Origin of the sequence: Streptomyces sp. NBC_01506 (assembly GCF_045040295.1) — a bacterium.
Lineage (GTDB): Bacteria > Actinomycetota > Actinomycetes > Streptomycetales > Streptomycetaceae > Streptomyces.
Genome location: NZ_CP109422.1, coordinates 6,304,362 through 6,360,939, shown reverse-complemented (window position 1 = coordinate 6,360,939; position 56,578 = coordinate 6,304,362). Strand labels below are relative to the sequence as shown.

Below are 56,578 nucleotides of genomic sequence, written 5' to 3'. Positions count from 1 at the left end.
GCGCGTCGCGCCGTCCTCCTCCTCACCGAGGGCGGCGAACGCGCCGTGCGCCAAGCGGCGCAGGAGCGTTTCCGCGACCGCGCGCCGGGGTGTGCCGCGGCCGGTGGGGCTCAGGTGCGGGGTGGAGTTCAGCAGGCCGAAGACGGCGTGCACGGCGCCGCGCGCGACCGGCTCGGGAAGCTCCTGGTGGATCTCGCGGACGACGCCGACCCACAGCTCCACGTACTGCCGCTGGAGCTGCCGTACGAGCTTGCGGTCGCTGTCGCGCAGCCGGTCCAGCTCGCGGTCGTGCAGCGTGATCAGCGGGCGGTCGTCCAGGGCGAAATCGATATGGCCGTCGATCAGCGAGGCGAGCTGGGCCGCCGGGTCGCCGGCGACGGCCGCCACCCGCTTCCTGCCGCCGTCGAGGAGCCGGCCGCTGATGCCGACGAGCAGTTCGGCGAGCATCGCGTCCTTGCCCGCGAAATGGCGGTACAGGCCGGGTCCGCTGATGCCGACGGCCGCCCCTATCTCGTCGACGCCCACGCCGTGGAAGCCGCGCTCGGCGAAAAGCCTGGCGGCCTCGTTGAGGATCTGCTCGCGGCGGGTCGGTGCCGCGGTCCTGGTGCTCATGGAGAACCATTCTAGACAGGACGGTTAGCGGTCGTTAACCTGAGAGGGATACGTTAACGCTCATTAACCGTGCGAGGGAGCTCGACCGATGCAGCAGGCACCCGTGCTGGCGAGCGCCGCGGACCCGGCGTCCGAGTCCTGGCGCGCCAACGAGGCGGCGCATCTGGAGCTCTCCGACGCGCTGCGCGCCCGGCTCGCCGCCGCCCGGCTCGGCGGCGGCGAGAGGTCCCGCGCCCGGCACGTGGCGCGCGGGAAGCTGCTGCCCCGCGACCGGGTGGACACCCTGCTGGACCCGGGCTCGCCCTTCCTGGAGCTGGCCCCGCTGGCGGCGGAGGATATGTACGGCGGCCAGGCGCCGGCGGCCGGGGTGATCGCCGGGATCGGCCGCGTCGGCGGCCGTGAGGTGGTCGTGGTCGCCAATGACGCCACGGTCAAGGGCGGGACGTACTACCCGATGACGGTGAAGAAGCATCTGCGCGCCCAGGAGGTCGCGCTGGAGAACAGGCTGCCGTGCGTCTATCTCGTGGACTCGGGCGGCGCCTTCCTGCCGATGCAGGACGAGGTCTTCCCCGACCGTGACCACTTCGGCCGGATCTTCTACAACCAGGCGCGGATGTCCGGCGCCGGTATCCCCCAGATCGCGGCCGTCCTCGGCTCCTGCACGGCGGGCGGCGCGTATGTGCCCGCGATGAGCGACGAGGCCGTGATCGTCCGCGGCCAGGGCACGATCTTCCTGGGCGGCCCGCCTCTGGTGAAGGCGGCGACCGGCGAGGTCGTCACCGCCGAGGAGCTGGGCGGCGGCGAGGTCCATTCCCGTACGTCGGGGGTCACCGACCATCTCGCCGAGGACGACGCGAACGCGCTGCGGATCGTGCGCACGATCGTCTCGACACTCCCCGGGCGCGGCCCGCTTCCCTGGAAGGTCGAGCCGGCGCAGGAGCCGAAGGTCGACCCGGCGGGGCTGTACGGGGCGGTGCCGGTCGACTCGCGCACGCCGTACGACGTCCGCGAGGTCATCGCCCGGCTGGTGGACGGCTCGCGGTTCGCGGAGTTCAAGTCCGAGTTCGGTACGACGCTGGTGACGGGCTTCGCCCGGATCCACGGCCACCCGGTGGGAATCGTCGCCAACAACGGCATCCTGTTCTCCGAATCGGCCCAGAAGGGCGCGCACTTCATCGAGCTGTGCGACCAGCGCGGTATCCCGCTGCTCTTCCTCCAGAACATCTCGGGATTCATGGTCGGCAAGGCGTACGAGGCGGGTGGCATCGCCAAGCACGGCGCGAAGATGGTGACGGCCGTGGCGTGCACGCGCGTGCCGAAGCTCACGGTCGTGGTCGGCGGTTCGTACGGCGCGGGGAACTACTCGATGTGCGGCCGGGCCTACTCCCCCCGCTTCCTGTGGATGTGGCCCAACGCCAAGATCTCGGTCATGGGCGGCGAGCAGGCCGCCTCGGTGCTGGCGACGGTCAAGCGCGACCAGATCGAGGGGCGTGGCGAGCACTGGCCGGCGGCGGAGGAGGAGGCGTTCAAGGACCCGGTGCGCGCGCAGTACGAGACACAGGGCAACGCCTATTACGCGACGGCGCGGCTCTGGGACGACGGGGTGATCGACCCGCTTGAGACCCGTCAGGTGGTGGGTCTGGCGCTGACGGCCTGCGCCAACGCCCCGCTTCCCCAGAAGGACAGCACCGCCCCCGGCTTCGGCGTCTTCCGGATGTGAGTGACAGATGACCACCAGCACCACCACGACGAGCACGACCAGCACGACCAGCACGACCACCCGGCCCGTGACCACCCGGCCGGCGACCGGCATGTTCGACACGGTCCTCGTCGCGAACCGCGGCGAGATCGCGGTGCGCGTCATCCGTACGCTGCGGGCGCTCGGTATCCGTTCCGTCGCGGTCTTCAGCGACGCGGACGCCGATGCCCGGCATGTACGTGAGGCGGACACCGCCGTGCGGATCGGCCCGGCGCCCGCCTCCGAGAGCTATCTCGCGAGCGACCGGCTGCTGGAGGCCGCGGCCCGTACCGGCGCGCAGGCGGTCCACCCCGGCTACGGCTTCCTCGCGGAGAACGCGGCCTTCGCGCAGGCGTGCGCGGACGCCGGACTGGTCTTCATCGGCCCGACCGCCGACGCCATCGCGCTGATGGGCGACAAGATCCGCGCCAAACAGACCGTGTCGGCGGCCGGTGTCCCGGTGGTGCCGGGCTCCTCCGGCAGCGGTCTGACCGACGACCAACTGGCCGACGCGGCCAGGGAGATCGGGATGCCGGTGCTGCTCAAGCCGTCGGCGGGCGGCGGCGGCAAGGGCATGCGGCTCACCCGTGTGGAGTCGGCGCTGCGCGACGAGATCGCGGCGGCCCGCCGCGAGGCCCGCGCGTCCTTCGGCGACGACACGCTGCTGGTCGAGCGGTGGATCGACCGGCCGCGCCACATCGAGATCCAGGTGCTGGCCGACGCGCACGGCAACGTGGTGCATCTCGGCGAGCGCGAGTGCTCGTTGCAGCGCCGCCACCAGAAGATCATCGAGGAGGCGCCGTCCGTCCTGCTGGACGACGAGACGCGCGCGGCGATGGGCGAGGCGGCGGTGCGGGCGGCGCGCTCCTGCGGCTACCGGGGCGCGGGGACGGTGGAGTTCATCGTGCCGGGCGACGACCCGGCCGCGTACTTCTTCATGGAGATGAACACCCGCCTCCAGGTGGAGCATCCCGTCACCGAGCTGGTTACCGGTCTGGATCTGGTCGAGTGGCAGTTGCGCGTCGCCGCCGGTGAACGGCTCTCCTTCACCCAGGAGGACATCACCCTCACCGGGCACGCGATCGAGGCCCGGATCTGCGCGGAGGACCCCGCGCGCGGGTTCCTGCCGTCGGGCGGCCGGGTGCTGTCGCTGCGCGAGCCGCAGGGCGACGGTGTGCGCACCGACTCGGGTCTGAGCGAGGGCACGGAGGTCGGGAGCCTGTACGACCCGATGCTGTCGAAGGTGATCGTGCACGCCCCGGACCGCGCGACGGCGCTGCGCAGGCTCCGCGCGGCCCTGGCGCGGACGGTGACGCTGGGCGTCCCGACGAACGCCGGCTTCCTACGGAGGCTGCTGGCCCATCCCGCCGTGGTGGCGGGTGAGCTGGACACGGGCCTGGTGGAGCGGGACGTGGACTCGCTGGTGCCCACACAGGTGCCGCCGGAGGTGTACGAAGCGGCGGCGGCGGTACGGGAGTCGGCCCTGGCCCCCGCCCCGAGCCCCGCCACCGGCTGGATCGACCCCTTCTCCGTACCGAACGGCTGGCGGATGGGGGCCGCGCCCGTCCCCGTCACCCACCATCTGCGCGTGGCGGGACATGAACCCGTCACTCACCAACTGCTCGGCACCGGCCCGTCGCACGTGGAGCCCGGCCGGGTGACCGTCACGGTGGACGGGATGACGCACACCTTCCACCGCGCGGACGACTGGCTCGGCAGGGACGGCGACAGTTGGCACGTACAGGACCACGACCCGGTGGAGGCGGCGCTGCTCGGCGCTTCGGGCGCGGGCGGCGTCGACGCGCTCACGGCCCCGATGCCCGGCACGGTCACGGTCGTGAAGGTGGCGGTCGGGGACGAAGTGGTCGTGGGCCAGGGCCTGTTGGTGGTCGAGGCGATGAAGATGGAGCACGTGATCTCGGCCCCGCACGCCGGCACGGTCACGGAGCTGGATGTGCGGGCGGGTTCCACCGTCGCGATGGACCAGGTGCTGGCGGTCGTCACCCCGGTCGCCGTCGCCGAGGCTCCTACGGCTCCCGAGGAGGCGAAATGACGCTCCCCATGACCGTCATGGACGAGGGCCTGCCGTCCCGGATCCGTATCCACGAGGTGGGCGCGCGCGACGGCCTCCAGAACGAGTCGGCGATCGTCCCGACCGAGATCAAGGCGGAGTTCATCCACCGCCTCGCCGCCGCCGGGCTCACCACCATCGAGGCGACCAGCTTCGTCCACCCCGACTGGGTGCCCCAACTGGCCGACGCCGAGCGGCTGTTCCCGATGCTGGATGACCTTCAGGACGTACGGCTGCCCGTCCTCGTACCGAACGAGCGCGGACTCGACCGCGCGCTGGCCCTCGGTGTCCGCCAGGTGGCCGTCTTCGCCAGCGCGACCGAGTCCTTCGCCAAGGCCAATCTCAACCGGACGCTGGACGAGTCGCTGGCCATGTTCGAGCCGGTCGTCTCCCGCGCCCGCGAGGCACGGCTCCATGTCCGCGGCTATCTGTCGATGTGCTTCGGCGACCCGTGGGAGGGTCCCGTCCCCGTCGACCAGGTCGCCAGGGTCGTCAGGAATCTCGTCGACATGGGATGCGACGAGGTGAGCCTCGGCGACACGATCGGCGTGGCCACCCCCGGCCATGTGCAGAGCCTGCTCGCCACGCTCATCGAGGAGGGCGTGCATGTCTCGAAGGTCGGGGTGCACTTCCACGACACGTACGGCCAGGCACTGGCCAACACCTTCGCCGCGCTCCAGCACGGGGTGACCACCGTCGACGCGTCGGCGGGCGGCCTGGGCGGCTGCCCGTTCGCCAAGAGCGCCACCGGCAATCTCGCCACCGAAGACCTCCTGTGGATGCTGCAAGGTCTCGGGATCCATACCGGGGTCGATCTCGGCCTTCTCACCGCCACCAGCGTGTGGATGGCCGAACAGTTGGGGCGGCCCAGCCCCTCCCGCACCGTCAGCGCCCTCTCCCACAAGGAGTCCTAGCCATGTCCCTGGACCACCGGCTCTCACCGGAGCACGACGAACTGCGCCGTACCGTCGAGGCGTTCGCACAGGACGTCGTCGCGCCCAAGATCGGCGACTTCTACGAGCGGCACGAGTTCCCGTACGAGATCGTGCGCGAGATGGGCCGCATGGGTCTGTTCGGCCTGCCCTTCCCGGAGGAGTACGGCGGCATGGGCGGCGACTACATGGCGCTCGGCATCGCCCTGGAGGAGCTGGCCCGCGTCGACTCCTCCGTGGCCATCACCCTCGAGGCGGGCGTCTCCCTGGGTGCGATGCCGCTGTACCTCTTCGGTACCGAGGAGCAGAAGCGCCAGTGGCTGCCGCGGCTGTGCTCCGGTGAGGTCCTGGGCGCGTTCGGCCTGACCGAGCCGGAGGCCGGCTCGGACGCGGGCGGCACGCGCACCACGGCCGTACGGGACGGCGACGAGTGGGTCATCAACGGCTCGAAGTGCTTCATCACCAACTCGGGCACGGACATCACCGCCCTGGTCACGGTCACGGCGGTGACCGGCCGCAAGGAGGACGGCAGGCCGGAGATCTCCTCGATCATCGTCCCGTCCGGCACCCGGGGCTTCACGGTCGCGGCCCCGTACTCGAAGGTCGGCTGGAACGCGTCGGACACTCGCGAACTGTCCTTCTCCGACGTCCGGGTGCCCCTGGCGAACCTGGTCGGCACGGAGGGCCGGGGGTACGCCCAGTTCCTGCGCATCCTGGACGAGGGCCGCATCGCGATCTCCGCGCTGGCGACGGGTCTGGCGCAGGGCTGCGTGGACGAGTCGGTGAGGTACGCGAAGGAGCGCCACGCCTTCGGACGCCCGATCGGCGCGAACCAGGCCATCCAGTTCAAGATCGCCGACATGGAGATGCGGGCCCACATGGCCCGCCTCGGCTGGCGCGACGCGGCCTCCCGGCTGGTCCACGGCGAGCAGTTCAAGAAGCAGGCCGCGCTGGCGAAGCTCTACTCCTCGACGGTGGCGGTGGACAACGCCCGCGAGGCCACCCAGATCCACGGCGGCTACGGCTTCATGAACGAGTACCCGGTGGCCAGGATGTGGCGCGACTCCAAGATCCTTGAGATCGGCGAGGGCACGAGCGAGGTCCAGCGGATGCTGATCGCGAGGGAGCTGGGGCTGTAGGGCGTCGTACGCTGCGTCCCGTACGCACGCGACGGACAGGAGGCCGAGGTGGCGGAGACGACGACGCCCGCCGAAGCGATGGCCCAGGCGATGGCCGCAGTGATGGCGGAGCTGGCGGACCTCGAGGACCCGAGGGCTCGCGAGGTGAACGAGAGACACGGTGACGACCACGGTGTGAACCTCGGCAAGCTGCGCGCGCTCGCGAAGCGCCTGAAGACGCAGCAGGAACTCGCGTGCCGGCTCTGGCAGACGGACGACACCGCGGCGAGACTGCTGGCGATCCTGATCTGCCGCCCGAAGGCGTTCGGGCGCGAGGAACTGGACACCATGGTGCGCGAGGCACGCGCGCCCAAGGTGCACGACTGGCTCGTGAACTACGTGGTGAAGAAGAACCCGCACACCGAGGAGCTGCGCCTGGCCTGGTCCGCCGATCCGGATCCGGTGGTCGCCAGTGCCGGCTGGGCGCTGACCTCCGAACGCGTGAAGAAGAAGCCCGACGGCCTCGACCTCGCCGCACTGGTCGACGTCATCGAGGCGCAGATGAAGGATGCCCCGGATCGCTTGCAGTGGGCGATGAACACCTGCCTGGCCCAGATCGGCATCGAGCACGCCGAGTACCGCACCCGTGCGATCGACGTCGGTGAGCGCCTGGAGGTCCTGAAGGACTACCCGACTCCCCCGGGCTGCACGTCTCCGTTCGCGCCCGTGTGGATCACCGAGATGGTGCGCCGACAGCGGGACACGTAGGAAGGTCCGCGCTCGGGTCACCGCTCCCTCAGAGCGCGGCACCCGACACAGGCCGGCCATGAGGGGCCTCACGTCACCTACGGCCGGAGAGCACGCCGCACCACCCCGGTCACCTCCGGACTCGGGGTGGTCCGGTGGTGCTTGGGCGGGGCTACAGATGAGAGCCGGACCGGTCTGCCGCGTGGGTGGGGCGTGTGTGGTGGGGCTCGTCCTGATGGCCCTCGCCCACAGGTTCGTCGTCGTCCGGTGGTGTGAGACGTGCCCCTCTGCTTTCGGCCACGCGTAGTGCGTCGCGCAGGGCCTCGCACAGTCGCGTGCTGAGGAAGCGCAACTCACGGGAACGGGTGCTGACCTTGTTCTCCAGAAGCATCGCCGCTGCGTGGACGAGCAGGGTGTCGCCTGTCTGGAGCTGGACCTCTTCCATGTCGTCGGCCAGCGTGGACAGATAGCTTTGGCCGTCGCTGGTGATGAGGTAGGAACGTTGTCCGTCTTCGCCCGGCCACGGGAGAAGACGTGCTTGTGTGCTCATCTCGGCACCGCCATCCCGTGTACGGCGCACCGCAGTCCCGCTTGGCAGCGGCATTCGTGTCGTTCGAGCCGTCGCTCCTGCGCCAGGACATACGACCTGGGCGACCGGACATCGTCGTAGCGCATCATGGGCCAGATATACGGGTCGCGTACGCGAGGCAGTGCCATCGTCGGTTCGTCCACCGGACGGCCGGCAGGGGCTGTACCTGCTGCACGGTGGTGGCCGGGCGGTGGCAGTAACAGGCTGATCAGCCGCTCGTGAACCCTGCCGATGCGATTGCGCATATGGACCTGCTTTCACCGATCGAGCCATGCCCTGAGATGCCCTCACGCATCGCCGAGGCTTCTTGTCTCGACAGTCAACGAGATTGCTTGAACGGGTGGCAGCGTTCACAAGGGGGTTCGTTTGCACACCGGGGGTTCGCGTCGTTCCGGCCGGAGGGTTCACGATGAACCCCCTTTCAGCGAGAAGTCCTGTGACAGAATGAACACTTGGCGTGATATCGGAGGTGCCACCAGGGCGTGAGCAAAGACCCGAACCATCAGTTGGCCGCTGTCATGACAGAGGCCGGAGCCTCAAACAAGGGGCTGGCCAAGAGAGTTCGCGAAGTGGCTCAGCGGCACGGCGACCGCTTGGGTACCACGCATGTCGCTGTTCAGCGGTGGTTGGACGGTGGCGGTATTCAGCGGCAGACCGCCGGATATGCGGCCGAAGCGCTGGGCGACAAACTGCGGCGGACAATCACGCCGAAGGATCTGGGTTTCCCGGATACGACGCGAGTGTCCGTAGGCGCCATCCGTTACGCGGGTTCGCCGGCCGAGACGCTGAGCATCTTGGAAACCCTCACGCACCAGCGTCCGGAGGACGGACCGGGTGACGAACCCCCATTGCCCGACAGCGATGTGCACTCGGCCGCCCTGTCGTGGCTCGTCTCGCGCCCGGACGGCCTACCCGTGGATTCGTGCGCCTCGCGCCGAGTCGGTATGCGTGACGTCGCCGCGATCCGTACCGCGGCCGGATTCTTCATGCAGCTTGATTTCCAGTTCGGCGGTGGCCACGCGCACAAGGCATTCCGCCACTACTTCCGCGAAGACGTACTGCCTTTGTTGAGTGGCAGTTACAGCGCCAGAGTCGGGGAAGCCCTTTTCCAAGCGGCATCGGAGATGGCCCAACTCCTCGCGTGGAGCGCCTACGACAGCGGCAACCACGCCTTGTTCGACCGCTACCTGATGTCGACGCTGCGTCTCACTCAGATCATCGGCGACCGGGTGATGGGCTCGCGCATCCTGACGAACATGAGCCACCAGGCCAATTACTACGGCCAGCCACCTCGGGCCGTCACGCTCGCCCGTGCCTCTGTCGAAGGCGGACGAGCCACCGCAACACCACGCGCCTTGGCCTTGTTCTCCGCACATGAGGCGCGCGCACTCGCCACCTCGGGGGATCACAAAGGTGCCGGCCGCGCGATGAACGAGGCGGAGCGGTTCTTCGAGCGCGCCGACAGTGCCGAGGACCCCGAGTGGCTGTCGTACATGGACGAGGCCGAGTTGACCGGCGAGTTCTGCCACTGCTTCCGGGATCTCGGCCGGGGGCCCGACGCCGTCCGGTTCGCCGAACGCGCAGTCGAGCTGACCGCCCCCGAGTACGCCCGCACACTGGGCTTCTGCCGCATGGTTCTCGCCCAGAGCCAGCTACTCAACGGCGACCTTGAGGCCGCCGTGACAACCGCCCGCCTCGCTGTCGAAGCAGGCGACGCCCTTCAGTCCGCCCGCTTTCAGCGGTACGTGGACGACTTCCAGCGGGCAGTCTCGGTCCACGCACACAACCCTGTCGTCCAGCACTTCAACAACGACGTACAAGCCACGATGCGACGACTGGACGACGAATAGGCGGGATCAGCCCGGGTTCCAGTCGCGTGGTGCGTCCTCGTCGCGCAGCGAGGCGATACGACGGGCGTACTCCGCCGCTGTCTCGGGACTCTGCGAGACGTTCTGCATCAACCACGTCGTCATGTTGAACTCCTGCAACGACCGCAGGGTGGCAAACCCCGCCCACGAGCGCAGATCCCGCCCGTACGCACCGACGAACGCGCCGTACTCCTGCCGGGTCTGCCAACCCAGGCTGTGATGCTCCGTGGCCGTCACCATCAGATCCCACTCAGGATGGTCGTAACTGAACCTCTCCAGATCGATCAGGATCACCCGACCAGCACGGTCCACCATGAGGTTCTGTACGTGAGCGTCCCCGTGCACAGGCCCCTTCGGCGACCCGAAACACAACTCCTCCACCCGGCCGCGGAGTTCACGCGCCCGCTTACGCAGGAACGCGCGATCGTCCGCCGGAATCGCGGCCGCCGCGCCGATACGCCGATCCGTCCGATCCAGCACCGGATACGGGAGGAGACTCAAGGAAGCGGGCAGCCTGAGCGAGTGGAGATCGCGGAGGATCGCCCCCAACTCGCCGTACGACGCCTTCCGGCCCTCCTCCTCGATCAGATGCCAGAACGTCACCGGATGACCATCGACCACCACGGGCTGCTCCAGATCATCCACAACCCGCACCGCTGGGAAGCCCTCACGAGCCAGCCAGCGAGACACAGCCACCTCACCCCGCGCGGAATCCAGATACTCGGTCGACCGAGCGATCCGAACCACCACCGGACGCGCGCCCAGACGGAACAGAGCGTTCTCCCCGAGGCGGATCAGGCGGGCGCCATCACCATCGAGCCCCGCTCGCCGGCATGCCTCAGCCGCCACCCGCGTCGCCACAGCCGAAGTGAACACTTCTCGCGGCGGCATGTCCCTATCAGCTCCCCTCGGATACCGCCGACGTGCCGCACAGTCCTCCCCGGAGAGCGGCCGGCGACAGTCGTCATCGCGACGGTACCCACACGCGATGTACGCAGGCGAGACCAGTGGGTGGCGCGGATCGTCATACAGAGAGCCGTTCAGCGGTGCTCCAGCACGTTCACGACCCGCCCGTTGGGGTCACGGACGAAGAAGCGGCGGACGCCCCATTCCTCGTCGCGCAGCGGGTGGACGATCTCCGCGCCGCTGGCGAGCATCGCGGCGTACGCCGCGTCCACGTCGTCCACCTGGACGCTGGTGTCAGGGACCACCGGCCCCGTCGCGTCGTGGGTCAGGAAGCTGACCTGGGCGCCGGGGGTGGTCGGTGAAGCGAGGGTCATGATCCAGCCCTGATTCATGACCTCCTCGAAGCCCAGCAGGCCGTAGAACTCCCGGCTCCGCTCCAGCCCTTCGGGCTGTACGTGGATGTTGGGTACGACGCGGCGAACGGACATCGCTGACTCCTGCGCGGGACGAGGTGGTGGAGTGTCGTGCCACTCTGCCGCATCCGTCCGGACACCGCCTCACGGACCGAAGGCAAGGAAGGTTAGGCTAACCTTCCCAAACATGCCCATCGGCCGGTCTCCGGCTCGTACGAAAGCGGACATCCACATGCCCAGCGCCCTCAATTCGCCCCTCAGCCGTCGCGGTGTGCTCGCCGCCACCGGTGCCGTCGGTCTCGGAGTCGCGCTCGCCGCCTGCGGGAACGGCGACGACTCGGGTACGGACGCGGGCGGCGACGCGAAGGCGGGCCCCTGGTCCTTCGAGGACGACCGCGGCGAGACCGCCGAGGCCGACAGCGTCCCGAAGAACATCGTCGCCTTCACCGGCACCGCCGCCGCGCTCCACGACTACGGGATCCAGGTCAAGGGTGTCTTCGGGCCGACCACCACCAAGGGCGGCGAGCCGGACATCCAGGCGGGCGATCTCGATGTCACCAAGGTCGAGATACTGGGCAATGTCTGGGGCGAGTTCAACGTCGAGAAGTACGCGGCGCTCGCCCCGGACCTGCTCGTCACCACCCAGTGGGTCGAGGGCGAACTCTGGTACGTCCCCGAGCAGTCCGAGGACAAGATCCTCAAGCTGGCCCCGAGTGTGGCGCTCCTGGCGGCGGAGACCACCGTCCCCAAGGCGATCCAGCGCCACGCGGACCTTGCCGAGTCCCTGGGCGCGGACCTGAAGGCCAAGAAGGTGACCGACGCCAAGGCCAGGTTCGAGAAGGCGGCCGGCCGGCTGCGGGCCGCCGCGAAGTCCAAGCCGGAGATCAGGGTGCTGATCGGCTCGGCCAGCCAGGACCTGTTCTACGTCTCCCTCGCGAAGATGTCGGCCGACACCCTCTACCTCCAGGAACTCGGGGTGAAGTTCGTCGAGCCGAAGGTCAACGCACAGGGCTTCTTCGAGGAGTTGAGCTGGGAGAACATCGACACGTACCCGGCCGACATCATCATGATGGACAACCGCTCCTCCGCCCTCCAGCCCGAGGCCCTGGCGTCGAAGCCGACCTGGGCGCGGCTGCCCGCCGTCAAGGCGGGACAGGTCGTTCCCCGTGTCACCGAGCCCATCTACTCGTACGACAAGTGCGCGCCGATCCTGGAAGACCTCGCCGCGGCCGTCGAGAAGGCCCGCAAGGTCGCCTGACCCCTGCCCTCAGCGGGTCGCTCGCGCCGGCACGGCCGGGACGGCGGCCTGCCCGGCGAGACGGCCGGCGGCGGTGCGCCACGCGGCGGTGACCGCGCGGTGGGCCTGCGCGGTGGCGTCCTGCCGGTCACCCGTCAGCCGCACCGGGGCGCCGATGTGGACGTACAGATCCGGGCGGCGCAGGGGCGCGGTGGCCAGGCCCGCCAACTGCCGCGCGGCGCCGCCCGAGGTGACGCGCCGGGCCCCCGCCTGCCCGAGGGGCACGACCGGGGCGCCGGTGGCGGCGGCGAGGCGGGCGAGACCGCTGCGGAAGGGGCGTGGCGGCAGCTCGGCGGAGCCCGAACCCTCCGGTATGCCGCCTTCGCCGTAGATGAGGACCAGCCGGCCACGCGCCAGCGCCTCGGCGGCGGAGTCGAGGCAGGCGGCGGCTCCGGGGGCGCCGCGGCGTACGGGGATGTGCCCGCCCCGGGTGAGCGCGCGCCCGAGGAACGGAACGCGCCACAGTCCGGCCGCCGCCATCACGACCGGCTCGACGCCCAGTTGACGCAGCGCGGCGAGCACGATCGCCGGATCGCTGAGGGAGGTGTGATTCGCGGCGATGATGCTCCCGGGCGCGGGCTCCCCACCCCCGTCCAGCGTGAGGGTGAGACGGCCGAAGACCGGCACCAGTGCGGAAGCGGTGCGGCTGAGCATGTGGGGCCTCCGGTGCTCCGGGCGACGACGGGCGGTGTCCCTCATGGTCACCGGCAGCACCGGCGGCGGCGTGAGTACGCGTACTCACGCCGCCCGGACGCAAGTACGGGATGGAAGAATCGGCGCATGGCGGAAATCATCCAGAAGGACGGCACCTGGACCTTCGACGGCGGCACGGTGCGCATCGTGCCCGGCAGGGACAAGCGGGTGAGTCTGCTGCGCAAGTCACTCGGCGAAGTCGCCGTACCGCTCGGGGCGTTGGCGGGCATCACCTTCGAGCAGGGCCGCAAGTCCGGGCGGCTCAGGCTGCGGCTGCGCGACGGCGCCGACCCGCTGTCGCGCGTCGCCGGGAGCAAGCTGAACGACGGCTCCGACCCGTACCGGCTCACCGTGGAGAACGACCGCGCGGGCGTCGCCGAGTACTTCGTGGACGAGGTGCGCAACTCCCTGCTGCTGGACGAGATCGACTCGGGTCCCACCGAGCGCTATCTGCTGCCCGGCCCCTCCCTGCCGATCACGATGAGCGCGGGCGACGGGACGGCCACCTTCGACGGCGATCAGGTCCGGCTGGAGTGGAACTGGAAGACCGAGGAGTCCAAGTCCTCGCGCGGCACCACCACCCTCGCTCTCGGCGATGTGGAGGCCGTGGAGTGGCGGCCGAGCGCCGGGATGGAGAACGGCTTCCTGCGCTTCCGGGTGGGCCGGGGCAATTCCCCGGCGCCCAAGTACGACCCGCACGCCGTGGAGCTGTACGGCTTCCGCAAGGACCCCCTGATGGCGCTGGTGGCCGCCGCCGTGGTCGCCCGGCTGCCGCACCCCAACGCCCACGCCCCCGAGCCCACCCTCCTCGCCAAAACGTCCGAGCCCGCCGACGCCGTCCCCACACATGCGAACGCGCCCGCACCGGCGCCCGCCCCCACGCCCTCCCCGGCGAGTGGTGACGATCATGACGCCCTGCTGCGCAGGCTGCGTGAACTGGGCGAGCTGCACCAGGCCGGGATCCTGACGGCGGAGGAGTTCACCACCGCCAAGCAGGCCGTACTCAAACGCCTCTGAGCAGCATCCCGCAAGAGATCATGACCACCCCTGCCCGAAATCGGGCACAATTCTTGCAAACCACTGCACCCACCCGCAGTATCGACGGGTGCTCGAACGCCGTTCACCCTCGTCCCACGACGACCTTGTCGACCATCTCGTACGCAGCACCGCGCTCCCGCGCGGCGAGGCGGCCCGGGTGGTCCTGGACGTCCTGGCGTACTTCGACGAGACAACCGACGAGTTCGTCCGGCGCAGACACCGCGAGCTCCAGGCCGGTGGCGGCGCCACCAACCCGGAGATCTTCGAGCGGATCGCGGCCGAACTGCCGCACCGCGCGGTCGCGCCGCCGGAGCTGTCCCTCAGGCAGCTCCGGCGCATCGTCTACGGCTGAGCACACCACTGAACGCGGATCGGCGGAGGGACAGAGACTGATATGTGCGGGATCGTCGGTTACATCGGAAGGCGTGACGTCGCTCCACTGCTGCTGGAGGGCTTGCAGCGGCTTGAGTACCGGGGGTACGACTCCGCGGGGCTGGTCATCAGCGGCAAGGCGACCGCGGGCAAGCCCGCGGCCCTGCGGATGGTCAAGGCCAAGGGCCGCGTTCGTGAGCTGGAGTCCCGCGTCCCCAAGCGCTTCGCCGGCACCACGGGTATCGCCCACACCCGCTGGGCCACCCACGGCGCCCCGAGCGACGAGAACGCGCACCCGCACCTGGACCCGGAGAACAAGGTCGCCCTCGTCCACAACGGCATCATCGACAACGCCACCGAGCTGCGCGTGAAGCTGGAGGCAGACGGTGTCGTGTTCCTCTCCGAGACCGACACCGAGGTCCTGACCCATCTCATCGCGCGCTCGCGGGCCGAGACGCTGGAGGAGAAGGTCCGCCAGTCGCTGAAGCTGGTGGAGGGCACGTACGGCATCGCGGTGCTGCACGCCGACTTCGCGGACCGTATCGTCGTCGCCCGCAACGGCTCGCCCGTCGTCCTGGGCATCGGCGAGAAGGAGATGTTCGTCGCCTCCGACGTCGCCGCGCTGGTCTCCCACACCCGCCAGGTCGTCACGCTGGACGACGGCGAGATGGCCACCATCAAGGCCGACGACTTCCGTACGTACACCACCGAGGGCTCGCGCACCTCGGCCACGCCGACCACCGTGGAGTGGGAGGCCGAGTCGTACGACATGGGTGGCCACGACACGTACATGCACAAGGAGATCTCCGAGCAGGCGGACGCCGTGGACCGGGTGCTGCGCGGCCGGATCGACGACCGGTTCTCGACCGTGCATCTGGGCGGGCTGAATCTGGACGCGCGCGAGGCGCGCGGGGTGCGGCGCATCAAGATCCTCGGCTGTGGCACCTCGTACCACGCGGGTCTCATCGGCGCCGGGCTGATCGAGTCGCTGGCGCGGATCCCGGCGGATGCCGAGCCCGCGTCCGAATTCCGTTACCGCAACCCGGTCGTGGACCCCGACACGCTCTACATCGCCGTGTCGCAGTCGGGCGAGACGTACGACGTCCTGGCGGCCGTGCAGGAGCTCAAGCGCAAGGGCGCCCGGGTGCTCGGCGTCGTGAACGTCGTCGGCTCGGCGATCGCGCGGGAGACGGACGGCGGCGTGTACGTGCACGCGGGCCCCGAGGTCTGTGTCGTCTCCACGAAGTGCTTCACCAACACGGTGGTGTCCTTCGCGCTGCTGGCGCTGCATCTGGGCCGGATCCGCGATCTGTCGGTCGCGGACGGCAAGCGGATCATCGCGGGGCTGCGCGGGCTGCCCGCCCAGATCGAGGAGATTCTTCGGTCCGAGCCCGAGATCGAGAAGGTGGCGCAGGAGTACGCGGACGCGAAGTCGATGATGTTCATCGGCCGGGTACGCGGCTATCCGGTGGCACTTGAGGCATCGCTGAAGCTCAAGGAGATCTCGTACATCCACGCCGAGGCGTATCCGGCGTCCGAGCTGAAGCACGGGCCGCTCGCGCTCATCGAGCCGGCGCTGCCCACGGTGGCGATCGTGCCGGACGACGACCTGCTGGAGAAGAACCGCGCGGCGCTGGAGGAGATCAAGGCGCGCAGCGGCCGGATCCTGGCGGTCGCGCACCAGGAGCAGCCGAAGGCCGACCAGACGATCGTGGTGCCGAAGAACGAGCCGGAGCTGGACCCGATCCTGATGGGAATCCCGCTCCAACTGCTCGCCTATCACACGGCGTTGGCGCTGGGCCGGGACATCGACAAGCCGCGCAACCTCGCGAAGTCCGTGACGGTCGAGTAGCTACGAGGGCGGGGCGGCTACGGGATGACCACGACGGGCCGTTGGGCCCGTCGTGCCAGGCGCCCCGCCACCGTGCCGAAGATGCGTCCGACGATGCCGTGCGTGGAGCCGACGACGATCGCGTCGGCGGAGTACTCCTGCCCGACCTCTTCGAGTTCGTGGCAGATGTCGCCGCCGCGCTCGACGAGGATCCACGGCACCTCGGCGAGATAGTCGGCGCAGGCCAGTTCGAGCCCGAGGACCTCGGTGCGGTGGTCGGGGACGTCCACGAAGACGGGGGGCTCGCAGCCCGCCCAGACGGTGGTGGGCAGGCGGTTGGCCACATGCACGATGATCAGGGCCGATCCGAGTCTGCGGGCCATTCCGATGGCGTAGGCGAGCGCGCGCTCGCTGGAGGTCGAGCCGTCGAAGCCGACCACCACTCCGTGCCGGAAGGCGGGGTCGCAGGACTGGCGTGTGTCTTCCGCCGCTTGCAGGTCCGACGCGGGGTCGGTCAACTGCTCGCGGTCAGCGGGTTCGGGGATTTCGTGACCGGCCATCGATGTCTCGGCGAGGGAGGTCCTTGTGTGAAGGAGCGACAATTGACGGGGCGACGGGGCTGTGTCTGGCAATCAGTCTGGGAATCATCTTCCCAACCCCTTACCCGCAAGGGTACGGCGACACTCCTCTTCTGCCCAGGCACCGCCGCCGCGTACGCGGCGTCCTTGGGGAGCATGCCCGAGCCCGTCGGGGATCGCAACGCCGGATGGCACGTACACCGGGACTGGCACGGGGACGGGCACAGGGACATCGGGGGCGGGCCACCCGGGGGGTGGTAAGTGACCGGACGGCCGGACGCCTCGTTGATCATGGGTCCCCCGTGGTCGGCGCGGTCACTCCGGTCACCACGGCCGCCCCCGTCACCAGGGAGCTCACGTGTCCGTACGACCGCACCACCACGCCTCCCCCTCGGGACCGGACTCCGCGTCACCCGCATCACCCGCGCCGGCCACGTCCACCGCGTCGACCGCGTCGGCCACGTCCACCGCGTCGGCGGCCTCCGCCGACTCCGTGAGCGATGTGGTTCGCTGGGCCGCGTTCAGTTGTCTGCTCGTGCCGGTGGTGCTCGTCGTTTTCGGCACGTCTGTCGGCGGAGCCGCCGTACCCGCGCTCGGACTTCTCGCGGTGACGGCGGTCTGCCGGCTGCTGCTGCGGCGTTCGGAGCGGTCCGTCCGGGCGCTGCGTACGGCGGGTAACACCAAGGCCCAGGGGGCGCGTCGGGGCGCACGTGCACATGACTGAAGTGCGCCGGGAGACTGACGCTTCCCGGCCCGCACACCCGTAAGTTTTCAGCCAACTTCACCCCTGCGACCGATCCTTGGCGAAATGGCCTGTCAACCCCCTTGCCACCAGGGCAGAGAGGTCCTTTCCGGCCGCGAAGGGCCTACGGGGACGGGCCATGCGCGTGAGGCGTACTTCCCTGTGGGCCCTGTGAGTGGAACGCTTCGTGATCGAATGCTTCGCGCCAAGTTGCCTTGTCGACATAGCGCCGGATACCGAACTTGTCACGCCGGCACCACGGGACACAGTAGATTCGATCATGAGTATCGAAGAGTGGGGTCCCGTGCAAAACCGAGGGGAATCGTGCAGGAGCGAAAGACCCGACACGAACGGGGAGACGCGAACACCGAGGGGGGCTTAGCGCCATGAGCCAGGACTCCATTGCCGCACCGGAGTCAGTACGGAAGCTTTCCGGCCGCCGCCGCCGGGAAGTCGTCGCCGTGCTGCTGTTCAGTGGTGGGCCCATCTTCGAGAGCTCCATCCCGCTCTCCGTGTTCGGCATCGACCGCCAGGATGCCGGGGTCCCGCGATACCGGCTGCTCGTATGCGGTGGGGAGGAAGGTCCGCTGCGCACCACCGGCGGGCTCGAACTCACCACGCCGTACGGCCTGGAGGCGATCGGCAGAGCGGGCACGGTCGTCGTCCCGGCCTGGCGGTCGATCACCTCGCCGCCACCGCCCGAAGCGCTGGACGCGCTGCGCCGCGCGCACGAGGAAGGCGCCCGGATCGTCGGACTGTGCACCGGCGCGTTCGTGCTCGCCGCGGCCGGCCTGCTGGACGGCCGCCCGGCGACCACGCACTGGATGTACGCGCCGACGCTCGCCAAGCGGTATCCGTCCGTCCATGTCGATCCGCGTGAACTGTTCGTGGACGACGGCGATGTGCTCACCTCCGCGGGCACGGCGGCCGGAATCGATCTGTGCCTGCACATAGTGCGTACGGATCACGGGACCGAGGCCGCCGGGGCACTGGCGCGCAGACTCGTCGTCCCGCCGCGGCGCAGTGGCGGTCAGGAGCGCTATCTCGACAGGTCTTTACCAGAGGAGATCGGCTCCGACCCGCTCGCCGAGGTCGTGGCCTGGGCGCTGGAGCATCTGCACGAGCAGTTCGACGTGGAGACTCTGGCCGCCCGCGCCTATATGAGCCGCAGGACGTTCGACCGCCGCTTCCGCTCGCTCACCGGCAGCGCGCCGTTGCAGTGGCTGATCACGCAGCGCGTGCTCCAGGCGCAGCGGCTGCTGGAGACCTCCGACTACTCGGTGGACGAGGTCGCGGGCCGCTGCGGCTTCCGCTCGCCGGTGGCGCTGCGCGGGCACTTCCGCCGCCAGCTCGGCTCGTCCCCCGCCGCGTACCGGGCCGCCTACCGGGCCCGCCGTCCGCACGGGGACCAGCTCGGTCCGGGGACGGTCGAACAGGTCGTACCGCCGCAGGTGTCCGTGCAGGCCCGGCGGACGGCGGCGGCCACCGCCCCGTCCGGTTCCGCGACGGCCTCTTCGACGGTGCCGGAGCAGGTCAAGTCCTACTCGGAGGCTTTCGCCTCCGGTCAGGGCCGCCCGAGCCTGCCCGGTCAGCGGAGCGCACCGTAGGGTAAGGCGTATGAACGATCGAATGGTGTGGATCGACTGCGAGATGACCGGGCTCTCGCTGACGGAGGACGCACTCATCGAGGTGGCCGCGCTGGTCACCGACTCGGAGCTGAACGTGCTCGGCGAGGGGGTCGACATCGTCGTGCGTCCTCCGGACGCGGCGCTGGAGACGATGCCCGAGGTGGTGCGGCAGATGCACACCGCCTCGGGCCTCCTCGACGAGCTGGCCGGCGGTACGACCCTGGCCGACGCCGAGGAGCGGGTCCTGGCGTACGTACGCGAGCATGTCAAGGAGCCGGGCAGGGCGCCGCTGTGCGGCAACACGGTCGGCACCGACCGCGGCTTCCTGCTGCGGGACATGCCGGAGCTGGAGGGCTACCTCCACTACCGGATCGTCGATGTCTCCTCGGTCAAGGAGCTTGCGCGCCGCTGGTACCCGCGCGCGTACTTCAACAGCCCGGAGAAGGGCGGCAACCACCGGGCGCTGGCCGACATCCGTGAGTCCATCGCGGAGCTGCGCTACTACCGTGAGGCGGTCTTCGTGCCGCAGCCCGGCCCGGACTCGGACACGGCGAAGGCGATCGCGGCGAAGCACGTGCTGTGAGGCGTACGGGCCGCGGGGCCCCTCGGCGCCCGGCACAGGCCCGGAATAACTCGGGCGCGAGCACCCTCGCGGACCCTGTACACTTTTTCTCGGCCGGTCGGGCACGGAATTGACCGGGCATGGTGGGTATAGCTCAGCTGGTAGAGCACCTGGTTGTGGTCCAGGATGTCGCGGGTTCAAGTCCCGTTACTCACCCTGAATGATCAAGGCCGGACCTGGGAAAACAGGTCCGGCCTTCGTCATGCGTTCCGGCTTCGCCGGGGGACGGTGGCGGCTACTTGACGTACCGGTAGCGCCAGGTGCCGCAGATCCCCGGTGCGAGCACGTGGGGTCGACGAGCTTGTCAGTCGTACGTGAAGGTGCCGTCGTCCCCACGTCCACGCCCGGAGGCGTGATCTTCACCCCGTAGCGGCATCCCGGCCCCGAACCGGCGGACCGGATGCCCGGCTGTCGCCGCCCTTCCGAAGGTCGCGGGCGGCCGTGCCGCCCGGTCCCTTGACTCCTCTCATGCGAGCGGGGACGCTCGACCCGTTCCATGGGAGCGCTCCCATATCTGTCCGGGGAAAGGACGTCATGCGCACACATTCCCGCACGTCCCGTCGACTGGTGGGGCTCGTGGCCGTCGTCGTGTTCGGGGCCGGGTCGGTGGGCGGTTGTGCCGAGGATCCGGCCGAACCCTCCGTCGGATCCGTCGGTGGGGCGAGCGGCGGGGGTGGGGGCGGCGGTGGGACGACGCTCACCGTGGGGGTCTTCGGGGCGTTCGGTCTCAAGGAGGCCGGGCTCTACGACGAGTACATGAAGCGCAACAAGGACGTCGTCATCAAGCAGACCTCCATCGAGCGCAACGAGAACTACTACCCGCAGCTCCTCACCCATCTGGCCAGCGGCAGCGGGCTCGCCGACATCCAGGCCGTCGAGGTCAACAACATCGCCGAGGTCACCGCCACCCAGTCGGGCAGGCTCATGGACCTGGGCCGGACCGAGGGCGTGCGCAAGGACAGCTTCCTGCCCTGGAAGTGGTCACAGGCCACCACCGCCCACGGGAAGACCGTCGGCCTGGGCACGGACATCGGACCGCAGGGGATCTGCTACCGCAGGGACCTCTTCGCCAAGGCCGGGCTGCCCACCGACCGTACGGCCGTGGGAAAGCTGTGGGCGGGCGACTGGCGCGCGTATCTGGCGGCGGGGAAGCGGTACAAGGCGCGGGCGCCCAGGGGGACGGTCTTCGTCGACTCGGCGGCCGGGGTCATGGCGGCGATCACCGGCGGGAACGAGAAACGCTTCTACGACGCGGACGGCAAGGTCGTCTACAAGACCAACCCGGCCGTACGGCAAGCCTGGGACACCGCCGCCGAGTTCGCCCGCGAGGGGCTGACCGGCAGGCTCCAGCAGTTCACGCCCGCGTGGGACCAGGGCTTCGCCAACGCGACGTTCGCCACCGTCTCCTGTCCGGCCTGGATGCTCGGCTACATCCAGGACAAGGCGGGTGAGGCGGGCCGGGGCAAGTGGGACGTGGCGGCGGCGCCCCGGCCGAGCAACTGGGGCGGCTCGTTCCTGACCGTGCCGCAGGCCGGGCGGAACAAGGCCGCCGCGGCCAGGCTCGTCGCCTGGCTGACCGCGCCCGAGCAGCAGGCGAAGCTGTTCGAGAGGCGCGGCAGCTTTCCGAGTGCGCAGGCCGCGTACGACCTGCCGGCCGTATCCGGCGCGCGGCACGCCTACTTCGGCAACGCGCCGATGGGCCGGATCTTCGCGGGCGCCGCACAGGGCGTACCGGTCCAGATCGTGGGTCCGAAGGACCTGATCATCGCCCAGAACCTCGCGGACATCGGCATGCTCCAGGTCGACCAGAAGGGCCGGTCGTCGAAGCAGGGCTGGGACGCGGCGGTCAAGGCGATCGACAACGCCCTTGACCGGTGAGCGACATGGCAGACGTGGCAGGCGTGGCAGACGTGCCAGGCGTGGCGGGCGACACCACCACGGTGGCGCCCTCCGGGTGGGAGGAGGGCACGGCGCGGCTTCCGGAGCCGACCGGCGGGCCGGCCACGCGCCCGCCACGGCGGAGCCGGTTGCATCGCTGGGACACCCGGTGGAGCCCGTACGCCTTCGTCGCCCCGTTCTTCCTCTTCTTCGCCGTCTTCGGCCTCTTCCCGCTGCTCTACACCGGCTGGGCCTCGCTGCACCGGGTCGAACTCACCGCGCCCGACCGCATGGAGTGGGTGGGGCCGCGCAACTTCTCGCGGCTGCTGGGGGACGAATTCTTCTGGAACGCCCTGACGAACACCGTGACCATCGGACTGCTGTCGACCGTCCCGCAGTTGCTGATCGCGCTGGGCGTCGCGCATCTGCTCAACTACCGGCTGCGCGGCTCGATGTTCTTCCGGGTTGCCGTGCTCACGCCGTACGCCACGAGTGTCGCGGCGGCCACGCTGGTGTTCGTCCTTCTCTTCGGCCGTGACCACGGAATGATCAACTGGGGTCTGGGGCTGGCCGGTCTGGACGCGGTCGACTGGCAGAACGGTACGTGGACGTCCCAGCTCGCGGTCTCCACCATCGTCGTATGGCGGTGGACGGGCTACAACGCGCTGATCTATCTGGCGGCGATGCAGTCGATCCCCCACGAGCTGTACGAGTCGGCGGCGCTCGACGGGGCCTCGCCGCTCCAGCAGTTCCGGCATGTGACCGTCCCGTCCCTGCGGCCCACGATCCTGTTCACCTGTGTCGTCTCGACGATCGGCGCGACCCAACTCTTCGGTGAGCCGCTGCTGTTCAACGGCGGCGCGGGCGCGACCGGCGGCGCCGACCACCAGTTCCAGACGCTGGGGCTCTATCTGTACGAGCAGGGCTGGGTGAATCTGCATCTCGGCCGGGCCTCGGCGATCGCCTGGGCGATGTTCCTGATCCTGCTGATCATCGGCGCGGTGAACTGGCTGATCGCCCGCCGGCTACGGAGGAGTTCATGATGCCGGGCGTGACTCCGGGGCGCCGCGCCGGGTGGATCACCTACGCCGTCCTGACCCTGTTCGCCGCCGGCTCGCTGTTCCCCCTCGTCTGGACCGCGATCGCGGCGTCCCGCAACACCACCCGGCTGGCACAGACTCCGCCGCCCTTCTGGTTCGGCCGCAACCTCGTCCGCAATCTCCGTATCGCCTGGACCGACGCCAACATGGGTACGGCGCTGTTCAACACGCTCCTGGTGGCCGGGACCGTGGCCGCCGGGACGGTGCTGTTCTCGACGCTCGCGGGCTTCGCCTTCGCCAAGCTCCGCTTCCGGTTCAAGAATCTGCTTCTGCTGCTGGTGATCGGCACGATGATGGTGCCGCCGCAGCTCGGGGTCGTACCCCTGTACATGCTGATCGCCGAGCTGTCGTGGACCGACCGGCTCCAGTCGGTCGTCCTGCCCACGCTGGTCAGCGCGTTCGGGGTGTTCTTCATGCGGCAGTATCTGCTTCAGGCGCTGCCGACCGAGCTGGTCGAGGCGGCGCGGGTGGACGGCGCGAGCAGTTGGCGGGTCGTGTGGCACGTCGTCTTCCCGGCGGCGCGGCCCGCGATGGCGGTGCTGGGCATGCTGACCTTCGTACTGGCCTGGAACGACTTCTTCTGGCCGATCATCGCGCTCACCCAGAACGGCAACCCGACCGTGCAGGTCGCGCTCACGGGTCTGGGCCGTGGCTACATTCCCGACCAGTCGGTGATCATGGCCGGTGCGCTGCTCGGTACGCTGCCGCTGCTGCTGGCCTTCGTGATCTTCGGCAAGCATATTGTCGGTGGCATCATGACTGGTGCGGTCAAGGGCTGACCGCCCGTTTCTCCCGGTCCGCCGAACCGCGACCGATCCCGTTCCGCGACCGACCCGCCCGCCCACTCCCCGACCCGGAGCGCACCCATGTCCCTCAGCTTTCCGTCCGACTTCATATGGGGCACCGCCACCGCCGCCTATCAGATCGAGGGCGGCGCGCGGGAGATCGGCCGTACCCCGTCGATCTGGGACACCTTCAGCCACACGCCCGGCAAGGTCGAGAACGGCGACACGGGTGACACCGCCGCCGACCACATCCACCGCCGGGCCGAGGACGTGCGGCTCATGGCGGACCTCGGGGTGAACGCGTACCGCTTCTCGGTCTCCTGGTCGCGTGTGCAGCCCATCGGGCGCGGCCCGGCCGTACAGCGCGGTCTCGACTTCTACCGCAAGCTCGTCGACGACCTGCTGGAGCGCGGCATACGGCCCGTGCTGACCCTCTACCACTGGGATCTGCCGCACGATCTGGAGACGGCGGGCGGCTGGCCGGTGCGTGAGACGGCGTTCCGGTTCGCGGAGTACGCGCGGATCCTCGGTGACGCGCTCGGTGACCGGGTCGACCGGTGGGTGACGCTCAACGAGCCCTGGTGCAGCGCGTTTCTGGGGTACGCCTCCGGGGTGCACGCGCCCGGCCGTACGGATCCGGTGCTCGCGCTACGGGCCGCGCACCATCTCAACCTCGGTCATGGGCTGGCCGCCCAGGCGCTGCGGACGGTGCTGCCCCGGCGGGCGCAGATCACCGTGTGCCACAACGCGGCGGCGGTACGGGCCCGTTCGCAGTCGCCGGAGGACCTGGACGCGCGGCGCCGTATCGACGCGCTGGCCAACCGGATCTTCACCGGGCCGATGCTGTCGGGCGCGTATCCCGAGGATCTGTTCAAGGACACCGCGCGGATCACCGACTGGTCCTTCGTGAAGGCCGACGACGCGGCGACGATCCATCAACCGCTGGACTGGCTGGGCGTCAACTACTACACCCCGCACCTGGTTTCGGCCGCGACGGGCACCGGGGCGGACGCGTCGCGCCGTGACAGCCGCACGCGAGGCGCGGGCGAGAAGTCCCCCTGGCCCGGCGCGGATTCGGTGACGTTCCATCAGCCGCCGGGCGAGGTAACCGAGATGGGCTGGTCGGTCGATCCGACCGGGCTGTACGACGTGCTGATGCGCTACACGCGCGAGGCGCCCGAGGTACCGCTGGTGATCACCGAGAACGGCGCGGCGTACGACGACAAGCCGGACGCGCAGGGCGCGGTCCACGACCCGGACCGGATCCGCTTCCTGCACGGGCATCTGTCGGCGGTGCACCGGGCGATGGCCGACGGGGCGGATGTACGTGGCTACTTCCTCTGGTCGCTGCTGGACAACTTCGAGTGGGAGCGGGGGTACGGGAAGCGGTTCGGGGCGGTGCACGTCGACTACGGGACGCAGGTACGCACCCCGAAGTCGAGCGCCCGCTGGTACGCACGCCTGACGGAGACGGGGATCCTGCCGGACGCGGCGGTGTAGACCCTGTCGTCGGGGCGCGCCCCGGCCGGGTGGGGGGTTCGGGTGGCCGGCCGGGGCGCGGGCGGCGGCGACCGGTGGGGACGGCAGCCGTGCGGTTCGTACGGTCTCGCGGCTGCACGCTAGCCGCCCCGCTCCCGACAAGTCACCCATAGCGGACGGGCGTTGCCGTTCTTGAGGTCCCCTTAAGGATCCGTTGGGAGCGGATTAATGCTCGGCCCGCCTGCGGCGCAGCCGGTGCCCGCGACGCTCCCCTGCCGACCGCGCGGACCGCGTACCCCGCGCGGAGCGCCACCCGCCGAGCCCGAGCCCGATCCAGATGCGTACCTCCGTGCCGCCGAGCACCGAGCGCCCGATGCGTACGTCTCCGCCGGTCGACTCCGCGACCCTGCGCACGATGTCGAGCCCGAGCCCCGTCGAGCCCTCGCGGGCGCCGCTGTTGCCGCGTACGAGCGCCGCCTCGGGGTCCGCGATCCCGGGTCCCGCGTCCGAGACGAGGACGATCACGGCGTCGTCGGCGTGGTGGACGTCGACGGCGAAGGCGGTGCCCTCCGGGGTGTGCCGGAAGACATTGCCGAGCAACGCGTCCAGTGCGGCGGCCAGTTCGGGTCTGGCGACCGGGATGCGCAGCGGGCGGCCGACCCCGGCCAGCCGTACTTCCCGGCCCTCGTCCTCGGCCAGCGCCGACCAGAAGTCCATGCGCTCATGGATGACTTCGGAGACGTCGCAGCCCACGCCGGGCGTCGTCGCACGGGTCTGGGGCTTGGCCTTGCGGGCCGTACGGATGATGGTGTCGACCTCGCGTTCGAGCTGGGCGACGGCCGCCCGCGTCTGGTCGGCGGCCGGACTCTCGCCCAGCGAGGCGGCGTTGAGGCGCAGCACGGTCAGCGGGGTGCGCAGCCGGTGCGAGAGGTCGGCGGCCAGCTCCCGTTCGTTGGCGAGGAGTTGGACCACCTGGTCGGCCATGGAGTTGAAGGCGATCGCCGCCGACCGCAGCTCCGTCGGACCCTTCTCCGGGACCCGGGCGCCGAGCCGTCCCTCGCCGAGGTCGTGGGCGGCGCCCGCGAGCCGCTGGGCGGGCTGGACCATCCGTACGCCGAGCCGGTCGGCCACGGCGACGGAGCCCACGATCAGCGCGATGCCCACACCCGCGAGCACCAGCCAGGCCGTGGCGACGCCGTTGGAGACCTCGTCCTCGGGGACGAACACCTCGATGATGGCGATCTTCGCGGTGGAGATCGCGATCGGCTGGAGGAGCGCCGAGCCGCCGCTGACCTCGGCGATCGAGGCCCTGCCGAGCCGCTGGGTGGCGAGCAGGTCCTTCTGCGCCGCGCGGCGGGTGCCGATCTCCATGGGCAGACTGCCGGGCTCGTCGGAAGCCGGCACATGGACGGCCAGTTGCCCCGTGTCGCCGATGGGGCTGGACCGTACGGCCCACTCCAGTTGTTCGCGGCCCTGGGCGATGGAGAGCACCGGGCCGAGGGTCGCGGCCTGCCGTTCGGCGTTGGAGAAGGCCCGGTCCTTGGCCATCTCCTTGATGACGAGACCGAGCGGGACGGCGAAGGCGAGCACGACCATCGCGGTCACCGCAAGCGAGACCCTGACCAGTGCCCATCTCATGACAAGGGCTCGTGCGCGCCGGGGCCCGCCGCCGGCGCCCGCAGGTCCGGCGGCTCCAGCTTCACGCCGACGCCGCGCAGTGTGTGCAGATAGCGGGGCCGGGCCGCCGTCTCGCCCAACTTCCGCCGCAGCCAGGACAGATGGACGTCGATGGTCTGGTCGTCGCCGTACGACTGCTGCCACACCTCGGCCAGCAGCTCCTTGCGCGCGACGACCACACCGGGCCGTACGGCGAGGAAGGCGAGCAGGTCGAACTCACGCCGCGTCAGATCCAGCCGCGCACCGTCGAGTTCGGCCTGGCGGCGCAGCGGGTCGATGGCGAGGCCGCCGACGCGGATGACACCCGAGGGCGGTTCGCCGGCGGCGGTGGCGGTGGCGCGCGAGCGGCGCAGCACGGCCGCCATCCGGGCCGACAGATGCTCCACCGAGAAGGGTTTGGTGAGGTAGTCGTCGGCTCCGTCGTTCAACAGCCGTACGATCTCCGCCTCGTCGTCCCGCGCCGTGGCGATGATCACCGGCACATCGGTGATCCCGCGCAGCATCTTCAGCGCCTCGGATCCGTCGAGATCGGGCAGTCCGAGGTCGAGGATGACCACGTCGAAACGGAAATGGGCGACCTCGCGCAGCGCCTCCAGGGCGGTGCCGACGCTCCGCACGGTGTGGGAGGCCTCGGTCAAGTGCCTGATGAGGGCGGAGCGCACGAACTGGTCGTCCTCGACGACGAGCACACTTGGCATGGGCGGCACCGTACGCCACGCGGGGCGGGTGGTGCAGTATGGCCTCGATGCGCAGAGGACTCGTACATGCGATGGCGTGGACGCTCGCGACCGGGGCGGCGGTCACGCTGTCCTGGTGGGGCGTGCACACGGTCGTGGTGGGCACGGTGTACGACAGGCCGCGGGCGCTTCCGATCACCGGGGAGAACGCGACGGCGCAGGGCGCCCGGCCGCGGGCCTCCTCGACGCACCGCCCGCCGAGCCCGCCGCCGTCGCCGTCCCCGGAGTCCCCGAAGGCCCCGGAGTCCGCCAAGTCCCCGGACCCGTCCGAGATGCCGGACGACAAGCCGTCCACGGCCGAGTCCTCGAAGTCCCCGAAGTCGCCGCAGAGCGTGCGGAGTTACCCGGTGGACGGCGGCCGGGTCGTCTTCGATCTCGGCACCGAGTCCGCCGAGTTGGTGTCGGCGACGCCGGAGGACGACTGGCAGATGCAGGTGTGGAAGCAGGACTTCTGGATCCGGGTGACGTTCACACGGGACGAGAGGGAGATCTCGGTCTTCTGCACGTGGCACGACTCGGCGCCACGGGTACAGGTGGACGAGCGGTAACGCTGTGGCCGGGAGGGTTCCAATTACAGCCCGTCCGGCGATTGAGGACAGGCGCGGCCCACGAGCCGCGTAACCCGGCCAATGCTCCCCGACCACAGCGCTGTGGACCGGTAAGCCTCGTATGCCGCACGCGCGTTCAGTCGAATGTACCCGCAGGCGGTACGGGTGACGGTTTGGCGTTCGCGTCGGTGACCACCGCCGCCCCGCCGGTGAAGTCGGTGAGCGACCGACCGTGTTCCACCCGCCCCGGATGCGGATCGCTCGCGACCCGGCGCGTCAGCTCGGCGAGAGGCAACTCCCGGTCGGACGCGAGAAGTACGGCGTTGCCGAAGCGCCGGCCGCGCAGTACGGCGGGGTCGGCGGCGAGCGCCAGTTCGGGGAAGACGGTGGCGGCGGTGGCGATCTGGGAGCGCAGATGCGCGAGCGGGGGCCCGTCGGCCAGGTTGGCCGCGTAACCGCCGCCGGGCTTGAGCACGCGCCGTACGTCGGCGAGGAATTCGGCGCTGGTGAGATGCGCCGGGGTACGGGCTCCGCCGAAGACGTCCGTGATCACCAGGTCGGCCCAGTCGTCGGGCATCTTGGCGAGTCCGGCCCTCGCGTCGGTGGAGCGGACCCGGATCCGGGCGGCCGGGTCCAACGGCAGTTCCCTGCGGACCAGTTGGACGAGGGGCGCGTCCAGCTCCACGATCTGCTGGGTGGACCGGGGGCGGGTGGCCGCGACGTAACGGGCGAGGGTGAAGGCGCCGCCGCCGAGGTGCGCGACGTGCAGCGGGCGGCCCGCGGGGGCGAGGAGATCGGCGACATGGCCGAGTCTGCGCTGGTAGGGGAAGGTGAGATGCGTCGGGTCGGCGAGATCGACGTGGGACTGCGGGGCGCCGTCGATCAGCAGCGTCCAGGCGCGGGGGCGCTCGCGGTCGGGCACCAGCTCGGCGAGGCCGCCGTCGACCGGCTCGGTGGTGGTCTCGTGCCCGGGTCCCGGCCCGGGGACACCTCGTCCACGCCGCCTGTTCTTCGCCGTCGGGTTCTTCGCCACCGGTCCATTGTCACCCGGCGGCACCATGTCGGCGATCGCCGACGGCGATCGCTACCGGTGGCCGCTACCGGTGACCGTCGGCCGCCTCGATCAGCCGGGCCGCCTCACCGAGCGCTTCCCGCAGCACCTCCGGGTCCGTGACCTCCCCGGTGTCGTCGTCGGGCGGCAGCAGCCACGCACCGCCGGTGACGGGCGGCTCGGCCGGCACCCGCAGTCCCCGGCCGGCCGTCTCCGTACACGCGCTGCCGGGCATGTCCCAGCCCGCCGCCGTGCCGGGCGGCACCAGGAATCCGAGGTTGTCGCAGTTCCCGTCGAGCAGCACCGGCCCCACCGCCGGGGCCTCGCCCGCGCCACGGCGCAGGATGTCGACGGCCTCCAGGCCCTGGCGGGCCGGGACGGTCACGAGATCGCAGGGCACACCGCCGTCCCCGCCGGAAGCCGCACCGGGCGGCAACGCGCTCGCCTCGGCCGTGGGCCTGTGCTGAGCAGTCGTCCATGAGCCGTCACTGGTCTTCATAACCGACCTCCAACTCCAACAAGGGAACCCTCCTCGTCGAGTGCAGACACGTTGCGCGTCTCCGCATGGTTCAACGCGCCACGGCGTCAACAGCTACGGCGGGAGTCCGCCGCAAAGGGTGGCAGTTCATGGCAGATCGTGGGTGAGATATCCGGTTTGTAGCCAAACTCCCTGTAGGCAACTCGTCACAACAGGTACGTTCTTGGACGCCGGACCGCCGGAACACCGGTAAACCGGCCACGAGGTGTACAGGCCGCAAGGTGAACCGGCACGCAGGACAAAGGTGTCCCAAGAGAGGTCTCGGCCATGGCGTCGACCCGGGCAGTTCCCAATCTCGCTTTCCGCCGACTGCGCGGCCGTCGCTCGCCGGGCGAGTTCGCGGCGGCCGTACGCAGGTCCGCGCGGGAGATCGGTGAGCAAGTCGCGTGCGACGCACGGTACATCGGCCGGGTGGAGGCCGGTGAGATCCGCTGTCCCAACTACGCCTACGAACGGGTCTTCCTCCATATGTTCCCCGGCCTCACCCTGGCCGATCTGGGCTTCTCGGCACGCGAGAGTGTGCGCGGCCGGGCGTCCAGAGCCACGGCCGGCGCCTGTGCGGCGCCGGCCCCCCTCCCGGGCCCCCTCCCGGCCCGGACCCCGGCCCCGACCCCGGCCCGGACCCCGGCGCGCGGCGACGGCAGTGACATCAGCGAGGAGAGCGACGTGCGGCGTCGCGCATTCATGACGAACAGCACCGCGTCGATGGCGGTGGCCTCGCTAGGCATCGGCAGCGGCATCGGCGGTGCGCCCGCCGCGGCCGCGCCCGTCCCCCGGCAGGTGGGCGAGGCCGAGGTGAGCGCCCTGGAGGAGGCGGTACGCCGGATCCGGCTGCTGGACGACCGGCACGGCGCCGACGGCCTGTACCGGCGGGCGGCGCAGCCCCTGCGGACGGCGTACGCGCTCCTCGACGCGGGCACCGCGACCCGCAGCGCCACGGCCGACCGGCTGCACGCGAGCGCGGGCGAACTGGCGATCTCGGTGGGCTGGCTGGCCCACGACTCGGGCCGGTTCGACGACGCGCGCTCGCACTACGCGGAGGCGCTGGCGACCGCGCGGGTGGCCGGTGACGCGGGACTCGAGGCGCACGCGTTCTGCAACACCTCGTTCCTGGCGAGGGACGCGGGCCGGCACCGCGAGGCGGTACGCGCGGCGCAGGCCAGCCGGCACGCGGCGCGGGACCTCGCCTCGCCGCGGCTGCTGTCGCTCCTCGCGCTGCGCGAGGCGGGCGGCTGGGCCGGGCTCGGGGACCGTACGGGCTGCGAGCAGTCGCTCGGGCAGGCGCACACCCTGTTCGAGCGCGGTCCCTCGGACGACGACCCCGAGTGGATGTCGTTCTTCGGCGAGAGCGAACTCCAGGCGCTGGAGGCGCAGTGCCGGGCGGCGCTGGGCGACTGGTCGGCGGCGGCCCGGCACGCGTACCGGGCCACGGTCCTCCAGGACCCGCACTTCACCCGCAATCTCGCGCTCTACCGGGCGGAGTTGGCCACAGATCTGGCGCGGGCGGGCTTCCTCGACGAGGCCGCGGCGGCGGGGCACCAGGTGCTGGACCTGATGGACGAGGTCCAGTCGTCGCGCATCCAGGGCATACTCGCGGGCATGGTGCGGGTGCTGCTGCCGAAGCGGCGTACGGCGGAGGTGGGCGGCTTCCTGACCCGCCACGCGTCGACGGCGGCGACGGCGCGGCGGGCGTGACGGGCCTGCTCCGACCGGGGCGCCGGACGGGCCCGCGGGCCTCAGCCCGCGAGGTGCCCCGTGTCGTTCCAGATGTCGATCGCCGGCGCCCCGTACGCCCAGTCCAGGACCGACAGCGACGTCGGCGCCAGCCGGATCCGGGAGGCGAACGACACGTCCTGGCCCAGCCAGCGCGCGCCGATCGCGCGCAGGATGTGACCGTGCGCGAAGACCAGTACGTCACGGTCGGCCGAGCGCGCCCACGCCACTACCTCGTCGGCGCGCGCGGCGACCTCGGCCAGCTTCTCACCCTCGGGGACACCGTCGCGCCAGATGAACCAGCCCGGCCGCACCGCCTGGATCTCGGCCGGGGTCATGCCCTCGTACGCCCCGTAGTCGAACTCCATCAGCGCGTCCCACGCCCGCGCCCGCCCGCCGAACCCCGCGAGTTCACAGGTGTCGCTCGCGCGCAGCAGCGGGCTGGTGCGGATCTCCGCGTCGGGCAGACCCGACCACGGCTGCCGGTGCAGCCGCTCCCCCAGCAGCTTGGCGCCGCGCCTGCCCTCGTCGAGCAGAGGGACATCCGTCCTGCCGGTGTGCCTGCCGGACAGCGACCACGCCGTCTGACCGTGCCGGGCGAGGAGGATGCGCGATGCCATGGAAACTCTCCCTGAGGTTCACAACAGGTGCCGTCCCATCATCGCGTACCTGAACACAGGGCAACCGCCGGGACGGTCTCGGCGTCCCCATGGGCAGCCGACGGTAATGCCGCGCGGGCTCCGTCGACGCACGAGGGTTCGTAGGGGGACCCCTCTCATCCGCGTGAGCGCCTACACCGTACGGTTGAACGTCGGCGGAAGGCCGCGTAAATACATTGAGGGAGACCGTCCGGATGCCGCAGATCGGCCATGCGCGCACCGCCCACCGGCCCCGCTGGTGGGCCGAACTACTGCTGCTGGCGGTGGTTTACGGGGCGTACTCGGCCGGCCGGCTGCTGGCGCGCGGCGATGTGTCGACGGCCGTGGACCATGGTCTGGCGATCCTGCGAATAGAAAAGGCGTTCTTCCTGAACGCCGAGCATCCGCTCAACAGACTCTTCACCAGCACCCCGGCCCTCGGGATACCCGCCGACTTCGCGTACGCCTCGCTGCATTACGTCGTCACACCCGCCGTGCTGATCTGGCTGTTCCGCCGCCGCCCCGCGCACTACCGCGCCGCCCGCACCTGGCTGATGCTCTCCACACTGCTCGGTCTGATCGGCTTCACCCTGCTCCCGACCTGCCCGCCGCGGCTGCTCGACGCCTCGTACGGGTTCGTCGACACGATGGCGCAGTACAGCTCGTACGGCTGGTGGGGCGCCGAGGCGAGCGCACCGCGCGGGCTCGGCGGGATGACCAACCAGTACGCGGCGATGCCGAGCCTGCATGTCGGCTGGGCGCTGTGGTGCGGGGTGCTGCTGTGGCGGCACGGCAGGAAGCCGCTGCTGCGGGCCGTCGGTGCCGTCTATCCGCTGCTGACCGTGGTCGTGGTGATGGGCACGGCGAATCACTACTTCCTCGACGCGGTCGCCGGCGGCGCCGTGATGGCGGCGGGCGCGCTGCTGACGGGGCCCGCGCTGCGGGCCGCCGACCGGGGCTGGGTGCGCGCGGCCGACCGGTACGCGTTCGTGGGCAGGCTCGCGCGGCTGCCGCTTCCCGCACCCGACGCGGGACCGGGATCGGAATCGGAATCGGGATCGGAATCGGGATCGGGATCGGGATCTGGGTCGGAATCCGGGTCGGGATCGGGATTGGGATCGGAAGCGCGGTCGGGATCACCGTCGGTGCCCGGCCCGAGGCGTGAGTCCGTCGCGGTCGCGAACGCCTCGGCGAACGCCCCGGCGAAGTCCTCGGCCGCCAAGTCCTGAGTGCCCAAGTCCCCGGTCAAACCTCCGAATGTCAGTGACGGATGCGAGACTTCCGCGGGTGAGCGATTCCCCGGGCAGCGCACCCGCACCAACAGCAGCTCCGGCGTCCCCGGCGGCACCGGAGCCACGACCGACGACGCTCCGGCGGCTCCTCGCCGAGCTGCGCGGACCGGACGTCGCGCCGCATCCGCTGGACGCCCGCGCGCTGGCCGCGCTCGCCGCCAACCCCGGCTGCGGACGCCGCGCGCTGCTGGACGGCGCGGGGGTCGACAAGACGGCGCTCGCGGCGGCGCTCGGCTCCCCGGCGCCGTTCGGGCAGTCGCAGTTCGCGTTCATGCGCGGCAACGCGTTCGAGGCGCGCGTCAAGGCCGACGGCGGTGCGGAGTTGATGCGGCTCCTGCACGAACGCATGGGCGCGGGGTCGCCCGCGCCGGTGCCCGGTGAGGTGCGTGTCCCCGACCTGTCGGCGGCCGGCCCCCAGGGACGCGCCGCGCGTACGGCGCTGGCGCTGCGCGAGGCGACGGGAGCCGCCGCCGGGTCCGCCGCGTGGACGCTGCTCGTGCACCCGCTGCTGGCGCTGGAGGTGGCGGGCTCGCCCGCCTATCTGGAGCCGGACGCCGTGGTGGTGTGTCCGGACGGCCGTTGGACGGTCGTGGAGATCAAGTCCTTCCCGATGATCGACAGTTCCGCCGACCCGTCGAAGGTAGGCGCCGCCGCACGGCAGGCCGCCGTGTACGTGCTGGCGCTGGAGCGGGTCGCCGACCTGGTGTCCGGCGCCCGGGTGGACCACTCGGTGCTGCTGGTCTGCCCCAGGGACTTCTCCAACCTGCCGACCGCCTCGGTCGTGGACGTACGCAAGCAGCGGTCGGTGACCCGGCGGCAACTGACCCGGCTGACCCGGATCGAGGACATCGCGGCGACCCTGCCCGAAGGCACCAGCTTCGACCTGGAGCGGTGCACGCCGACCGAGCTGACGGCGGCGGTCGACGCGGTGACGGCGGCGTACGCGCCGGAGTGCCTGGCCGCGTGCGAGCTGGCCTTCCACTGCCGGGGCCGGGCCCGCTCGGCGGGGGCCGTGGAGGCGCTGGGACGGGGTGTACGGGGCGAGTTGGGCGGCCTGACGACGGTCGGCGCCGTCCTGGCGGCGGCGCGCGGTGAGGGCGCGCCCGGGGCCGGGGCCGCCGACGACGACGATCCGACGGTGCTGGCGCTGCGCCGGGCCGCCGCGCTGCGCGCGGAGGCGCTGAAGTCCCGCCCTCTTGAGGAAGGCGCGGTCCTCAAGGGCGCGGTCCTGGAAGGCGTGGTCGCCGGATGTCGCTGATCAGCACCCTTGCCCGGCTCGAGGCGGTGGAGAGCGGGCGCGCGCAGCCGCTGGCCACCGTGTGCCACCGGCGGCTGTCGGCGCGCCCCCTCGTGTTCGTCCCGCTCACGACCGCCGGTGAGGCCGGCGCCCCGCTCGGCGCGCTCGTCGGTACGGACCGCGACGCGCCCCGGCTGCTGACCGTGGCGCAGCCGCGCGACCGCGATCTGCGCTTCGCGTTCCTCGCCGATCTGGCGGAGGTGCTGCTGCCTCATCTGGACGCGTACGCGGACGACGTGGAGCCCGCCGAGCGCAGCGAGAGCGACCCGGAGACGGGTAAGCGCGTCAAGGTCGAGGTCGATCTGTGCGTGGACGCGCCGCAGTTGATCGTGCCGAACCGGCCGGGGGTGGACTTCGTACGGCTGCTGGGGCGTTCGATGCGGTTCCGGCGTACGGCGGAGCAGGACCCGGACACGCCGTATCCGGCGCCCGCGCGCGTGCCGCTGCTGGGCCGCTGGCTGACGCACTACGGCGAGCGGGCGCGGGTGCCCGGGTCGTCGCTGCTGCTGGCGGCGACCGATCTGCTGAACAGGCACTGGGCGACGGGGCAGTCCAGCCTGGAGGACCAGCATCTGGGGGCGCTGCTGGCCTGGATCGACCCGCCGGACGGCGAGTCGGGGCCAGGCGCCGCGCTGCGTGCCGAGACCGCGCGGGACGCCCGTGGGCAGTTGCGCTGCCCGCCCGCCGGTCCGGCGACGGACCCGGCGTTCGACAACAGGCTGCTGGCGCCGGCGATCGACGAGTACGACCGGGCGCGGCAGTCGCTGGGCGCCGCCGAGGACGGACCGGGCGCGGACGAGCAGTTGGGCCGGCTGACCAGGGCCGAGCGGGAGATCCGGGCGCTGCTGGAGAGCCAGGCGCGGCCGACGTGGGACGCGGTGTGGCGGGGGCTCGATCTGCTGCGGGAGCTGCCGCAGGGGGCGCGCGTCGCCGACCGCTGGACGCGCGACCGCTGGTCGTTCACCGGCCATCGCGACCGTGTGCGGTCCGGCGAGCCGCCGCAGCCTAGGCACGACGACGCGGTGACGGCGGCGCAGAAGCTGGCCTCGCGGGAGACGGCGCAGGCGCAGTTGGAGGCGCAGGAGGCGCTGGACGACCCGCTGGTGCTGGCCGGGCGCAGGCTGTCGGGCGAGGCGTTCATCGGCGAGGTGACGGACGTGGTGATGGCCTACAGCGAGAGCAAGCGCCCCAGCCCGCGCCCGCTGATCACGCTGTACAGCGAGGACCGTCCACAGCTCGGCGAGCGTACGAAGGTGTACCGCTCGCTGGACGGCAAGCCGCAGTCGGCCGAGTTCGTGGGCTGGGAGCCGGACGGGCACGGCCTGTTGGTGCTGCGGCTGACGGACCGGATGGGCCGTGACAAGGAGCCGGCCGAGGGGTCGCTTCCCCACAAGGGCGACCGGATCGCCTGGACGCTGTTCGAGCACGACCAGCGGGGCGGTCCGAAGCTGCCTTCCACGGAGGAGACGCCGTGGACGCACGGGGGGCCGCCGAACGCGGAGGGGGTCGTTACGGGAGCCGGGGCCGCTCCTGTCACCGGTGCCGGTGGCGCGGACGGGCCCGGTCCCGTCCTCGGAGCCGTACATCTTCCTGAATCCCGTACGCCCGCCGACGACGCGCCCGCGCCGCCACCGCCGCCCGCCGACCCGGTGACCGAGGAGGACTTCCTATGACCGCCGCCGTCGCATCGGATCGCGCCGGTTTCGACCCCGGCGCCGAGGCCGCGCGGGCGACCGACGCGATCCTGCACGACACGCTGTACGGCGCGTACCGGGGCGTGGTGGTCGACTCGCCGCCGGGCGCCGGGAAGTCGACGCTGGTGGTGCGCGCCGCGCTCGAACTGGCGTCGGCGGGGCGGCCGTTGATGGTCGTCGCGCAGACCAACGCCCAGGTGGACGATCTCGTCACGCGCCTCGCCGACAAGGCCCCCGACCTGCCGGTCGGCCGGCTGCACAGCAACGACCCGGATCCGTACGACCCCTCGCTCAACGAGCTGCCCTCTGTACGGAAGTCGGCGAAGGCGGCCGATCTGGCGGGCCTCGACGTCGTGGTGTCGACGGCGGCCAAGTGGGCGCATGTGCAGGGCGTCGAGCCGTGGCGGCACGCGATCGTGGACGAGGCGTACCAGATGCGTTCGGACGCCCTGCTGGCCGTCGCCGGGCTTTTCGAACGGGCGCTGTTCGTGGGCGACCCGGGCCAGTTGGACCCGTTCAGCGTGGTCGGCGCCGACCAGTGGGCGGGGCTGTCCTACGACCCGTCCGCGAGCGCGGTCGCCACGCTGCTGGCGCACAATCCCGAACTGCCGCAGCACCGGCTGCCGGTGTCGTGGCGGCTGCCCGCGTCGGCCGCGCCGCTGGTGTCGGACGCGTTCTACCCGTACACACCCTTCCGCAGCGGTACGGGCCCGGCGGACCGGCGCCTGAGCTTCGCCGTCCCCTCGGACGGCTCGGGCCCGGACCGGGTGGTGGACGAGGCGGCGGCGTCCGGCTGGGGCCTGCTGGAGCTGCCCGCGCGGCGTACGCCCCGTACGGACCCCGAGGCGGTACGGGCGGTGGCCCTGGTCGTCCGCAGGCTGCTGGACCGGGGCGGCGCGACGGTGGGCGAGCGCGGCCCGGACGCGGCGCCGCTGACGGCCGACCGGGTGGCGGTCGGCACGGCCCACCGCGACCAGGCGGCGGCGATCCGCGCGACGCTCGCCGAGCTGGGGGTGTCGGGGGTGGCCGTGGACACGGCGAACCGGCTCCAGGGCCGTGAGTTCGACGTCACGGTCGTCCTGCACCCGCTCTCGGGCCGCCCGGACGCGACGGCGTTCCATCTGGAGACGGGCCGCCTGTGCGTGCTCACCTCCCGGCACCGGCACGCCTGCATCGTGGTCTGCCGCGCGGGCGTCCCGGAACTGCTCGACGAGCATCCGTCCACGGAGCCGGTTCAACTGGGAGTGACGATCAAGTTCCCGGACGGCTGGGAGGCGAACCACGCGGTGCTGTCCCACCTCTCGGAACACCGGGTCACCTGGCAACCGTGAGCCCGGGACGGCGACGACGAGGCCGGCCCCCGGACACCGCACGCCGGACGGAGTCCGGCATGCCGCCGGAGGCGGCCAACGGATACAGCCCGGGACGGCCGGGAGGCGAACCACGCCGTGCTCTCGTATCTGTCGGAACACCGCGTCACCTGGCAGCCCTGGGACGCCCACTTGCGCGGGGCGGGACAATGGACGGTGGCCGAAACGGCACGTACGACCTCACGGACGACTTCACGTACGACTTCACGGACGCCCACACCAGGAGCAGCAGGAGGACCACATGGCGGAATCCGAGTCGAGTCAGCGACGGCTGCGGCCCGCCCCGCTGCTGTTCGAGCCCTCCGAGGCGGCCGCCGATCCGGAGCACTTCTTCGACCTGGAGTCGATCGACGACCCGGGCGCGCTGCTGGACCGGGCCACCGAGCTGACGCTCGCCTTCCGGGCGGCGACGGACCGGGCCGTGGAGTTCCAGGCCGTCGCCGCCGCGCAGCTCGCCGATCCGCGCCGGTTCGACCGGCTGACGCCCGCGGACATCGCCGAACGGGCCCGGTGGACCGAGGACTACGCCAAGAAGATGGTGGAGTTCGGGCGCGATCTGCTGCGAAACGGGCGCACGCCGGGAGAGTGATCACCGGCCCCCGCTCCCGCGTGGAGTGGAACACCGCCTCGCCCCCGTGTGCCGGGAGCGGACGGGCCGGGAGCCCGCCCGTCTGGCATATGCCGGGCCGCAGGTTACGCCTACCCGCACCACCCTGTCCCGGTTTCCGCCAACTCCCCGGAACGGAGCGGTTACTCCAGGTAGATGTAGTTGCCATGAGCGCATGGCTGCGAGATGAATCACCCCTGAGCCCGGGTGCCTGCGACGACGAGCGCCGGACCGACATCTTCACCTACCTCCGTGAGGAGAGCCGCCACCACACCGCGCAGGTCACCGCCGCCGGCGCCGGATGGCTCGCCTCCGCGGGGCCGTATCCCCGCTCCACGCTCTCCCTCTGGGAGGCCAGACCCACGGCCCCCGGCGTGCTGCCCTGCGGCACCGTCTTCGACGTCGTGAACGTGCCCGCGATCTTCGGCAGACGCATGCTCGACCGGCTGTGGTCCGAGGGGCCGGGCTCCGGGCCCGTCGCCACGCACCGGGGGCGCACGATGCTGTTCGCGGCCCCCGGCACGGCCCAGCGGCTGCCGTCGCTGCTGTCCTGGGAGGAGTGGGGCCGCTCGGCTCCGGAGGGCGCGGCGCCGGCCGTTCCGCCGCTGCTCTGCCACGGTTCCGGCGACGCGGTGACCGTCCCCTCGCTGGTCCCCGCCGCCGCCCCGGCGCCGCGCTGGGTGGTGGCCCCCGACACCCGCCATCCATGGCTGCCGGGTCCCGAGGTCCTGCTGTGGGCGTGCGTACGGGCGGGCCGTGCCGCCCTGCGGACAGTGGCCGCCCGGCCCCCGGCGGGCACGGTGGCCGGACTGCCGGGTTCGCGCCCCTGAGCAGCGCACCAGCCCCTTCGAGGGCCCGCTCCGGGGCCTGTCATATCGATTTTTCTTCGCACCGATCCTGGTGCTAAGGTCTACGACGTCAGCAGGCGCCGCTAGCTCAGTTGGTTAGAGCAGCTGACTCTTAATCAGCGGGTCCGGGGTTCGAGTCCCTGGCGGCGCACAGACAGGGAAAGCCCCTCGCGAGAGCGAGGGGCTTTCCTGTGTTCACGCCCCTCACGCCCCTCACGCCCCCTCGCCCCTCGCCCCCCGTCATGCCCCCGCCCGCATCCTCGTCGTCACCTTGACCGTCCAGGCTCCCGTCCGCGTACGGTCGGCCACCTCCACCTTCGTGCCCTCCCCCGGCACCGTGAACGTCTCCCCGACCTCCATCGGCGCGTCCGCCAGCGGCGGATAGACCGACTGGTCCCAGCACGCCTCGCTGTCCGGATGCGCGTCCACCACCTCGATGGGGCCCTCGCCCGACTCCGTCTCGCCCCGCACCCGGTAGATCAGCACGCCCTCGGTACAGGTGGTGGCGTCGTTCCCGGTCGAGCCGCGTGCCTCGATCGCCAGGGCCGAGTGCTCGCTGGTCCTGACGACCGCGAGCCGGGTCCCGGCGCTCGCGCCGACCGGGGGCGCGGCGTCCAGCGGTTCCAGGGTGAGCATGCTGCTGCCGGTGGGCTTCACACAGCTCACCTGCCGTCCGCCGAGCCAGCCCAGTTTCCATTTGTGCCAGCCGAACAGGTCCGGCGCCAGGCCGAACTGACTGCCCATCACATCCCAGTCGCCGACATGGGTGTCCCAGTCGCCCCTGCCGTCGGTCGGCCGGTGGTAGAGGTCGGGCAGGTCGAAGACATGCCCGGTCTCGTGGGCCAGCACATTGCGGTCCGGCGGGTGCCGTTCGAAGACGGTCACGACACGCTTGATGTCAGTGCCGTCCGCGCTCAGCGGGTGATCGAAGTTGACCACTTTCGTCGCGTCGGAATCCACGCCGGGCGCGTCCGGATCGGCGACCAGGTAGACGACGTCGTACCGCGAGAAGTCGATCACCGGATCGGCGGCCGCCAGCGCGTCGCGCAGATACGCCGTGCGCATCGCCGGCTCCCAGTCGCGCTGTATGGCGTAGTCGGAGGACGCGCGGGGCATCTTGATCCACTGGAGCCGGGGATGCGGGCGCAGCACGAATTTGCCGTAAGAGGCCCGCTCGAAGAATCTGCTGGTCGCCGGGAAGTGGTCGGCCACCAGCTCGGCGGGCTCCAGCTTCGGCGCCGCGTCCGGGAAGGACAGGAAGACCATGACCGCGTCGAGGGTCCTGGCCGGGCGCGGGTAGGAGGCGTTCCAGGTGTCGAGGCCGAGCGAGTGGTGTGCGGGGGTACGCGGCAGGGCGCACGGCCCGGCGGATGCCGCCACGGCGGGGCCGGCCACCAGAGAGGTGGCGGCCACCGCGACGAGGGAGGTGAAGGCCGCGGCCGCGCTGCGCAGGCGCGGCCGGTCCACTCCCCCGGGTGTCAGGCGACGCTCCACGTGGACCTCCGGCTGCGGAATGCGGGACAGCTCACCCACCTTGTGTCTTTTCGCTCCTTTACGCCCTGTTCCGCTGGCCCAGTTGGGTGAGCGGAACGACACCCCCGACGGATCACGGAAAGTCACAATCGATCAGGGCGAAGACAGGTCGCGCCACAGACGCGCAGAAACGATCGCCCGCCGACCGGCGTCGACATCACGCACCCGGGTTCACCACGGGGGAGCTGGAACGGCCGACCGGCCTGCCTCTATGATCGGCACACTTTCCACACTTTCCTGCGCCGAACATCGCGAATCACACCCCTGTACGACACCACTGCACTGCGGGAGCGAGCCGTGAGCGGAACCTCCGAAAGGCCCCAGCGTGCGGCAGTCGCGGCGCCCCACTCCGCCACGCCGTCAGTCACCGAGTGTCACGCTCTGGCCATACAGGACGACCGGTGCCACGCGCGCGGCGAACGGCGTGCCCCCGCGCGCCCCGAAGCCACGCCCCCCGAAGCCGCGCGCCCCGAGGCAGCACGCCCCGAGCCCACGCACCCCGAAGCCACGCACCCCGAGCCCGCCGGCCCGGCCCCCGAGGCGCGCGACCATCTGACGCTCCCCACCCACCAGGAGCACCGCGACTACCGGGCGGCCTTCAACGCGGCCCGGCTCCCCATGGCCGTCGTGGACCGGCGCGGCACCGTCGTCACCGCCAACGACGCCCTCGCCGAGCTGGTCGGCACCGAGCGCGACTCGCTGAACGACCGGGCCGCCGCCGACCTGGTCGACCTCGCCTCCGACGACCGGACCTGGCACGCGTACCAGGAAGTGCTGCGCGGCCGGCGCGCCCGCTTCCGCTGCACCCGCCGCCTCAAGCACCCCGACGGCCGCGCCCTGTGGGCGGAGGTCACCGTCGCGCCCCTGCCGGACGGCGGCAGCGTCCTGCTCTCCCTCACGGACATCAGCGAGCGGCGCGAACTCCAGGCCAGGCTCCGCCATCTCCAGATGCACGACCCGGTGACCCGGCTGCCCAACCGCACGCTGTTCTTCGAGCGCCTGTCGACCGCGCTCGAATCGTCGTACGACCATGGCAGAACAGGGCGGATCGGCCTCTGCTATCTGGACCTCGACGGCTTCAAGGCCGTCAACGACACGCTCGGGCACCGCGTCGGCGACCGGCTGCTCGCCGCCGTCGCGGGCCGGCTCACCGAGTGCGCCGACAACGACGGCCACAGCCGGGGCGGCAGCCATCTCGTCGCCCGCCTCGGCGGCGACGAGTTCGCGATCCTGGTCGAGGACTCGGCCGGTACGGAACAGCTCGCCGATCTCGCCCGCGCCGTACTCGCCGCGCTCCAGCTCCCGTTCGACCTCGCCGGGCAGCGGCTCTCGGTCTCGGCGTCCATCGGCGTCGTGGAACGGGCCGCCGATGGCACCACCCCAACCGGTCTGATGCAGGTCGCCGACACGACGCTGTACTGGGCGAAGGCGGACGGCAAGGCCCGCTGGACCCTCTTCGACCCCGAGCGCAACGCGCACCGGATGACCCGCCAGGCGCTGTCGTCCACGCTGCGCCCGGCCGTCGAGCGCGAGGAGTTCGTGCTCCAGTACCAGCCGCTGGTGGGGATGGCCGACGGAGTCGTACGGGGTGTGGAGGCGCTGGTGCGCTGGAATCACCCGCAGTTCGGCATCCTCGCCCCGAACCGCTTCATCGGCATCGCCGAGGAGGACGGCTCGATCGTGCAGCTCGGCCGCTGGGTGCTGCGTACGGCCTGTCTCCAGGCCCGTCGGTGGCAGCGCGACCACCCGGCGGACCGGCCGCTGTTCGTGAGCGTCAACGTCGCCGTACGGCAGGTCTGGGACTCCGACCTGGTGGCCGACGTCGCCGCGATCCTCGCCGAGACGGGGCTCGCGCCGCGGCTGCTGCAACTGGAGCTGACGGAGTCCGCCGTGATGGGCTCGGCGGGCCGGCCGCTCCAGGCGCTCCAGGCACTGAGCGACATGGGCGTGCGGATCGCCATCGACGACTTCGGCACCGGCTACTCGAACCTGGCGTATCTGAGCCGGCTGCCCGTCTCCGTACTGAAGCTGGACGGTTCCTTCGTCCGGGGCTTCCGTTACGACGAGGGCGTCCACCCCAACCCGGCGGACGAGACGATTGTCGAGACGCTGGTCCATCTCGCGCACCGGCTGGGCCTCACCGTCACGGCGGAGTGCGTGGAGACGGCGGGCCAGGCGGCGCGGCTGCGCCGGATCGGCTGCGACACCGGGCAGGGGTGGCTGTACTCGCGGGCGGTGGCGCCGGAGCGGATCGCGGAGATGATCGGGGTCAGCCCGCTGAAGGTCTGACCCCGGCCCCCGGGACCCGGTCACCACGGAGGTCAGCCGGGCAGCCCGTAGGCGTCGGCGATCAGGTCGTAGCTGCGCAGCCGCGCGTCGCCGCCGTGGGCGTTGGCGGTGAGCATCAACTCGTCGGCGCCGGTGCGCTTCTGGAGGTCGTCAAGACCCGCGCGGACGGCGTCCGGGGTGCCGTACACGATGTTCGTCAGCCAGCCGTTCACGAAGTCGCGCTCCTGCGGGCTGAAGCTGTACGCCTGCGCCTCCTGCGGCGTCGGGACGAGCCCGGGGCGCCCGGTGCGCAGCCGCAGCATCGACAGCGCGCCGGTCAGGACCTGGCGGTGGGCCTCTTTCTCGTCCTCGGCGGCGAGGGCGGCGACGCCGATCACCGCGTACGGGGCGTCGAGCACGGCCGACGGCCGGAAGGACTCGCGGTACAGGTCCAGCGCGGGGATCGTGTTCTGCGCCGAGAAGTGGTGCGCGAAGGCGAACGGCAGCCCGAGCCTGGCGGCGAGCTGGGCGCTGAACCCGGAGGAGCCCAGGAGCCAGATGGGCGGCCGGGCGGCGGGGCCCTGGACGGGTCCGGGGACGGCGTGAATGCGCGCGTACGGGTGCCCGTCCGGGAAGTCGTCGTCCAGGAAGCGGGTCAGCTCGGCGAGCTGCTGGGGGAAGTCGTCGGCGCCCTCGTTCAGCCGGTCGGTACGGCGCAGGGCGGCGGCCGTGGCCCCGTCGGTGCCGGGCGCCCGGCCGAGCCCGAGGTCGACGCGCCCGGGGGCCAGGGCCTCCAGGGTGCCGAACTGCTCGGCGATGACGAGCGGCGCGTGGTTGGGCAGCATGACGCCGCCCGAACCGAGCCGGATGCGCTCGGTGTGGGCGGCGAGATGGGCCAGGATCACGGCGGGCGACGAGGAGGCGACACCGGGCATCGAGTGGTGCTCGGCGACCCAGTGCCGGTGGTAGCCCCTGCGCTCGCCGAGCTTGGCGATCTCGACGCTGGTCCGCAGCGACTCGGCGGCGGTGCCGCCGCTGCCGACGGTGACCAGGTCAAGCACGGACAGCGGCACGGGCGCGCTGCCCGGAGCCGTACCTCGAATTGCGTCAACCACCGGTGCGGGCCCTTCTGAGCGGGGAGTTCGGTTACGACCCAGGGCAACAGGAGGAGGGCTCCGTTTTATTCCCGGACTCCGTTACCCGGCTCGTTCCCGCCCTGCTCCAGCTACTCCCGGCTCGCGAACAGCGTCCCCAGCTTCGGCGCCCACGCGTGCCGCTCCAGCAGACGCAGGCCCTCCCACACCGTCACCTGGTTCGCGGTGAGGACCGGTTTGCCCAGGGTCTGCTCCAGCTCCGGGAGATACGCCGCCGTGTGCAGCGCCGTGTCCGGGAGGAGGACCACCTCCGCGTCCGGGTGGTCGCCCTCGCGTGCCAGGGCGAACACCTCGTCGCGGCCCCAGGTGCCGACCTCGGCCGCCGTGATGATGCCGCTGCCGCGTGTGGAGACCACCTCGATGCCCGCCGCCTTCAAGAAGGCGGTGAAGTAACCCGCGACATCCTCCGGATACGTCGCGGCCACCGCGACCCGCCGCGCGCCCAGCGCCTGGACGGCGTGCGCGAAGGCGAAGGACGTGCTGGAGGCCGGCAGCCCCGCCTCCACCGCCAGTTGGCGTGCCTGTTCGTGGGCGCCGTCCCAGCCGTACACGAAGCTGCCGCTGGTGCACGCCCAGACCACGGACTCGGCGCCCGCCATCCGCAGCTCCTCCACGCCCTCCGCCAGCCGTCGCGCCGAGCCCATTTCCAGGAGCGCGTCGACCCGGTGGGCGTCCTCGCCGATGTCGGTGTGGACGAGGGGCAGTCTGATGTCGCTGTCGAAAAGCATCTCCAGACGGGGGTAGTCGTCCTCGGCGGAGTGGCCGGGGTAGAGAAGTCCGACGGTCGTCATGTCCACCCTTCCTGTTCCTCGGTCGGAGCGTCCGGCTGGGCGGGCTGCGCCCACTCGCCGGGCTGGACCGGCTGAACGTCCTGCATGTGCTGGACCGGTTCCATCCGCCCCAGCTCCGCGATGCCGGGGATGTCACCGATCCCGGATATCTCGGGGATCTGGTGGATCTCGGGGATCTGGTGGATCTCCGGCATCTCATGCAGCTCGGGGATTTCTCCCCTCACCTCCAGCCTAGGCACGTGGCGCACCGGAGGCGGGTCGAGGAGCAGGCCCTGGTAGGGACCGACCGCGTGGGCGCCGATTCTGCGCAGGGCCGCCCACATCGTGACCTGGTTCGCCGACAGCACCGGCATCCTCAGCTCCGCCTCCAACTGCGGGATCGCGTCGTACGTCGGCAGATTCGTGCAACTGATGAACAGCGCGTCGGCCGCGCCGACGACGGCCTGCCGCGCCATGTCCACCACCGACCGGTACGGCACCTTCCAGATGTGCCGGGTCAGCCCCAGGAAGGCGCGACCCGTGACCGTTACCCCGGCCTCGGCCAGATACTCCTCCAGCGACTGGGTGACCGACTCCGTATACGGGGTGACCAGCGCGATCCGCTTCGCGCCCAGCTCCTCGAGCGCTTCCAGCAGCGCGCCCGAGGTGGTGAGCGAGGGGACCTCGCCCGCCGTGTTCATCGCCTCGCACATGGCCCGTTCGCCGCCGACACCGCCGACGAAGCTGCCCGAGGTGCAGGCGTACGCGATCACTTCCGGTTCGGTCGCGCCAAGGGCCCGCACCGCCTCTCCGAGGGTCTCGTGCTCACTCACGAGCCTGGCAAGGTCCAGCGACACCTCGACGGGGACATAAGGGGTCCTCGTCAGGCGTAGCGAGATCTCGTCAGGCATCCAACGCCAGAGTTCACGGTCGAGAGCGAAATCAAATGGGGCGACCACACCGACACCACGCTGCGGTTGTGGCCCGCCCAGAAAGGAGACATCCATCGCACGGCCCCCTTGGCTGTTATTGACGACGGTAGGAGCACAATGCGAGCGTGGTCAATCGTCACAGGAAAGACGTTGCACCGAATTTTCCTGGGGGAAATCCCCGCCCCGATCGGAAGGGCTCTCCCGATGGCCGTACCGACCCTGCTCGTCCTGGGTGCCGACCCCCCGCCGCGCCTCGGCCGGCTGACCGGTCGGGCACACGTCCGGTACGCCGACGAGTCCTCGCTCGCCGCCCAACTCCCCCTGGCAGACGTCCTGTTGGTGTGGGACTTCACTTCCGACGCGGTCCGGTCGGCCTGGCCGGGCGACGGCCCGCGGCCGGGCTGGGTGCATACGGCGAGCGCGGGCGTCGACCGGCTGCTGTGTCCCGAACTGATCAACTCCGAGACCGTCGTCACAAACGCCCGCGGCATCTTTGAGGAGCCCATTGCCGAATATGTGGCAAGTCTAGTACTTGCCATGGCCAAGGATCTGCCGGGAACTCTTGAACTCCAGCGTCAGCGGCGCTGGCGCCATCGCGAGGGACTACGGGTCACCGGCAGCCGCGCGACCGTCGTCGGGGCGGGTCCGATCGGCCGGGCGATCGCCGTCACCCTCAGGGCGCTGGGGGTGACGGTGGCGATCACCGGCCGTACCGCGCGCCCGGGAATCCACGGCGCCGATCAGTTGGACCGGCTGCTGACCCGCTCCGACTGGGTGATCTGCGCGGCGCCGCTCACGGACGACACACGCGGCATGTTCGACGCGCGTCTGTTCGGTCTGATGCAGCCGTCGGCGCGCTTCATCAATGTGGGGCGCGGACAGCTCGTGGACGAGAGCGCGCTGGTGGACGCCGTGTCCAAGCGCTGGATCGCGGGCGCCGCCCTCGACGTCTTCGAGGCGGAACCGCTCGATCCGCAGAGCAGACTGTGGGACGTGCCGGGCCTGATCGTGTCGCCCCATATGAGCGGTGACACGGTCGGCTGGCGGGACCGGCTGGGTGAGCAGTTCGTCGGGCTTTACGACATCTGGTCGTCCGGAGAGCCCCTGCCTAACGTGGTGGACAAGAAACGTGGGTACGTCCCCATGCATGACTGACTCCATGTTCCTCACCGATCTCACCGCCCGACAGTTGATGGCCGGCTACGAGAAGGCCGACTTCTCGCCGGTCGACGCGGTGCGCGCCGCGCTGGAACGGATCGAGGCGGTCGAACCGCTCGTCAACGCCTTCGTGCGGGTCGACGCCGACGAGGCGCTGGCCGCCGCGGAGGCGGCCACCGTCCGGTGGCGGCGGAAGGAGCCGAAGGGGCTGCTGGACGGGGTCCCGGTCTCCGTGAAGGACATGTTCCTGATGCGGGGCGGGCCGACCCTGCGCGGTTCGCGGACGGTCGACCCGGCGGGCCCCTGGCCGGACGACGCCCCGGCGGTGGCGCGGCTGCGCGAGCACGGCGCGGTCCTCCTCGGCAAGACGACGACGCCGGAGTTCGGCTGGAAGGGCGTGACGGACTCGCCGCTGAGCGGGGTGACCCGTAATCCGTACGACCTGTCCCGTACGGCCGGCGGGTCGAGCGGCGGCAGCGCGGCGGCGGTCGCCCTCGGCGCGGGTCCGCTGTCGATCGGCACCGACGGCGGCGGCTCGGTGCGGATCCCCGCGTCCTTCTGCGGGATCTTCGGGCTCAAACCCACCTACGGCCGTATCCCGCTCTTTCCGTCCAGCCCCTTCGGCACGCTGGCGCACGCCGGTCCCATGGCGCGCGACGCGGCCGACGCCGCGCTGCTGCTCGATGTCATCAGCGGCGCGGACTGGCGCGACTGGTCGCAGCTCGCCCCGGCGTCGGGTGTCGGCGCCGCCCTGTCGCAGGGGGTCGCGGGGCTGCGGATCGCGTACTCGCCGTCGTTCGGCGGCCAGGTGGCCGTGCGGCCCACCGTGGCGGCGGCCGTACGGCGCGGGGTGGGGCGGCTCGTCGAGCTGGGCGCCTACATCGAGGAGGCCGACCCGGACATCTCGGACCCGGTGGAGGCGTTCCACACGCTGTGGTTCACGGGCGCGGCGCGGGTGACGCAGTCGCTCGGCGATGAGCAGCGCGCGCTGCTCGATCCGGGGCTGAGGGAGATCGTGGCGGAGGGGTCGCGGGCGAGCGCGCTGGACTATCTGGCGGCCGTGGACGCGCGGATGGAGCTGGGGCGGCGGCTCGGCCGGTTCCACGAGACGTACGACCTGCTGGTGACGCCCACGCTGCCGATCACCGCGTTCGAGGCGGGTGTCGAGACGCCGAAGGGCTCGGGGCACCGCCGCTGGACGGGCTGGACCCCGTTCACGTACCCCTTCAACCTCACTCAGCAGCCCGCGGCGACGGTGCCGTGCGGGGTGGACGAGGACGGGCTGCCGATCGGCCTCCAACTGATCGGCGCGCGCCACGCGGACGCACTGGTGATGCGGGCGGCCCACGCGCTCTACGAATCGGGAGCGACGTCCCTCCCGGCCCCCACCGGTGCGTAGCTCGTGCGGCCTGGGGACCGTTGGCCGGGCGGGCTCAGTCTGAGCCCGCCCGGCGATTGAGGGCGAACCGGCCCGCCGGGCGGATCCGGCCTCAGACGCGCCGGAAGTTGAGGGTCTCGCCGATCGCGCCCGCGCGCCACAGGTCCTGGCACGCCTCCGCCATCTCGTCCAGCCCCTCCACCACCGAGCCCCAGACGATCCCGGGGATCCACCCCGTGTCGCCGTTGATCAGCAGGTTGTTGCGCTCGTAGAACAGCGCGAGGTCCACGACCGTACGGCGGCCCCGGTGCGCGGCCTGTTCCTCGTACCCGTACGACGTGGTGCCCAGCACCGTGTCCGAGAAGGTGAAGTAGCACAGGTCGCCCGGAATGGGGGTGACCGTCGGGTTCTCCAGCGGCGGCTCCTGTGCCGCGAAGCCGGGCATCAGCGCGTAGATCTCGTTGCGCGCGTACTTCGCGTGGTAGACGTCACCGCCCAGCGGCAGCGCATCCCACACAGCGGCGCAGGTGATCGGGGCCAGATCGTCGAGGAGTTTGGCGGTGCAGCGTACGCCGCGCTTGTCCAGAGACACTTCGATGAAGCGGTCGCTCATAGGTCTTATCCACCCTTCCCGTCAGTTCGGTACAGCGGACAACGATAGGCATATCGGTCCGAAAATAATCCGCATACCCTCGGTCGATCCGGGTAGCCGCGCGCCTATGGCTCCACTACAGCGGAACACCATACGAAGCACAGGAATCGCGGAGAACACAAGAACCGGGCTCCGGCGCCGTTCGCTGCTCGCGGGTGCCGCGGCACTCGGTGTCGCGGGGGCGGTCGGGGCAACCAGCGGATGCAGCCGCGTGGCCACCGCCGACACCGGGGACGGGGGGACCCTCCTGGATCAGTTGCGCGCCAAGGGGACCGTACGCCTCGGGCTGGCCGGCGAGCAGCCGTACAGCTACATCGGCAAGGACGGTGAGATGACGGGCTCGGCCCCGGCCATCGCGACCCGCATCTTCAAGGAGTTGGGGGTGGACAACGTCCAGCCCTTCGCCACCGAGTTCGGCTCGCTGATCACCGGACTCAACTCGCTCCAATTCGACGTGGTCGCCGCCGGGATGTACATCAACCCCGAACGCTGCGAACAGGTCATCTTCGCCGATCCCGAATACCAGATGCTCGACGCGTTCATCGTGCGGAAGGGGAATCCGAAGAATCTCCACACGTACAAGGACATAGCCGACGCGGGCGCCAAGATGGCGACGGGCGTCGGCTACGCGGAGATCGGTTACGCGGAGGAGGCCGGGGTCAAGAGCATCACGACCCTGCCCGACCAACTGGCCGGGCTGCTCGCCGTCGAACAGGGCCGCGTCGACGTCTTCGCCGGCACGGCGGTCACGGTGTTCAACGTCATCGAGGAGACCGAGAGCACCAAGGCCGAGGCCACCAAGGAGGTCACCCCGATCGTCGACGGCAAGCCTGTCATCGACGTCGGCGGCTTCGCCTTCCGCTCACCGGAGACCAACCTCCGCGACTCCTTCAACCGCGAGCTGCACAAGCTCAAGCAGAGCGGTGAACTGCTGGAGATCATGCGGCCCTTCGGCTTCACGAAGGACCAGATGACGACCATCACCGCGAAGGAGAAGTGCGCGCCATGAGTGAGATGACCTGGGGCCTGTGGAAACTCCTCCTGGAAGGCGTATGGATCACCGTCCAGTTGACGGTCTTCAGCGCCGCGCTGGCCGCCGTCGTCGCGCTGGTGGTCGGCCTCGCCCGCGCCCACCGGCTGTGGATCGTGCGGTTCATATCCGGCGCCTATTTCGAGATCTTCCGCGGCACGTCCGCGCTCATCCTGATGTTCTGGATCTTCTTCGTGCTCCCGCTGGGCTTCGGCTGGCAGTTGGTCCCGATGTGGGCGGCGACGCTGGCGCTCGGGCTCACCTACGGGGCGTACGGCTCCGAGGTCGTCCGGGGCGCGGTGCAGGCCGTGGCCCCCGCCCAGCGCGAGGCGGGGATCGCGCTGAGCTTCACGCCCGCCCAGCAGTTGCGGAAGATCATCCTGCCGCAGGCGTGGCCGGAGATGATCCCGCCGTTCAACAACCTGCTGATCGAGCTGCTCAAGGGCACGGCACTGGTCTCCGTCATGGGCGTGGCCGACATCGCCTTCGGTGCGTCGCTGGTGCGCAACGCGACGGGTGAGAGCGCGCCCGTCTACACGGTCATCCTGCTGATGTATTTCGTGCTCGCCTTCGTGCTCACGCGCGGTATGCGCGCCCTCGAACGACAGGCCAAGGCCGGAATCGGGCAGCGCCCGGAGAAGAAGCGGGGCATCGGGCCCAGGTTCGGCATCGGGCGCGATGCCGGTATCCCCCGCCAGGACGCCGTCACGGCGAACACCGCGAACACCGCGAACGCCGCGAGCACGGGAGGTGAGCGCTGATGAGCTGGAACTGGTCCGCGGTCGGCGACTTCATGCCGATGTTCTGGGACGGCCTGCTCGTCACGCTCCAGGCGCTGGTCCTGGGCGCGCTGCTCGCCTTCGCGCTCGGTCTCGTGTGGGCGATGGCCCAGCGATCGAGCCTGGCGGTGGTGCGCTGGCCGGTGAACGTCATCACCGAGTTCGTCCGCAACACCCCGCTGCTCGTGCAGTTGTTCTTCCTCTACTACGTGCTCCCCGAGTGGGGTATCACGCTCAGCGCCATGGTGACCGGTGTCGTCGGCCTGGGCCTGCACTACTCGACGTACACCGCCGAGGTCTACCGGGCCGGTATCGACGGCGTCCCGGCCGGCCAGTGGGAGGCGGCCAAGGCGCTCAGCCTGCCGAGGTCCCGCACCTGGGGTGCGGTGATCCTCCCGCAGGCGATCCGCCGCGTCGTGCCCGCGCTGGGCAACTACGTCATCGCGATGCTGAAGGACACTCCGATGCTGTTCGTCATCGGAGTGCTGGAAATGCTCGGCGAGGCACGGCAGTTCGCCTCCGAGACCTTCCTGACGGTCGAGGTCTTCACCGTCGTCGGTGTGGCCTTCATCGTCATCTCCTATCCGGCATCCCTTCTCATGCGAGCATTGGAGCGTCGCCTTGTCCGCTGACAGCACTCACAGCACTCCCCCCGACACCTCGAAGGAAACGGCCAATCCGGCCACCGACGGCAGCGAGCTGATCCGCTTCGACAAGGTCACCAAGCGCTTCGGGTCCCACACGGTCCTGGACTCGCTCGACTTCACGGTCAACTCCGGCAAACACGTGACGCTGATAGGTGCCTCGGGATCGGGCAAGACGACGATCCTCAGACTCCTGATGACGCTGATCAAACCGGAGGAGGGCACCATCAAGGTGGCCGGTGACTACCTCACGCACCAGGAGAAGGACGGCAAGCTCGTCCCCGCCGGCGAGAACCATGTCCGTGAGGTGCGCAAGAAGATAGGCATGGTGTTCCAGCAGTTCAATCTGTTCCCGAACATGAAGGTGCTGCGCAACGTCACCGAGGCGCCGGTGCATGTGCTCGGTCTGTCCCAGGACGAGGCCGACGAGCGGGCGCGCGGTCTGCTCGATCTGGTGGGGCTCGGGGACCGCTGCGACGCGTATCCGAGCCAGCTATCGGGCGGGCAGCAGCAGCGGGTGGCCATCGCGCGGGCGCTGGCGATGCGCCCGCAGGTCCTGCTGCTGGACGAGGTGACCTCCGCGCTCGACCCGGAGCTGGTCGCGGGCGTCCTCGACGTACTGAGGGACATCGCCCGCACGACGGACATCACGATGCTCTGCGTGACGCACGAGATGAACTTCGCGCGCGACATCTCCGACGACGTACTGATGTTCGACGCCGGGCGGGTCATCGAGTCGGGGCCGCCGGAGAAGATCTTCAGCGATCCGGAGCAGGAGCGCACCAGGGAGTTCCTGAGCGCCGTCCTCTAGGCGTGCGCCCGGCGCGTCAAGGGGGCGCCCGCCTCGCGGAATTCGGCGGAACCCGGTCCGGTCGAGCGGACCGGGTTCCGCCGTTCCATGGGCCGGCCGCCGGGGAGTTCACCGGCAAGGTTGTGACTCTGGCATATGCCAGCACGATACGCCCCAGATGAGGCCGGTGCGTGTAGTCGTCATTCTGGTCAACAGCCGCCCCGGAAACGGCTCTTGACGGCTATCGTGGTAGGGAAGCTTGCGGTCACAACCTGGTAGGGGGAAACCGTGGCGCTGAAGCCAGAGCCGACCGCGCCGTTCCACTCGGTGCAATATGTCCTGCGCGTCCTCGAGTCGGTCTCCAAGCACACCGGCGGCGTCACCGACGTCCAGATCGCCCGCGAGACGGGCCTGCCGACCGGCCATCTCGCCTCGATGCTGGCGATGTTGCGCCGCGAGGGCTATGTGGAGCAGATCGCGGACGGCGCGTATGTCATAGGCGACTCGCTGGTCCTGCTCGGCACCGGCACCACCCGCGAGGAGGCCCTGGCGGCCAAGCTCCAGGACACACTCACCGAGCTGCGCGACTCGGTCGGCGCGGCGGTCTACATCAGCCGGTACGTCGACGGCGAGGTCAAGATCACGCAGTACGCGGACGGGCCGGACGCGCCCGCGGTGAACGAGTGGGTGGACTTCCGCTCGGCGGCGCACGCGAGCGCCGTCGGCAAGTGCCTGCTCACCCAGCTCGACCAGAACAGCCGCCGGGACCATCTCTCCCGGCACAAGATCGCACGCCTCACCTCACGGACCATCACCAGCGAGCGGCTGCTGTTCTCCAAGCTGGACAGCCAGCCGCCCACGGTCCCGATCCTGGATCTCCAGGAGTACGCGGTGGGCACGGTCTGCGCGGCGGTGCCGCTGACGGCCGGTTCGGCGGTCGGCTGTCTGGCCCTGTCGATGCCGATCGAGCACGCGCACCGGCTGCGCTCGGCGGCCGACACCCTCAACCGGGGCGCTGCGCCGATGGCGCTCTCGCTGGCCATCTGACCGGCCGGGCCCGCGCGTCGGGGCCCGGAAAGCCCAAGACCGGGCCGTGGTAAGCGGGTTGCGGCACACACCCCGCGTACGACGGCCCGGTCCGGTCAGCGATGAATCAGACCCTCGCCGGTCACATGCTGATGAAACTGGGACGGAACGGATCGATCGAACTGCGACCGATCAGACTGCGACCCGGACAGACTTCGACCGGTCAGAACTTGACGTCCGAGCAGGCGTAGAACGCGTTGGGGGTGTCCGCGACGTTCCAGACGGCCAGAACGATGTGCTTGCCCGTCTTCCCGGCGGGCATCGAGCCCTGGTGGACGAGCGTGGCCGGCGGCTGCTTGTTGCCGTACGGCACGGTCATGAACGGCTGCGGGTCGAGGGCCGCGCGGGTGAGCGGCTTGGTCGAGTCCCATCCGTTCTTGGTGATGTAGTAGTGGAAGTCGGACGTGGAGTGCCGGGCGGTGAACTGCCAGCGGAAGCTGTATGCCTGCCCGGCGGTGACGTTGGTGGCGGGCCAGTTGCCGCCACGCGGGTCGTCGAGCTGAGCGAACCCGCCGTTGCCACCCGCGCAGATCTTTCCGTCCGCGGGACCCGCGGCCGGGAAGCCCTTGAGCCCCTCGACACTCTGCGGCTCCCACTGGATGCCACCGCATCCGGTGACGGTGCCGTTCTGGCACAGCTTCTGCCGGCTGATCGGTGAGTCGGTGTAGCCGTGGCTGTTCGCGCTTCCGGTGGCGAGCAGGGACACACCTGCCACCGCGAGACCGAGTACGGCGGCGCTGATTCTCTTCTTTCGCATGCTCTCGCTCCAGGGACCGTGGGGAGTTCGGGCGGGGATTCCTGACTGCGCAATCAGGTCTAGACCAAGTCCCACAGTATTGACGGAAGTTGACCGTGTCCATATCAACGACCAAGAAAGGTCCAGACCAATCAAACGCGAGTGGAACCGTCAGTTCCCCTCGTTCAGACCGTGTCTGCCGGTGTAGAACGCGACGGTCAGGTCCTTCACCAGGGCCTTGCGCTCGTAGTCGTCCAGCTCCACGAGCCCCCGCGACGTCAGCCGGTGCACGGTGTCGTCCACCGCGTCGACCACCGACGTCAGCACGGTGTCCCGGTGCCTGGCGTCGATCGCCGCGATCCGGCTGCGCTGCATCGCCGCCGAGATCTCCGGCGCGTACTCGATCCGCGTCGGCTGCGCCGAGAAGACGTCGAGCCCGACGGGCCGGCACTCGGCCGACAGCATCCGGGTCAGCGCCTCACCGACGACCTCGGCGTTACGCAGCGTCGGCGCGGCCTCGTGGAAGGCGTCGGCGGGCAGTTGGGAGAGCACCCGGGCCATCGCCGCCTCGACCTGCTCGCGCAGATACTCCTCGTGGTCGCGCACCCCGAGCGCCGCCCGGACGGTGTCCCTGACCCGCCAGACCACCAGGACGACGACCCGCAGCGCCGTACCGTTCGCGTCGACGGCGGGCATCGGCTCGCTGCGCCAGTGCCGCAGCCGTACGTCCACACGCCGGCGCAGCAGGAGCGGGCTCACCCACAGAAGTCCCGTACGGCGCACGCTCCCCCGGTACTCACCGAAGAGTGTCAGCACCCAGGCGTGCCCGACCCGGCCACGGCCGAGCCCGCCGAAGGCGAAGAGTGTGAGCGTCACGGCGGCGGTGAGCAGCGCCCACATGCCGATACCGATGCCGCTGTACGGATTCGAGTCCAGCCCGAACATCTCCGTCAGCGTCTCGGGCACGGCCCCGACCCACCAGAGCACCACCAGACACGCGAACAGCCCGCCGACACCGACGAGCGCCGCCGTCCAGCCGGGCAGCGTCGGACCGGGCCGCTCGACCAGCTTCGTATCGACGGGCGTCGCGGGCCGCGAGACCGATGCGGGGGCGAGCACGACCGGCGCGCGCCGGGCCCTCGGGCGCGCGGCCACCACCGGGCCGGTGGTCTCGTCGTCGCGGAAGAGGAGATGGACGGGAATCTCGTGGGTGGCCTCGCCGACGATGAGCGGGCTGCTCCACCGGTGGCTGTCGAAGGTGAGGGCGGCCCGCGTGGGCACGGCGTCCCCGGAACCGGCGCGCACGGAGACGTTCCACACGGGGGCGGGGATGCCACTCGGCGCGGTGTCCGTTGCCGGTGCGTCGTGGCTGGTCACGGTCGTGTCCGTGGCCGTGGTCGCGACCACGGCCACGTCGTGGACGCGCGGGTCGTTCTCGGCCGGTTCGGCCGGTTCGGTGCCCGGGGCCGACGGACCGTCAACGGCCTCGGCGGCCGGCTCCGTGACACCCCTCGTGAGCAACGCCCAGGACTCACCGCGCGAATGCGGTACGTCGGCGGCCTCGGGCACCGGTTCCGGCTCACCATGCGCGCCGCCCCCGGTCCGGACGGACTCCAGGACATCACCCGCCGGTTCCCGCTCGGGGCGGGTCTGCGGGCCGGCGTACGTGGTCGAGACCGCTGCGGTCTCCGACGCCGCCCCGGCCTCCGGCTCCACGACAGGCTCGCGCCCGGCGTACCCGGCCGGCGCCGAAGCGCCCGTCCCGGTCCGTACCGCCTCCAGCGCCTCGCCCGGCTCGGCCCCGGCGTACGCGGCCGGCTTCGCCGTGCCGGTCCCGGCCGGTACCGACTCCCGCACGTCACCCGCCGCCGACCCCGGCTCGGCGCGAGCCGTGACCACCGGCGCGGACTCCAACTCCCGCTCCGGGCGGGTCTGCGGGTCTACGTCCCCGGACTTGAGCAGCGCGGCACCCGTCGCCACCGGCAGCTCCACCGAGACCAACTCCGGCTCCGACGCCCACTCCACCACGTCGGCGGCCTCGGGCACCGGCCCGCCGTAGCAAGCCTCCGGCCCTGGCCCGAAGGCGGGCTCGGGCTCCTCCTCGTGCACCGGCTCGAGCTCGGACTCGGGCGCGGGCGGTGGCTCCTTCAGCAGGCGTACGTTCTGGTGCCAGCCGGCCTCGTTCCAGCCTGGCGGCTCGGCCGGCCGGGGCTCCGCCGGGACCTCGGGCCCGGTGGACGCGCCCGGACCCGCCGGATCCGCCGGTCCTCGTGCCGTCAGCGCGTTACGCGCCGCCGCCCGGAGCGCCGGCGCGCCTCGCAGCATCTGCCCGTCGCCGTTCGGTTGCGATGTCTGTGTGGTCATCCTTGCCTCCGTCGTCATGCGTCATGCGAAGAGTCGTCGCCAAGTCTCGGGGCCCGGGTACCCGTCGGCCGCGCTGCCGCGCCAGCCCTGCGCCCGTTGGAAGGCTTCGACGTTGCGCCGGTCGGCCTCGCCCCACCTCGGGCCGGGGCCCGAGACGTAGTGGCGGCCGTAGCCGCGCTTCACCAGCCGCTCGCCGAGTTGGGTGACGTACGTACTGGAGCGGCCCGGCCGGAACCGGTCCGCGCCGGGGAACGCCG

Annotated in this window: 51 protein-coding genes, 2 tRNA genes and 1 pseudogene (2 of these 54 only partly in view); 35 read left to right on the top strand and 19 right to left on the bottom strand. The window is 70.9% G+C overall.

Annotated elements, in window-relative coordinates; translation table 11 throughout:
* Positions 1-612, bottom strand: partial view of a TetR/AcrR family transcriptional regulator gene (locus tag OG329_RS28290; RefSeq protein ID WP_405799153.1) — the 5' portion only. It extends 9 nt beyond the left edge of the window; 612 of the gene's 621 nt are visible here — the first part of the coding sequence; its start codon is at positions 610-612; its stop codon lies off the left edge, out of view.
* A gap of 88 nt (positions 613-700) precedes the next feature.
* Here OG329_RS28290 and OG329_RS28285 point away from each other — a divergent pair, with 88 nt between their 5' ends.
* The 5 genes from OG329_RS28285 to OG329_RS28265 all read left to right on the top strand — a co-directional run bounded on the left by OG329_RS28285 (position 701) and on the right by OG329_RS28265 (position 7,239).
* Positions 701-2,332 (top strand): carboxyl transferase domain-containing protein, encoded by a 1,632-nt coding sequence (locus OG329_RS28285; RefSeq protein WP_405799151.1) that lies wholly within the window; start codon positions 701-703, stop codon positions 2,330-2,332.
* A 91-nt stretch (positions 2,333-2,423) separates the two neighbouring features.
* Complete coding sequence (locus OG329_RS28280; RefSeq protein WP_405802066.1) at positions 2,424-4,403, top strand: acetyl-CoA carboxylase biotin carboxylase subunit; 1,980 nt, start codon at positions 2,424-2,426, stop codon at positions 4,401-4,403.
* The gene (locus tag OG329_RS28275; RefSeq protein ID WP_405799150.1) at positions 4,400-5,335 is read left to right on the top strand and encodes a hydroxymethylglutaryl-CoA lyase; all 936 of its coding nucleotides are present in this window, start codon (positions 4,400-4,402) and stop codon (positions 5,333-5,335) included. Before OG329_RS28280 ends, OG329_RS28275 begins: the two co-directional genes overlap by 4 nt.
* Positions 5,336-5,337: 2 nt before the next feature.
* Entirely contained in the window at positions 5,338-6,492 is a 1,155-nt protein-coding gene (locus tag OG329_RS28270) for an acyl-CoA dehydrogenase family protein (RefSeq protein ID WP_405799148.1), read from the top strand.
* Positions 6,493-6,570: 78 nt separating this feature from the next.
* Entirely contained in the window at positions 6,571-7,239 is a 669-nt protein-coding gene (locus tag OG329_RS28265; protein ID WP_405802065.1) for a DNA alkylation repair protein, read from the top strand.
* A gap of 151 nt (positions 7,240-7,390) precedes the next feature.
* On the opposite strand, the gene OG329_RS28260 is transcribed toward OG329_RS28265, so the two are convergent.
* The gene (locus OG329_RS28260) at positions 7,391-7,768 is read right to left on the bottom strand and encodes a hypothetical protein (protein WP_405799146.1); all 378 of its coding nucleotides are present in this window, start codon (positions 7,766-7,768) and stop codon (positions 7,391-7,393) included.
* A gap of 521 nt (positions 7,769-8,289) precedes the next feature.
* Between OG329_RS28260 and OG329_RS28255 the strand changes: the two genes are divergently transcribed.
* Positions 8,290-9,657: a sporulation protein gene (locus OG329_RS28255; RefSeq protein WP_405799144.1), complete on the top strand. Its 1,368-nt coding sequence runs from the start codon at positions 8,290-8,292 to the stop codon at positions 9,655-9,657.
* A 6-nt stretch (positions 9,658-9,663) separates the two neighbouring features.
* Here the strand turns inward: OG329_RS28255 and OG329_RS28250 are convergent, their stop codons facing one another.
* Positions 9,664-10,566 (bottom strand): phosphotransferase enzyme family protein, encoded by a 903-nt coding sequence (locus tag OG329_RS28250; RefSeq protein WP_405799142.1) that lies wholly within the window; start codon positions 10,564-10,566, stop codon positions 9,664-9,666.
* A 149-nt stretch (positions 10,567-10,715) separates the two neighbouring features.
* Complete coding sequence (locus tag OG329_RS28245; RefSeq protein ID WP_405799141.1) at positions 10,716-11,069, bottom strand: VOC family protein; 354 nt, start codon at positions 11,067-11,069, stop codon at positions 10,716-10,718.
* Between the two features lie 157 nt (positions 11,070-11,226).
* On the opposite strand from OG329_RS28245, the gene OG329_RS28240 reads away from it, so the two are divergent.
* Positions 11,227-12,252: an ABC transporter substrate-binding protein gene (locus OG329_RS28240; RefSeq protein WP_405799140.1), complete on the top strand. Its 1,026-nt coding sequence runs from the start codon at positions 11,227-11,229 to the stop codon at positions 12,250-12,252.
* 9 nt (positions 12,253-12,261) lie between these two features.
* On the opposite strand, the gene OG329_RS28235 is transcribed toward OG329_RS28240, so the two are convergent.
* The gene (locus OG329_RS28235; protein ID WP_405799138.1) at positions 12,262-12,945 is read right to left on the bottom strand and encodes a lysophospholipid acyltransferase family protein; all 684 of its coding nucleotides are present in this window, start codon (positions 12,943-12,945) and stop codon (positions 12,262-12,264) included.
* A gap of 126 nt (positions 12,946-13,071) precedes the next feature.
* Between OG329_RS28235 and OG329_RS28230 the strand changes: the two genes are divergently transcribed.
* From OG329_RS28230 to glmS, 3 genes are all read left to right on the top strand, one after another.
* Positions 13,072-14,001, top strand: coding sequence for a DUF4429 domain-containing protein (locus tag OG329_RS28230; protein WP_405799136.1), 930 nt, complete (start codon positions 13,072-13,074; stop codon positions 13,999-14,001).
* An 88-nt stretch (positions 14,002-14,089) separates the two neighbouring features.
* Positions 14,090-14,374 (top strand): hypothetical protein, encoded by a 285-nt coding sequence (locus tag OG329_RS28225; protein WP_405799135.1) that lies wholly within the window; start codon positions 14,090-14,092, stop codon positions 14,372-14,374.
* A gap of 42 nt (positions 14,375-14,416) precedes the next feature.
* Positions 14,417-16,246, top strand: a complete 1,830-nt coding sequence (gene glmS, locus OG329_RS28220) for a glutamine--fructose-6-phosphate transaminase (isomerizing) (protein ID WP_405799133.1) — start codon at positions 14,417-14,419, stop codon at positions 16,244-16,246.
* A 17-nt stretch (positions 16,247-16,263) separates the two neighbouring features.
* Here the strand turns inward: glmS and OG329_RS28215 are convergent, their stop codons facing one another.
* Positions 16,264-16,785: a universal stress protein gene (locus OG329_RS28215; protein WP_405799132.1), complete on the bottom strand. Its 522-nt coding sequence runs from the start codon at positions 16,783-16,785 to the stop codon at positions 16,264-16,266.
* A 376-nt stretch (positions 16,786-17,161) separates the two neighbouring features.
* Here OG329_RS28215 and OG329_RS28210 point away from each other — a divergent pair, with 376 nt between their 5' ends.
* From OG329_RS28210 to OG329_RS28175, 8 genes are all read left to right on the top strand, one after another.
* Positions 17,162-17,527, top strand: coding sequence for a hypothetical protein (locus OG329_RS28210; RefSeq protein ID WP_405799130.1), 366 nt, complete (start codon positions 17,162-17,164; stop codon positions 17,525-17,527).
* A gap of 404 nt (positions 17,528-17,931) precedes the next feature.
* The gene (locus OG329_RS28205; protein WP_405799128.1) at positions 17,932-19,152 is read left to right on the top strand and encodes a GlxA family transcriptional regulator; all 1,221 of its coding nucleotides are present in this window, start codon (positions 17,932-17,934) and stop codon (positions 19,150-19,152) included.
* A 10-nt stretch (positions 19,153-19,162) separates the two neighbouring features.
* The gene (gene orn / locus OG329_RS28200) at positions 19,163-19,756 is read left to right on the top strand and encodes an oligoribonuclease (protein ID WP_405799126.1); all 594 of its coding nucleotides are present in this window, start codon (positions 19,163-19,165) and stop codon (positions 19,754-19,756) included.
* Between the two features lie 122 nt (positions 19,757-19,878).
* A tRNA-His gene (locus OG329_RS28195) sits at positions 19,879-19,951 on the top strand.
* A gap of 378 nt (positions 19,952-20,329) precedes the next feature.
* Positions 20,330-21,673 (top strand): ABC transporter substrate-binding protein, encoded by a 1,344-nt coding sequence (locus OG329_RS28190; RefSeq protein ID WP_405799125.1) that lies wholly within the window; start codon positions 20,330-20,332, stop codon positions 21,671-21,673.
* Between the two features lie 41 nt (positions 21,674-21,714).
* Positions 21,715-22,716, top strand: coding sequence for a carbohydrate ABC transporter permease (locus OG329_RS28185; RefSeq protein WP_405802064.1), 1,002 nt, complete (start codon positions 21,715-21,717; stop codon positions 22,714-22,716).
* Entirely contained in the window at positions 22,713-23,552 is an 840-nt protein-coding gene (locus tag OG329_RS28180) for a carbohydrate ABC transporter permease (RefSeq protein ID WP_405799123.1), read from the top strand. The genes OG329_RS28185 and OG329_RS28180 overlap by 4 nt, the downstream gene beginning before the upstream one ends.
* 87 nt (positions 23,553-23,639) lie before the next feature.
* Positions 23,640-25,058, top strand: coding sequence for a glycoside hydrolase family 1 protein (locus OG329_RS28175; RefSeq protein WP_405799121.1), 1,419 nt, complete (start codon positions 23,640-23,642; stop codon positions 25,056-25,058).
* A gap of 204 nt (positions 25,059-25,262) precedes the next feature.
* Here the strand turns inward: OG329_RS28175 and OG329_RS28170 are convergent, their stop codons facing one another.
* A complete protein-coding gene (locus OG329_RS28170) occupies positions 25,263-26,675 on the bottom strand; it encodes a sensor histidine kinase (RefSeq protein ID WP_405799119.1) in 1,413 nt (470 codons plus the stop codon).
* Positions 26,672-27,412, bottom strand: a complete 741-nt coding sequence (locus OG329_RS28165) for a response regulator transcription factor (protein ID WP_405799118.1) — start codon at positions 27,410-27,412, stop codon at positions 26,672-26,674. The genes OG329_RS28170 and OG329_RS28165 overlap by 4 nt, the downstream gene beginning before the upstream one ends.
* A gap of 38 nt (positions 27,413-27,450) precedes the next feature.
* On the opposite strand from OG329_RS28165, the gene OG329_RS28160 reads away from it, so the two are divergent.
* Positions 27,451-27,999 (top strand): hypothetical protein, encoded by a 549-nt coding sequence (locus OG329_RS28160; RefSeq protein WP_405799116.1) that lies wholly within the window; start codon positions 27,451-27,453, stop codon positions 27,997-27,999.
* A gap of 136 nt (positions 28,000-28,135) precedes the next feature.
* Here OG329_RS28160 and OG329_RS28155 read toward each other — a convergent pair whose 3' ends face one another.
* Both OG329_RS28155 and OG329_RS28150 read right to left on the bottom strand, forming a co-directional pair.
* On the bottom strand, positions 28,136-29,032 hold the full coding sequence (locus tag OG329_RS28155) for a spermidine synthase (RefSeq protein WP_405799114.1): 897 nt from the start codon (positions 29,030-29,032) through the stop codon (positions 28,136-28,138).
* Between the two features lie 64 nt (positions 29,033-29,096).
* The gene (locus tag OG329_RS28150) at positions 29,097-29,549 is read right to left on the bottom strand and encodes a hypothetical protein (RefSeq protein ID WP_405799113.1); all 453 of its coding nucleotides are present in this window, start codon (positions 29,547-29,549) and stop codon (positions 29,097-29,099) included.
* 306 nt (positions 29,550-29,855) lie between these two features.
* On the opposite strand from OG329_RS28150, the gene OG329_RS28145 reads away from it, so the two are divergent.
* Entirely contained in the window at positions 29,856-31,283 is a 1,428-nt protein-coding gene (locus OG329_RS28145) for a tetratricopeptide repeat protein (protein WP_405799111.1), read from the top strand.
* A 41-nt stretch (positions 31,284-31,324) separates the two neighbouring features.
* On the opposite strand, the gene OG329_RS28140 is transcribed toward OG329_RS28145, so the two are convergent.
* Positions 31,325-31,921 carry a histidine phosphatase family protein gene (locus tag OG329_RS28140; RefSeq protein WP_405799110.1) on the bottom strand — a complete coding sequence of 199 codons (597 nt, stop codon included), beginning with the start codon at positions 31,919-31,921 and terminating at the stop codon, positions 31,325-31,327.
* 233 nt (positions 31,922-32,154) lie between these two features.
* On the opposite strand from OG329_RS28140, the gene OG329_RS28135 reads away from it, so the two are divergent.
* The 7 genes and pseudogenes from OG329_RS28135 to OG329_RS28105 all read left to right on the top strand — a co-directional run bounded on the left by OG329_RS28135 (position 32,155) and on the right by OG329_RS28105 (position 39,198).
* The gene (locus tag OG329_RS28135) at positions 32,155-33,168 is read left to right on the top strand and encodes a phosphatase PAP2 family protein (protein WP_405799108.1); all 1,014 of its coding nucleotides are present in this window, start codon (positions 32,155-32,157) and stop codon (positions 33,166-33,168) included.
* 58 nt (positions 33,169-33,226) lie between these two features.
* Entirely contained in the window at positions 33,227-34,489 is a 1,263-nt protein-coding gene (locus OG329_RS28130; protein ID WP_405799106.1) for a hypothetical protein, read from the top strand.
* Positions 34,480-36,201, top strand: coding sequence for a hypothetical protein (locus OG329_RS28125; RefSeq protein ID WP_405799105.1), 1,722 nt, complete (start codon positions 34,480-34,482; stop codon positions 36,199-36,201). The genes OG329_RS28130 and OG329_RS28125 overlap by 10 nt, the downstream gene beginning before the upstream one ends.
* Positions 36,198-37,553: an AAA domain-containing protein gene (locus OG329_RS28120; protein WP_405799104.1), complete on the top strand. Its 1,356-nt coding sequence runs from the start codon at positions 36,198-36,200 to the stop codon at positions 37,551-37,553. Before OG329_RS28125 ends, OG329_RS28120 begins: the two co-directional genes overlap by 4 nt.
* Before the next feature lie 280 nt (positions 37,554-37,833).
* The gene (locus OG329_RS28115) at positions 37,834-38,181 is read left to right on the top strand and encodes a hypothetical protein (protein ID WP_405799103.1); all 348 of its coding nucleotides are present in this window, start codon (positions 37,834-37,836) and stop codon (positions 38,179-38,181) included.
* Positions 38,182-38,366: 185 nt separating this feature from the next.
* Positions 38,367-39,134, top strand: a pseudogene (locus OG329_RS28110) (hypothetical protein).
* Positions 39,125-39,198, top strand: a tRNA-Lys gene (locus OG329_RS28105). Before OG329_RS28110 ends, OG329_RS28105 begins: the two are co-directional and overlap by 10 nt.
* A gap of 89 nt (positions 39,199-39,287) precedes the next feature.
* Here the strand turns inward: OG329_RS28105 and OG329_RS28100 are convergent.
* Entirely contained in the window at positions 39,288-40,571 is a 1,284-nt protein-coding gene (locus OG329_RS28100) for a M6 family metalloprotease domain-containing protein (protein ID WP_405802063.1), read from the bottom strand.
* A 561-nt stretch (positions 40,572-41,132) separates the two neighbouring features.
* On the opposite strand from OG329_RS28100, the gene OG329_RS28095 reads away from it, so the two are divergent.
* Positions 41,133-42,869, top strand: coding sequence for a putative bifunctional diguanylate cyclase/phosphodiesterase (locus tag OG329_RS28095; protein ID WP_405802061.1), 1,737 nt, complete (start codon positions 41,133-41,135; stop codon positions 42,867-42,869).
* A 32-nt stretch (positions 42,870-42,901) separates the two neighbouring features.
* Here the strand turns inward: OG329_RS28095 and OG329_RS28090 are convergent, their stop codons facing one another.
* The 3 genes from OG329_RS28090 to OG329_RS28080 form a co-directional block, all read right to left on the bottom strand.
* The gene (locus OG329_RS28090) at positions 42,902-43,963 is read right to left on the bottom strand and encodes an LLM class flavin-dependent oxidoreductase (RefSeq protein ID WP_405799102.1); all 1,062 of its coding nucleotides are present in this window, start codon (positions 43,961-43,963) and stop codon (positions 42,902-42,904) included.
* Between the two features lie 110 nt (positions 43,964-44,073).
* Positions 44,074-44,793 (bottom strand): decarboxylase, encoded by a 720-nt coding sequence (locus OG329_RS28085; protein WP_405799100.1) that lies wholly within the window; start codon positions 44,791-44,793, stop codon positions 44,074-44,076.
* Positions 44,790-45,779, bottom strand: coding sequence for a decarboxylase (locus OG329_RS28080; RefSeq protein ID WP_405799099.1), 990 nt, complete (start codon positions 45,777-45,779; stop codon positions 44,790-44,792). The genes OG329_RS28085 and OG329_RS28080 overlap by 4 nt, the downstream gene beginning before the upstream one ends.
* A 129-nt stretch (positions 45,780-45,908) precedes the next feature.
* On the opposite strand from OG329_RS28080, the gene OG329_RS28075 reads away from it, so the two are divergent.
* Positions 45,909-46,859, top strand: a complete 951-nt coding sequence (locus tag OG329_RS28075; protein WP_405799097.1) for a D-2-hydroxyacid dehydrogenase — start codon at positions 45,909-45,911, stop codon at positions 46,857-46,859.
* Positions 46,852-48,261: an amidase gene (locus tag OG329_RS28070; RefSeq protein ID WP_405799096.1), complete on the top strand. Its 1,410-nt coding sequence runs from the start codon at positions 46,852-46,854 to the stop codon at positions 48,259-48,261. The genes OG329_RS28075 and OG329_RS28070 overlap by 8 nt, the downstream gene beginning before the upstream one ends.
* A 91-nt stretch (positions 48,262-48,352) precedes the next feature.
* Here OG329_RS28070 and OG329_RS28065 read toward each other — a convergent pair whose 3' ends face one another.
* Positions 48,353-48,853, bottom strand: a complete 501-nt coding sequence (locus tag OG329_RS28065) for a DUF3830 family protein (protein WP_405799094.1) — start codon at positions 48,851-48,853, stop codon at positions 48,353-48,355.
* A gap of 106 nt (positions 48,854-48,959) precedes the next feature.
* On the opposite strand from OG329_RS28065, the gene ehuB reads away from it, so the two are divergent.
* The 5 genes from ehuB to OG329_RS28040 all read left to right on the top strand — a co-directional run bounded on the left by ehuB (position 48,960) and on the right by OG329_RS28040 (position 53,182).
* Positions 48,960-49,901: an ectoine/hydroxyectoine ABC transporter substrate-binding protein EhuB gene (gene ehuB, locus OG329_RS28060; RefSeq protein ID WP_405799093.1), complete on the top strand. Its 942-nt coding sequence runs from the start codon at positions 48,960-48,962 to the stop codon at positions 49,899-49,901.
* On the top strand, positions 49,898-50,683 hold the full coding sequence (ehuC, locus tag OG329_RS28055) for an ectoine/hydroxyectoine ABC transporter permease subunit EhuC (protein ID WP_405799092.1): 786 nt from the start codon (positions 49,898-49,900) through the stop codon (positions 50,681-50,683). Before ehuB ends, ehuC begins: the two co-directional genes overlap by 4 nt.
* A complete protein-coding gene (gene ehuD, locus OG329_RS28050; RefSeq protein WP_405799090.1) occupies positions 50,683-51,333 on the top strand; it encodes an ectoine/hydroxyectoine ABC transporter permease subunit EhuD in 651 nt (216 codons plus the stop codon). Before ehuC ends, ehuD begins: the two co-directional genes overlap by 1 nt.
* Entirely contained in the window at positions 51,323-52,156 is an 834-nt protein-coding gene (gene ehuA / locus OG329_RS28045; RefSeq protein ID WP_405799088.1) for an ectoine/hydroxyectoine ABC transporter ATP-binding protein EhuA, read from the top strand. The genes ehuD and ehuA overlap by 11 nt, the downstream gene beginning before the upstream one ends.
* Positions 52,157-52,423: 267 nt before the next feature.
* On the top strand, positions 52,424-53,182 hold the full coding sequence (locus OG329_RS28040) for an IclR family transcriptional regulator (protein WP_405799086.1): 759 nt from the start codon (positions 52,424-52,426) through the stop codon (positions 53,180-53,182).
* Between the two features lie 202 nt (positions 53,183-53,384).
* On the opposite strand, the gene OG329_RS28035 is transcribed toward OG329_RS28040, so the two are convergent.
* The 3 genes from OG329_RS28035 to OG329_RS28025 all read right to left on the bottom strand — a co-directional run.
* The gene (locus OG329_RS28035) at positions 53,385-53,978 is read right to left on the bottom strand and encodes a lytic polysaccharide monooxygenase (RefSeq protein WP_405799084.1); all 594 of its coding nucleotides are present in this window, start codon (positions 53,976-53,978) and stop codon (positions 53,385-53,387) included.
* 150 nt (positions 53,979-54,128) lie between these two features.
* Positions 54,129-56,321: an SPFH domain-containing protein gene (locus OG329_RS28030; RefSeq protein ID WP_405799082.1), complete on the bottom strand. Its 2,193-nt coding sequence runs from the start codon at positions 56,319-56,321 to the stop codon at positions 54,129-54,131.
* A 21-nt stretch (positions 56,322-56,342) separates the two neighbouring features.
* On the bottom strand, positions 56,343-56,578 hold the final stretch of the coding sequence (locus OG329_RS28025; protein WP_405799080.1) for a peptidoglycan-binding protein. It continues 1,078 nt past the right edge of the window; only the last 236 of its 1,314 coding nucleotides appear in the window; its start codon lies beyond the right edge, outside the window; the stop codon is at positions 56,343-56,345.

Excerpts from the sequence above, each read along its gene's own strand:
- OG329_RS28285 (WP_405799151.1), top strand. The coding sequence starts at position 701 with ATGCAGCAGGCACCCGTGCTGGCGAGCGCCGCGGACCCGGCGTCCGAG.
- OG329_RS28280 (WP_405802066.1), top strand. The coding sequence starts at position 2,424 with ATGTTCGACACGGTCCTCGTCGCGAACCGCGGCGAGATCGCGGTGCGC.
- OG329_RS28275 (WP_405799150.1), top strand. The coding sequence starts at position 4,400 with ATGACGCTCCCCATGACCGTCATGGACGAGGGCCTGCCGTCCCGGATC.
- OG329_RS28270 (WP_405799148.1), top strand. The coding sequence starts at position 5,338 with ATGTCCCTGGACCACCGGCTCTCACCGGAGCACGACGAACTGCGCCGT.
- OG329_RS28265 (WP_405802065.1), top strand. The coding sequence starts at position 6,571 with ATGGCCCAGGCGATGGCCGCAGTGATGGCGGAGCTGGCGGACCTCGAG.
- OG329_RS28260 (WP_405799146.1), bottom strand. The coding sequence starts at position 7,768 with ATGAGCACACAAGCACGTCTTCTCCCGTGGCCGGGCGAAGACGGACAA.
- OG329_RS28250 (WP_405799142.1), bottom strand. The coding sequence starts at position 10,566 with ATGCCGCCGCGAGAAGTGTTCACTTCGGCTGTGGCGACGCGGGTGGCG.
- OG329_RS28245 (WP_405799141.1), bottom strand. The coding sequence starts at position 11,069 with ATGTCCGTTCGCCGCGTCGTACCCAACATCCACGTACAGCCCGAAGGG.
- OG329_RS28240 (WP_405799140.1), top strand. The coding sequence starts at position 11,227 with ATGCCCAGCGCCCTCAATTCGCCCCTCAGCCGTCGCGGTGTGCTCGCC.
- OG329_RS28235 (WP_405799138.1), bottom strand. The coding sequence starts at position 12,945 with ATGCTCAGCCGCACCGCTTCCGCACTGGTGCCGGTCTTCGGCCGTCTC.
- OG329_RS28230 (WP_405799136.1), top strand. The coding sequence starts at position 13,072 with ATGGCGGAAATCATCCAGAAGGACGGCACCTGGACCTTCGACGGCGGC.
- glmS (WP_405799133.1), top strand. The coding sequence starts at position 14,417 with ATGTGCGGGATCGTCGGTTACATCGGAAGGCGTGACGTCGCTCCACTG.
- OG329_RS28215 (WP_405799132.1), bottom strand. The coding sequence starts at position 16,785 with ATGGCCGGTCACGAAATCCCCGAACCCGCTGACCGCGAGCAGTTGACC.
- OG329_RS28205 (WP_405799128.1), top strand. The coding sequence starts at position 17,932 with ATGAGCCAGGACTCCATTGCCGCACCGGAGTCAGTACGGAAGCTTTCC.
- orn (WP_405799126.1), top strand. The coding sequence starts at position 19,163 with ATGAACGATCGAATGGTGTGGATCGACTGCGAGATGACCGGGCTCTCG.
- OG329_RS28190 (WP_405799125.1), top strand. The coding sequence starts at position 20,330 with ATGCGCACACATTCCCGCACGTCCCGTCGACTGGTGGGGCTCGTGGCC.
- OG329_RS28180 (WP_405799123.1), top strand. The coding sequence starts at position 22,713 with ATGATGCCGGGCGTGACTCCGGGGCGCCGCGCCGGGTGGATCACCTAC.
- OG329_RS28175 (WP_405799121.1), top strand. The coding sequence starts at position 23,640 with ATGTCCCTCAGCTTTCCGTCCGACTTCATATGGGGCACCGCCACCGCC.
- OG329_RS28170 (WP_405799119.1), bottom strand. The coding sequence starts at position 26,675 with ATGAGATGGGCACTGGTCAGGGTCTCGCTTGCGGTGACCGCGATGGTC.
- OG329_RS28165 (WP_405799118.1), bottom strand. The coding sequence starts at position 27,412 with ATGCCAAGTGTGCTCGTCGTCGAGGACGACCAGTTCGTGCGCTCCGCC.
- OG329_RS28160 (WP_405799116.1), top strand. The coding sequence starts at position 27,451 with ATGGCCTCGATGCGCAGAGGACTCGTACATGCGATGGCGTGGACGCTC.
- OG329_RS28150 (WP_405799113.1), bottom strand. The coding sequence starts at position 29,549 with ATGAAGACCAGTGACGGCTCATGGACGACTGCTCAGCACAGGCCCACG.
- OG329_RS28145 (WP_405799111.1), top strand. The coding sequence starts at position 29,856 with ATGGCGTCGACCCGGGCAGTTCCCAATCTCGCTTTCCGCCGACTGCGC.
- OG329_RS28140 (WP_405799110.1), bottom strand. The coding sequence starts at position 31,921 with ATGGCATCGCGCATCCTCCTCGCCCGGCACGGTCAGACGGCGTGGTCG.
- OG329_RS28135 (WP_405799108.1), top strand. The coding sequence starts at position 32,155 with ATGCCGCAGATCGGCCATGCGCGCACCGCCCACCGGCCCCGCTGGTGG.
- OG329_RS28125 (WP_405799105.1), top strand. The coding sequence starts at position 34,480 with ATGTCGCTGATCAGCACCCTTGCCCGGCTCGAGGCGGTGGAGAGCGGG.
- OG329_RS28120 (WP_405799104.1), top strand. The coding sequence starts at position 36,198 with ATGACCGCCGCCGTCGCATCGGATCGCGCCGGTTTCGACCCCGGCGCC.
- OG329_RS28115 (WP_405799103.1), top strand. The coding sequence starts at position 37,834 with ATGGCGGAATCCGAGTCGAGTCAGCGACGGCTGCGGCCCGCCCCGCTG.
- OG329_RS28085 (WP_405799100.1), bottom strand. The coding sequence starts at position 44,793 with ATGACGACCGTCGGACTTCTCTACCCCGGCCACTCCGCCGAGGACGAC.
- OG329_RS28080 (WP_405799099.1), bottom strand. The coding sequence starts at position 45,779 with ATGGATGTCTCCTTTCTGGGCGGGCCACAACCGCAGCGTGGTGTCGGT.
- OG329_RS28075 (WP_405799097.1), top strand. The coding sequence starts at position 45,909 with ATGGCCGTACCGACCCTGCTCGTCCTGGGTGCCGACCCCCCGCCGCGC.
- OG329_RS28070 (WP_405799096.1), top strand. The coding sequence starts at position 46,852 with ATGACTGACTCCATGTTCCTCACCGATCTCACCGCCCGACAGTTGATG.
- OG329_RS28065 (WP_405799094.1), bottom strand. The coding sequence starts at position 48,853 with ATGAGCGACCGCTTCATCGAAGTGTCTCTGGACAAGCGCGGCGTACGC.
- ehuB (WP_405799093.1), top strand. The coding sequence starts at position 48,960 with ATGGCTCCACTACAGCGGAACACCATACGAAGCACAGGAATCGCGGAG.
- ehuC (WP_405799092.1), top strand. The coding sequence starts at position 49,898 with ATGAGTGAGATGACCTGGGGCCTGTGGAAACTCCTCCTGGAAGGCGTA.
- ehuD (WP_405799090.1), top strand. The coding sequence starts at position 50,683 with ATGAGCTGGAACTGGTCCGCGGTCGGCGACTTCATGCCGATGTTCTGG.
- OG329_RS28035 (WP_405799084.1), bottom strand. The coding sequence starts at position 53,978 with ATGCGAAAGAAGAGAATCAGCGCCGCCGTACTCGGTCTCGCGGTGGCA.
- OG329_RS28030 (WP_405799082.1), bottom strand. The coding sequence starts at position 56,321 with ATGACCACACAGACATCGCAACCGAACGGCGACGGGCAGATGCTGCGA.